At 41.7% G+C, this 53,019-nt stretch carries 39 protein-coding genes, 1 tRNA gene and 1 CRISPR repeat array; of the genes, 15 read left to right on the forward strand and 25 right to left on the reverse strand.

All coding sequences use genetic code 11. The features are described 5' to 3' along the window. Nucleotides 1-370: 370 nt before the first annotated feature. Nucleotides 371-2,083, reverse strand: a complete 1,713-nt coding sequence (locus H6G79_RS29065) for a diflavin flavoprotein (RefSeq protein WP_190593500.1) — start codon at nt 2,081-2,083, stop codon at nt 371-373. 245 nt (nt 2,084-2,328) lie between these two features. Then, nucleotides 2,329-4,047 (reverse strand): diflavin flavoprotein, encoded by a 1,719-nt coding sequence (locus H6G79_RS29070; protein WP_190593502.1) that lies wholly within the window; start codon nt 4,045-4,047, stop codon nt 2,329-2,331. A 407-nt stretch (nt 4,048-4,454) separates the two neighbouring features. Between H6G79_RS29070 and H6G79_RS29075 the strand changes: the two genes are divergently transcribed. Next, nucleotides 4,455-5,063 carry a hypothetical protein gene (locus tag H6G79_RS29075; RefSeq protein WP_190593504.1) on the forward strand — a complete coding sequence of 203 codons (609 nt, stop codon included), beginning with the start codon at nt 4,455-4,457 and terminating at the stop codon, nt 5,061-5,063. 282 nt (nt 5,064-5,345) lie between these two features. Here the strand turns inward: H6G79_RS29075 and H6G79_RS29080 are convergent, their stop codons facing one another. Next, the gene (locus tag H6G79_RS29080; protein WP_190593506.1) at nt 5,346-6,545 is read right to left on the reverse strand and encodes an argininosuccinate synthase; all 1,200 of its coding nucleotides are present in this window, start codon (nt 6,543-6,545) and stop codon (nt 5,346-5,348) included. Between the two features lie 208 nt (nt 6,546-6,753). On the opposite strand from H6G79_RS29080, the gene H6G79_RS29085 reads away from it, so the two are divergent. Then, a complete protein-coding gene (locus tag H6G79_RS29085; protein ID WP_190593507.1) occupies nt 6,754-7,317 on the forward strand; it encodes a Uma2 family endonuclease in 564 nt (187 codons plus the stop codon). A gap of 145 nt (nt 7,318-7,462) precedes the next feature. Here the strand turns inward: H6G79_RS29085 and H6G79_RS29090 are convergent, their stop codons facing one another. Continuing rightward, the gene (locus H6G79_RS29090; protein ID WP_190593508.1) at nt 7,463-9,508 is read right to left on the reverse strand and encodes a serine/threonine-protein kinase; all 2,046 of its coding nucleotides are present in this window, start codon (nt 9,506-9,508) and stop codon (nt 7,463-7,465) included. Nucleotides 9,509-10,076: 568 nt separating this feature from the next. Here H6G79_RS29090 and H6G79_RS29095 point away from each other — a divergent pair. Beyond that, nucleotides 10,077-11,669 carry an MHYT domain-containing protein gene (locus tag H6G79_RS29095; RefSeq protein WP_190593509.1) on the forward strand — a complete coding sequence of 531 codons (1,593 nt, stop codon included), beginning with the start codon at nt 10,077-10,079 and terminating at the stop codon, nt 11,667-11,669. 64 nt (nt 11,670-11,733) lie between these two features. On the opposite strand, the gene H6G79_RS29100 is transcribed toward H6G79_RS29095, so the two are convergent. Both H6G79_RS29100 and H6G79_RS29105 read right to left on the reverse strand, forming a co-directional pair. Then, entirely contained in the window at nt 11,734-12,138 is a 405-nt protein-coding gene (locus H6G79_RS29100; protein WP_190593510.1) for a biopolymer transporter ExbD, read from the reverse strand. Continuing rightward, nucleotides 12,122-12,769, reverse strand: a complete 648-nt coding sequence (locus H6G79_RS29105; protein ID WP_396019820.1) for a MotA/TolQ/ExbB proton channel family protein — start codon at nt 12,767-12,769, stop codon at nt 12,122-12,124. The genes H6G79_RS29100 and H6G79_RS29105 overlap by 17 nt, the downstream gene beginning before the upstream one ends. Before the next feature lie 407 nt (nt 12,770-13,176). Between H6G79_RS29105 and H6G79_RS29110 the strand changes: the two genes are divergently transcribed. Next, a complete protein-coding gene (locus H6G79_RS29110) occupies nt 13,177-13,764 on the forward strand; it encodes a pyridoxamine 5'-phosphate oxidase family protein (protein WP_190593512.1) in 588 nt (195 codons plus the stop codon). A gap of 7 nt (nt 13,765-13,771) precedes the next feature. On the opposite strand, the gene H6G79_RS29115 is transcribed toward H6G79_RS29110, so the two are convergent. Continuing rightward, nucleotides 13,772-13,957, reverse strand: a complete 186-nt coding sequence (locus H6G79_RS29115) for a hypothetical protein (RefSeq protein WP_190593513.1) — start codon at nt 13,955-13,957, stop codon at nt 13,772-13,774. Between the two features lie 378 nt (nt 13,958-14,335). Between H6G79_RS29115 and H6G79_RS29120 the strand changes: the two genes are divergently transcribed. Beyond that, entirely contained in the window at nt 14,336-15,643 is a 1,308-nt protein-coding gene (locus H6G79_RS29120) for a serine hydrolase (protein ID WP_190593514.1), read from the forward strand. Nucleotides 15,644-15,862: 219 nt separating this feature from the next. After that, nucleotides 15,863-18,979: a COR domain-containing protein gene (locus tag H6G79_RS29125; RefSeq protein ID WP_190593515.1), complete on the forward strand. Its 3,117-nt coding sequence runs from the start codon at nt 15,863-15,865 to the stop codon at nt 18,977-18,979. 309 nt (nt 18,980-19,288) lie between these two features. On the opposite strand, the gene H6G79_RS29130 is transcribed toward H6G79_RS29125, so the two are convergent. After that, a complete protein-coding gene (locus H6G79_RS29130; RefSeq protein WP_190593517.1) occupies nt 19,289-20,005 on the reverse strand; it encodes a heme oxygenase (biliverdin-producing) in 717 nt (238 codons plus the stop codon). A gap of 562 nt (nt 20,006-20,567) precedes the next feature. Here H6G79_RS29130 and glmM point away from each other — a divergent pair. After that, complete coding sequence (glmM, locus tag H6G79_RS29135; protein ID WP_190593519.1) at nt 20,568-22,037, forward strand: phosphoglucosamine mutase; 1,470 nt, start codon at nt 20,568-20,570, stop codon at nt 22,035-22,037. A 264-nt stretch (nt 22,038-22,301) separates the two neighbouring features. Here glmM and H6G79_RS29140 read toward each other — a convergent pair whose 3' ends face one another. Beyond that, nucleotides 22,302-23,168 (reverse strand): SDR family oxidoreductase, encoded by an 867-nt coding sequence (locus H6G79_RS29140; protein ID WP_190593521.1) that lies wholly within the window; start codon nt 23,166-23,168, stop codon nt 22,302-22,304. 522 nt (nt 23,169-23,690) lie between these two features. Between H6G79_RS29140 and H6G79_RS29145 the strand changes: the two genes are divergently transcribed. From H6G79_RS29145 to H6G79_RS29155, 3 genes are all read left to right on the forward strand, one after another. Further along, nucleotides 23,691-24,353 carry a class I SAM-dependent methyltransferase gene (locus H6G79_RS29145; protein WP_190593523.1) on the forward strand — a complete coding sequence of 221 codons (663 nt, stop codon included), beginning with the start codon at nt 23,691-23,693 and terminating at the stop codon, nt 24,351-24,353. Between the two features lie 51 nt (nt 24,354-24,404). Beyond that, nucleotides 24,405-25,799 (forward strand): tRNA uridine-5-carboxymethylaminomethyl(34) synthesis GTPase MnmE, encoded by a 1,395-nt coding sequence (mnmE, locus tag H6G79_RS29150; RefSeq protein WP_190593525.1) that lies wholly within the window; start codon nt 24,405-24,407, stop codon nt 25,797-25,799. 279 nt (nt 25,800-26,078) lie between these two features. Beyond that, nucleotides 26,079-26,828, forward strand: coding sequence for an AraC family transcriptional regulator (locus H6G79_RS29155; protein ID WP_313934666.1), 750 nt, complete (start codon nt 26,079-26,081; stop codon nt 26,826-26,828). Nucleotides 26,829-27,056: 228 nt separating this feature from the next. Here the strand turns inward: H6G79_RS29155 and H6G79_RS29160 are convergent, their stop codons facing one another. Further along, a complete protein-coding gene (locus tag H6G79_RS29160; protein ID WP_190593526.1) occupies nt 27,057-28,646 on the reverse strand; it encodes a S8 family serine peptidase in 1,590 nt (529 codons plus the stop codon). 232 nt (nt 28,647-28,878) lie between these two features. Here H6G79_RS29160 and rpe point away from each other — a divergent pair, with 232 nt between their 5' ends. After that, nucleotides 28,879-29,586, forward strand: a complete 708-nt coding sequence (rpe, locus tag H6G79_RS29165; protein ID WP_190593527.1) for a ribulose-phosphate 3-epimerase — start codon at nt 28,879-28,881, stop codon at nt 29,584-29,586. Between the two features lie 148 nt (nt 29,587-29,734). Here rpe and H6G79_RS29170 read toward each other — a convergent pair whose 3' ends face one another. From H6G79_RS29170 to crtA, 3 genes are all read right to left on the reverse strand, one after another. Further along, nucleotides 29,735-30,454: an HpsJ family protein gene (locus tag H6G79_RS29170; RefSeq protein ID WP_190593529.1), complete on the reverse strand. Its 720-nt coding sequence runs from the start codon at nt 30,452-30,454 to the stop codon at nt 29,735-29,737. Between the two features lie 243 nt (nt 30,455-30,697). Continuing rightward, on the reverse strand, nt 30,698-30,886 hold the full coding sequence (locus H6G79_RS29175; RefSeq protein ID WP_190593531.1) for a hypothetical protein: 189 nt from the start codon (nt 30,884-30,886) through the stop codon (nt 30,698-30,700). Then, nucleotides 30,886-31,764, reverse strand: coding sequence for a cyanoexosortase A (gene crtA, locus H6G79_RS29180; protein WP_190593533.1), 879 nt, complete (start codon nt 31,762-31,764; stop codon nt 30,886-30,888). Before crtA ends, H6G79_RS29175 begins: the two co-directional genes overlap by 1 nt. A gap of 502 nt (nt 31,765-32,266) precedes the next feature. On the opposite strand from crtA, the gene H6G79_RS29185 reads away from it, so the two are divergent. Then, complete coding sequence (locus H6G79_RS29185) at nt 32,267-32,695, forward strand: hypothetical protein (RefSeq protein ID WP_062288628.1); 429 nt, start codon at nt 32,267-32,269, stop codon at nt 32,693-32,695. Here the strand turns inward: H6G79_RS29185 and H6G79_RS29190 are convergent. The 10 genes from H6G79_RS29190 to pdhA all read right to left on the reverse strand — a co-directional run bounded on the left by H6G79_RS29190 (nt 32,692) and on the right by pdhA (nt 45,743). Continuing rightward, nucleotides 32,692-33,237 carry an RNA 2'-phosphotransferase gene (locus H6G79_RS29190; RefSeq protein WP_190593535.1) on the reverse strand — a complete coding sequence of 182 codons (546 nt, stop codon included), beginning with the start codon at nt 33,235-33,237 and terminating at the stop codon, nt 32,692-32,694. The two genes, H6G79_RS29185 and H6G79_RS29190, sit on opposite strands and share 4 nt — an antisense overlap. Nucleotides 33,238-33,317: 80 nt before the next feature. Continuing rightward, the gene (locus H6G79_RS29195; RefSeq protein WP_190593537.1) at nt 33,318-34,616 is read right to left on the reverse strand and encodes an amino acid permease; all 1,299 of its coding nucleotides are present in this window, start codon (nt 34,614-34,616) and stop codon (nt 33,318-33,320) included. Nucleotides 34,617-34,935: 319 nt separating this feature from the next. Further along, a complete protein-coding gene (locus H6G79_RS29200) occupies nt 34,936-36,162 on the reverse strand; it encodes a DUF1501 domain-containing protein (RefSeq protein ID WP_190593539.1) in 1,227 nt (408 codons plus the stop codon). Nucleotides 36,163-36,311: 149 nt separating this feature from the next. Next, nucleotides 36,312-37,802, reverse strand: a complete 1,491-nt coding sequence (locus tag H6G79_RS29205) for a DUF1800 domain-containing protein (protein WP_190593541.1) — start codon at nt 37,800-37,802, stop codon at nt 36,312-36,314. 85 nt (nt 37,803-37,887) lie between these two features. Further along, on the reverse strand, nt 37,888-38,853 hold the full coding sequence (locus H6G79_RS29210) for a threo-3-hydroxy-L-aspartate ammonia-lyase (RefSeq protein WP_190593543.1): 966 nt from the start codon (nt 38,851-38,853) through the stop codon (nt 37,888-37,890). 315 nt (nt 38,854-39,168) lie between these two features. Then, nucleotides 39,169-39,540: a sulfite exporter TauE/SafE family protein gene (locus tag H6G79_RS29215; RefSeq protein WP_190593546.1), complete on the reverse strand. Its 372-nt coding sequence runs from the start codon at nt 39,538-39,540 to the stop codon at nt 39,169-39,171. Nucleotides 39,541-40,240: 700 nt separating this feature from the next. After that, nucleotides 40,241-41,206: an acetamidase/formamidase family protein gene (locus tag H6G79_RS29220; RefSeq protein ID WP_190593547.1), complete on the reverse strand. Its 966-nt coding sequence runs from the start codon at nt 41,204-41,206 to the stop codon at nt 40,241-40,243. 457 nt (nt 41,207-41,663) lie between these two features. Further along, nucleotides 41,664-43,253: direct repeats of the CRISPR family, unit length 37 nt; unit sequence ATTGCAATTCAAACTAATCCCTATTAGGGATTGAAAC. Nucleotides 43,254-43,279: 26 nt separating this feature from the next. Then, a tRNA-Lys gene (locus H6G79_RS29225) sits at nt 43,280-43,351 on the reverse strand. 62 nt (nt 43,352-43,413) lie between these two features. Then, nucleotides 43,414-44,283, reverse strand: coding sequence for an aldose epimerase (locus H6G79_RS29230; RefSeq protein WP_190593549.1), 870 nt, complete (start codon nt 44,281-44,283; stop codon nt 43,414-43,416). 425 nt (nt 44,284-44,708) lie between these two features. Then, entirely contained in the window at nt 44,709-45,743 is a 1,035-nt protein-coding gene (pdhA, locus tag H6G79_RS29235; RefSeq protein ID WP_190593551.1) for a pyruvate dehydrogenase (acetyl-transferring) E1 component subunit alpha, read from the reverse strand. Nucleotides 45,744-46,796: 1,053 nt separating this feature from the next. On the opposite strand from pdhA, the gene H6G79_RS29240 reads away from it, so the two are divergent. Both H6G79_RS29240 and H6G79_RS29245 read left to right on the forward strand, forming a co-directional pair. Beyond that, nucleotides 46,797-49,124 carry an IMS domain-containing protein gene (locus H6G79_RS29240; protein ID WP_190593552.1) on the forward strand — a complete coding sequence of 776 codons (2,328 nt, stop codon included), beginning with the start codon at nt 46,797-46,799 and terminating at the stop codon, nt 49,122-49,124. A gap of 552 nt (nt 49,125-49,676) precedes the next feature. Next, entirely contained in the window at nt 49,677-49,997 is a 321-nt protein-coding gene (locus tag H6G79_RS29245; protein ID WP_190593554.1) for a hypothetical protein, read from the forward strand. A gap of 90 nt (nt 49,998-50,087) precedes the next feature. On the opposite strand, the gene H6G79_RS29250 is transcribed toward H6G79_RS29245, so the two are convergent. Further along, nucleotides 50,088-50,420: a DUF2103 domain-containing protein gene (locus tag H6G79_RS29250; RefSeq protein ID WP_190593556.1), complete on the reverse strand. Its 333-nt coding sequence runs from the start codon at nt 50,418-50,420 to the stop codon at nt 50,088-50,090. Nucleotides 50,421-50,424: 4 nt separating this feature from the next. Beyond that, the gene (gene clpS, locus H6G79_RS29255) at nt 50,425-50,751 is read right to left on the reverse strand and encodes an ATP-dependent Clp protease adapter ClpS (RefSeq protein WP_190593558.1); all 327 of its coding nucleotides are present in this window, start codon (nt 50,749-50,751) and stop codon (nt 50,425-50,427) included. A gap of 456 nt (nt 50,752-51,207) precedes the next feature. On the opposite strand from clpS, the gene H6G79_RS29260 reads away from it, so the two are divergent. Beyond that, complete coding sequence (locus H6G79_RS29260) at nt 51,208-52,716, forward strand: UbiD family decarboxylase (RefSeq protein WP_190593560.1); 1,509 nt, start codon at nt 51,208-51,210, stop codon at nt 52,714-52,716. The last annotated feature ends 303 nt before the right edge of the window (nt 52,717-53,019 follow it).

Genomic DNA, 53,019 nt, shown 5'->3' on the forward strand with positions numbered 1-53,019 from the left:
TTCAAGGAAGGAAAGTGTAAATTGGCGATTTAAGACTACTGATGCACGTAAGAAGATGGGACGCTTATATCCACCTATCTTACCTAGCAAAGTTGAGTTGGCAGACTACTAGTAGTCTGCCAAGAGAACTTTGTGTGGTGGCTGGCAGAGGGGCAGAGGGGCAGAGGGGCAGGGGAGAGAGTACCTTCATTCCCCCCTGCTCCCCCTGCTCCCCTGCTCCCTTACAGGGTCTACACAGCAATATTGGGTTGGTGGACTACTAGGTGCAAGATATGTGTATAGATAAAAAAAAGCTAGTGCTGTCCAGAATAATTTCAGCACCAGCTTTAGTTGTATATATCCGCAGGGCGGTTAGGGAAAGGGAAATTTGTTAGTAATGAGTACCTGTTTTGCGGTGATTAATTGCTGTGACTGCATCTGGCTTGATTAATTTACCGTTGTCAACAGTGGCGTAAACTACCCAGTGGTCGCCGCATTCCATACGTTGTTCAACGGAACATTCGACGTAAGCAAGAGCATCGGTCAGAACGGGACAGCCATTATCAGCAGGAGTAGTGCCGAAAATGGCAAATCTATCTTCACCGGGGGCGAAATTCTTGCGGAAATGCTTCATGTATTCTTGTTGATTGCCTTCCGCCAGGATATTTAAGGCAAACTTACCGCCAGGATACATCAAAGATTCTATGGCGCGTTCTTTGGCGATCGCTACAGTTAAACCCGGTGGGTTAAAGGTGGCTTGCGATACCCAAGCACCCAACATTCCGGTAGAAACATCGCCTTGCTTGGCAGTAATCACGCAAACTGAACCCACAATGCGGCCTACAGCTTGTTCTATAGGGGTTGCAGCTTGTTGGGGTACGCGGATTTTTTTCGCCTTTTTCAAGTTTTGGGCGAAATCTGTACCGAGTTCTTCGCAGAATTTGAGGGTAACATCGTCGGGTTTGAACTTAACTTTTAAAGTTTCAAAACCCAGGCGATAGCCAGCATCGCGCAATTTACCTTCAATCATTTCGACAGCTTCACCACTCCAGCCGTAGGAACCGAAGACACCCGCAACTTTGTTGTTATCGCCAACTTTCAAGACAATACCTAAAGCGGTGTGAATAGGTGTAGGTGCATGACCGCCGATAGTAGGGGAACCGATAATAAAACCATCTGATTTTTCGACTGCGGCTTGGATTTCTTCGGGGGTAGCAAATTCGCAGTTGATTGATTGAACTTCTACACCGCCTTTGGTTAATCCGAGGGCGATCGCTCGTGCTAAAGTGGCAGTATTGCCGTAAGCTGAAGCGTATAGTAAAGCCACCGAAATTTCTCGATTTCGTTGCGAACGGCTCCAGTCGCTATATGCTTTGGTCAGTTCAATTAAACTACTGCGAACAATCGGCCCGTGACCAACTGCATACATCCGCACTTGGAAATCAGAAATTTTTTCCAAAGCCGATTCGACATGCTTCGCTTGGGAAGCCATCAAACAGTTGTAATAGTAGCGTTGGTCTTCTTTGATTTGTTCCCAATGGTCATCAAAAACATCCTCACCGCAGATATGTGCGCCGAAAAGTTTATCAGTGAACAAAATTTGGGTTTGCTGGTCATAAGTGCAGAGGTGTTCTGGCCAACGAGGGTTAGGTGTGGGGAAGGATTTCAACACATGACCCTTACCTAAATCGAGGGTTTCTTTCCCCCGCATTACCAAAATATTTAAACTATCATCAGGGAAAGCTGCCTTTAAATTAGCTGCACCAGGAAGAGAACAAACAAAGGTAATTTGTGGAGCTACTTCCAGCAATGTTTTTAAAGTTCCTACCCGGTTGGGGCTAAAATGTCCCAGGATGACGTAATCTAATTTTTTCAAATTAATGTTCTGCTGTAATGCTTCCAAAAAAATTGGTGTGAAAGTATCAGCAGGTGGGTCAATAATCGCCGTTTTATCACCTTCAATCAGATAACAATTAGAGGTTGTACCTCGTTCTAATGCGTATTCAATTTCAAACCGCAGACGTGACTTACTACGCGCTCTGAGAACTTTGATGTTGGTCGCAATGGGAGAAACCTGTACGTCACGGGGTTTGGAATCGCTCATAGGTGTTGGTTGATGTGGAGATAAAAAGGGCAAAAACCGAGCTTTAACGGATTGAATAAAATCTGTAAAAGACATGATGAAGTATGAAGTGTGAAGTATGAAGTATGAAGTGTGAAGTCTGAAATATGAAACATTATTGAGACAGCAGATTGGAGGTGAATTAGATACCACTTTTCAGAAGAAAAGTCTATTCCCTGTAACCTGTCACCTGTTACCTGTTCCCTCTTTCAGACTTCAGACTTGATTTAGTAATAGTTCCCGACTTTGCGATGGCGGACTGCGGTTAAGCCATCGGGTTTAGAAACACGACCGTCTTGGACTGTGCAGTATAAAATCCAGTGGTCGCTGCACTCCATACTACTCTGCACTTCACATTCCATATATGCAAGGGCATCTGTCAAAATGGGTGAACCGTTTTTGGCGGTTTGGGTTTTCACACCTGCAAATCTATCAGCACCGGGATGTAGACGCTTGAGGAAGTGCTTTTTTAGTTCTTGATAGTTGCCTTCTTCTAAAACGTTCAGCACGAAGCGATCGCCTACCTGCATTAAAGCATCAATGGCGCGGTCTTTGGCAACAGCAATTGTAAATCCTAATGGTTGCAAGCTGGCTTGACTAACCCAAGAAGCTAACATCGCACTGCTAACATCACCTTTTTTGGCGGTGACGATATACAGTCCGTTGCTAATTCTGCCTAGGGCTTTTTCCATGTTCACATCAAGAGCTTTGATTTGCTTGATGTTACGTTCGCGGGTGACAGCTTGTCCTAAATCTGTGCCGGCTTCTGTACACAATTGATAGGTAGAGGCGGTGGGGGCTTCTTTAATCCGAATGGCTGGGAAGGCTTCTTTCACACCGGAGTCGAGAAATTTCCGGCGGAGGGTATCGATTGGTTCATCATCGCCACCAAAGCATTCAAATAAGCCAAAGAATTGTTTATCTTTAGCAACGGAAATTAAAGAACTAATACCAGCTTGCGCCGCAACTGAGGTAGAAGGAGGCATCCCAATGATAATACCTGCTGCTCTACCTGCGAGTTCTTGAATTTCTTGGGCTTCGGCGGTGCTGAGGTCAAGCATTTCTACACCCACACCAGTTTTTTGAATACCTTCGGAGATGGCTTGACCGAGGCGATCGCTATAACCATACTCAGAAGTGTAGAATAAACCAACAGTGGTGAGGGCTGTGGCTTGTCTTTGGCTCCAGTTTTGGTAACACTCGGTGAGAATATCTAGATGATGATAAAGTAAAGGCCCGTGACCGTTAGCGATGATTTTAATCTTGCCGAGTTCGCCCATCCGCTTCATCGCATTCAACAGCGATCGCGCATTTGGCCCCATCAGACAGTCATAATAAAATCTAAAGTCAGCTTCGATCGCTTCTAAATCTTCATCAAAGGTGCGATCGTCACAAAAGTGCATCCCAAAGGCATCGCAAGTATAGAGAGTTTGGGTTTTGCGATCAAAACTAAAAATGGTGTCAGGCCAATGCAAATTAGGCGCACTCACAAATTCTATTTCGTGACCTTTGCCAATATCAATGCGATCGCCACTTTTGACAATTCGCTTGGAAAAAGGATCATGCACCAAACCTTCCAAGAATTGCAATGCAATTTTAGAAGCTAAAACTGTGGCTCGCGGTGCTAATTGCAATACATCTTCCACTAAGCCGCTATGGTCTGGCTCTGTGTGGCTAACAATAATGTAATCAATGGTCTTGGGGTTGACGATACTTTTGAGAGTGTCTAAATAAAGTTGGCGAAACTTCTGGTGGGAAGTGTCAATTAAAACTGTTTGTTCGCCCCGAATTAAATAAGAATTGTAAGTCGTACCGTTTTGCAATCCGAATTCGATATCGAAGCGATCGCGATCCCAGTCAAGACAGCGAATCGCCGTGGTGTTTGGGGCAATTTCTACAGTTTGGACAGTAAGCCGATGCTGAACATTTTCTGCGATCGCTACCATTATTCGTCTCCGAGCGCAAGTTTTTAATAATCTTTCTCTGCCCCCATTGTGCGACTAAATCATTTTTAAAGTTGTAATGAAGACTAGTTTTCAAAATTTGGTAGTTGTATCAATTATTGCTGTTTTCCAGCATTATTTTTAACTCAGAATATTCTTTGTAAATCTCTCACAGCAAGGGTATCACGTTTTAAATGTTAATATTTATTGGCATAATTTAAAATCCCTAACATATCATACATAACTTATTTTTTTGACCAGATTTCCGTAACAAAAAGCATAGATTTCAACACCGATGTGTTTAAAATCAGAGTATGCTGTACTGATAATTTCGGATTTACTTTTAAAACATCTACTTACTCTCGGTTGTTAATATTTAATTTCTAGCTAACTTTGAGACAGAGAAAATAATGGCTTTGTTAATGCGGGAATCTAATCAAGCTCCCCTTCATCAGTTGACAAAGATCAGTGGGAAACCCTTTGCGCCTTTAAATACTGAATGGGTGAGTTGTCGTGTATGTGGTGCGTGGATGCAGTTTCTTGGTCAGATTGACTTAGAAGCAACGATCATAAAAGAGATTTGCGATCGCAAACAGCTACTCCTTCTATTTATGTGTAGTAATAACCCTGGAATGTGTGATGAATGGGATGCTGATTTGGGAGGTAATGCAGCAATACTAGTTTCTAAAACTAACCTGACAAGTCTTGAACCACCTTGTGATCAAGAAGAGTTTCTTTCAGAAGAAATTTTGTTAACACTGGATGAGTGCGACGATTCGGCAGACACTTATTGTGATATTTTGAACCAATTTCAATATCAAATATGCGGCAAAATTGGTGGTGAACCTCTGTGGATTCAAGATGATGAAACTCCGATTTGTAGTTGTGGAGCTAGGATGAAGTTTGTAGTTCAGTTGGAACCCAGTACCGCATTCAATTTTGGTGATTCTGGTTCTGGATATGGCTTTGTGTGTTCAGTATGCCAACAACAGGCGAAGTTTCTTTGGCAATGCTACTAAATAGCTATTTTTCTGAATACAGCCAAGTATTTATATGTATACATGAATAGCGTTGGGTGCAAGATGTAAAGTGAAAGACTTAATGACAGGATGTTTGAAATATCATCCTGTCATTAGATCCCCCTAAATCCCCTTTTCAAGGGGGACTTTGATTCTAGTTCCCCCCTTTTTAAGGGGGGTTAGGGGGGATCGAAATGCTACTAAGCACCTTTATCAGACTTGTGTGTACACCGTAGCTTTTTAAGGGGGTTAGGGGGGATCGAAATCCTGTTAGAACAATAATTATCTATCTTGTTGCGCCCAAATCCGGGTGGGAAGACCCCAAACATAGATAAAGCCTTCGGCGGCTTTGTGGTCAAATTGGTCTTCAGCGCCGTAGGTAGCTAAGTCGGGTGTATAAAGGGTGTTGTCACTCCAACGACCAACTATCGTGGCGTTACCTTTGAACAACTTCACCCGCACAGTTCCTGAGACACGTTCTTGAGTTTTTTGAATGAACGCATCCAAAGCAGCTTTGAGGGGACTGTACCACAAACCGTTGTAAACCAATTTGGTGTAAGTATCTTCAATACCGCGCTTATATTGGGAGACATCTGCGGTTAAAGTTAAGCTTTCTAAATCGCGGTGTGCGTGAATTAACACCAACATTGCTGGTGATTCGTAGATTTCCCGTGATTTGATTCCTACCAAGCGATTTTCAATCATGTCAATGCGACCGATGCCATGATTGCCTGCTAATTCGTTGAGTGTTTCAATTAATTCAACGGGGTTTTTAGCTGTACCGTTGACAGTGGTAGGGATACCCTTAGTAAAACCAATTTCAATATATTCTGGCTCATTGGGGGTATCAGTGATCGCTTTTGTCATCTGATAAATTTCTTCCGGGGGTTCGGCGGCTGGATCTTCCAACACACCCGCTTCAATACTGCGACCGAGCAAGTTTTTATCAATACTGTAAGGCGAAGACTTTTTCACAGGTGCAGGAATACCGAACTTTTCCCCGTAGGCGATGGTTTCTTCCCGGCTCATGCCCCATTCCCGCGCGGGTGCTAAAATTTTGAGACTGGGATTTAAGGCAGCACAGGAAACGTCAAAGCGTACCTGATCATTACCCTTACCAGTACAACCATGTGCGATCGCATCAGCACCATACTTCTCTGCTGCTTCTACTAATATTTTGGCAATCAAGGGACGAGCCAGCGCCGTTCCCAGGGGATAGCGATTTTCATAAAGTGCATTGGCTTGAATCGCCGGGAAAGCGTAATCTTTCACAAAGCTGTCTTTGACATCAATTACCAGAGACTCACTAGCACCCGACTTGAGAGCCTTTTCTTTGATTGGCTCTAATTCATCTCCCTGGCCTAAATCTGCGGCGAGAGTTATCACCTCTTCCACACCCCACTCTTGCTTGAGGTAAGGAATGCACACAGAAGTATCTACACCACCTGAATATGCTAAGACAACCTTTTTGGCGCGACCCATTGGTTTCTCCAGTTAGGAAAACAAAGAATGACACAATATTATATCGGACTAATACAGGTAGATTTGCTGGTGTTGTGCGATCGCCCCAATGGTTATATCAATTCTCGATGACATAAAGAAATACAACGCTGATAGATTCAGGAGTATTTCAGCTTGCCCCAGTCAGTGATATTCCATAATTAAAATACAAGAGACAGTGGAGGCGCTCATGACTATGCAGTTATTAAGACATAAATTTACAGTGCCGCAATATCATAAAATGATTGAGTCGGGTATTCTCACAGAAGATGACCGGGTGCAACTGATCCGAGGAGAAATTGTTGAGATGTCGCCTATTGGGACAAAACACGCTGCTTGTGTAAAGTGTTTAAATAAAATCTTGTCTACTAAGTTAAGGGATAGAGTTCTCATTGCTATTCAAGACCCTGTGGAACTAAATGATAATTCACAACCACAGCCAGATGTGGCATTACTCAAACCTCGTGATGATTTTTATGCAGATGCACACCCCCAGCCTCAAGATATTTTATTATTAATTGAAGTGGCTGATTCGACAATAATTTATGACAGGGAAGAAAAGATTCCTTTATATGCAGAAGCCAATATAATTGCGGTTTGGTTAATAGATATTAATGAGCAAGTTGTGGAAGTTTATCAACAACCAACAGCTACAGGATATCAGCATATACAAAAGTTTTCTGGTGGAGAAATTTTATCAATTCCAGGGTTTTCTGATGTCACAATTACGGTCAATGAAATCTTTGGTAGATAAATCACGGGTTCTATTTTTGTATCGCGCAAAGGCGCAAAGAAGAGCGTTAGAGGGATGTTCATGTTCAAAGGCTGAGGCTTCAAGTATAAATTACCTCCTGCCTCTGGTTGGTGAGCGTAGCCGAACCACCGCCTCCTGCCTTTAATTACTGTGCTACACGCCAAATTTTGATGGTATTATCCTCGCTACCACTGACAATTGTCTTACCATCAGCAGTAAAACCAACAGATGTCACGGTATCTGCATGGCCTGTCAAGGTATTCATCACTTCCCCTGTGGCTAAATTCCAAAGTTTGATGGTACGATCGCGGCTGGCACTGGCTAAGATCATCCCATCTGGGCTAAAAGCCACACAGGTAACGGTATTAGCATGGCCTGTAAAGCTGCGAAGCACTTCGCCGGATGCAACGTCCCAAAGTTTAATGGTGCGATCGCGGCTGGTACTGGCTAAGGTGGTACTATCAGGACTAAAGGCAACTGATGTGATTGTATTCGTATTACCCTTGAGGGTGCGGGCTGGGTCATCTTGGTAAAGATGCCAAAGTTTAATGGTTTTATCAAAACTCCCACTAGCTAAGTTACGCCCATCGGGACTAATAGCAACAGAACGCACCCAAAATTTATGTCCTTTCAGGGTGCGAATCAGTTTTCCTGTGCCTAAATTCCAAACTTTGAGGGTGTTATCATCGCTACCACTGACCAAAGTTTTGCCATTGGGACTAATAGCTAATGCCTGAATTGAATCGGTATGTCCTTCTAAGGTGTAAACGATTTTACCTGTTGTCAAATTCCAAACTTTAATAGTTTTATCATCACTCCCACTCACCAAGATTTTGCCATCAGGACTAATAGCCACAGCATTAACTTTTTGCGAATGTCCATTCAGGGTTAAAATTTCTTTTCCTGTGGCAATATTCCACATATTAATTATCTTCTCCCCTTCGCCACTGCTGGCAATTGTTTTGCCATCGGGACTAATGGCCACAGAGACAACAGATTTTGCTGTACCTTGGAGAGTATTAGCTAAGGCAATATTTTTAACTGGAATATTCGGTGATTGACCAAAAACAACTTCATTTTGAGAATGACTATAATTGGTTGGCTTGAGTTTTGATAATAAAATTGCTTGAATTTGGCGATATTGTTGATACCAAGTATCACTAAATCCAAATAATAAAACAAAAGCTGCTGCTAAAACTAAGATTTTTACAACAGCGTAGTGAAATGAGAAAGTTGATTTTGGTTGAGTTACGGTAAATTTGCCTGATGATTGACCTGCTGCTGGTAAGGCGCGTGGTAAGGCGGGAATTAAATCTTTAATCACTTCATCGGCTGACTGATAGCGTTGACTTAAGTCTTTTTGCAACAACTTATTCATGACGTTATCTAATTCTGGCGACAAGGGACTCCGCAAATATTGTCGCCAACTGTTTGCCCAGCCATAACCATGTTCCATCCACAATTGAAACGGGGATGTTCCTGTTAGCAAATGAAAACAAGTAGCCCCCAAACTAAACAAATCACTGGCTGGATAAGCTTTGCCGTCTCGAATTTGTTCTAGTGGGGAATAACCATGCGAACCAATGGATGTGCCACTTTTATTTTTGACTTTTTCGGTTAATTGTTTAGAAGAACCAAAATCAATCAAACTGAGTCGCCCATCATACCGACAGCGAATTAAATTTTCTGGTTTAATGTCACGGTGAATTACACCGCGATCGTGAATAAATTTAAGTACAGGTAATAAATCAAGTAAAATAGCTTGAATTTCATTGGCTTTATAAACTCGGCGTTGTTGTAATTCTTTTAACAAGTTCTGCCCATTTATAAATTGTTGGACTAAATACAGGCATTTATCTTGCTCAAAGTAAGCAATTAGTGTGGGAATTTGGGGATGTTCGCCAAGTTCTTGCAGTCGTTTTGCTTCTTCTGCAAACAACTCCATTGCTTTTTTTTGCGACCAAGTTCCTTGAAATTTTGGTGCTAATTGCTTGATTACACAAAGTTCATTGAGTTTATCGGTATCTTCTGATAAATAAGTTCTGCCAAATCCCCCTTCATCGGAAAGCACCCGAATCACCCGGAAGCGATTTCGTAACAGTGGTACTAAGGGAGTGCCACAAGTCTGGCATAACTGCTTGCCTTTGGGATTTAGGGGATTTGGGCAATCGGGATTTAAGCAGCAGATCATTATCTGACAGGCGCGACTGCATAAAAATTTTTACTAAGTTAACCCCGATATTTCCCTTAATTACTATTGACTCTCTCGAATTTATGGTAGATCCCTCTGGTGATGGGGAGTGGGGAATTAATTATATAGTTAATTTTGGTAAATGCTCATCAGTTTTCTTCAAGCTTAGAGGATGTTTTAAAAGTCTTATTGTTGGTAGCCATCACAACCAACCACTTTTCAAACACCCTTTTAGAAAACTACGAGAGTCATGAGATGAATTTTATCGATTATATATTAACTTGCTCTCCCAACAAATGACATTCGTTATTGATGAAGTCATGTTAGTAACAAATAAAACTAGATTTTAGGTGCGATTACTTGTCACGTTAATAGTTAAATCAACAGAAAGTCAGGGAATACTAAGTGTAGATTACTAGAGAAAGAGTATAGCAAATTGCTGATTACTGAGTATAAATGTAGTATTTTCAGGAGTTTCAGCCATTAACATAGTCCTCATCTATGCCGCAACTGCTATATTTCCCAACTCTTGCCCACAAATTTAGATTTTAGGATTGATCAACTAACTATGCTTGTTTCTTATGATTTAAATCTAGTAGTTCTCTCAATAATCATTGCGATTATCTCAGCTTATACATCTCTAGATTTAACAGAAAGAATTGCAAAGGCTAAAGGGTGTGCTTGGATTGCTTGGTTAATTGGTGGTGCGAGTTCCTTTGGACTGGGCATTTGGTCGATGCACTTTGTTGGGATGTTGGCATTTAATCTAACTGTACCTATCAGTTATAACTTTTTGATTGTTTTAGTTTCTGTCTTGCCTGCAATTTTCTCATCAGGGTTTGCCTTGTGGATTTCTAGCCGCAAAATACTGGCGCTTCCCAGCTTGTTAGGTGCGAGTTTTATTATGGGGATGGGTATTACGATGATGCACTATACCGGGATGGCGGCAATGCGATCGCCTGCGATCGCTCACTATAATCTCGGATTAGTCGTACTTTCCATCATCATTGCAGTCACAGTATCACTAATTGGTTTATGGTTAACCCATTATTTGCACAATCAAGAAGTCGTTATCTGGTGGCAGAAACTCATCGCAGCAACATTAATGGGCATAGCTGTACCGATGATGCACTATACAAGTATGGCGGCGATCGATGTTCACAGCATTAGACCATTATCTGGGGATTTTCCGGCACTCAACACCACTTGGCTTTCTTCGTTGATTAGTGCTGTCATCTTTTCGATTTTAGGTTTGGCACTGGTAACTTCTTCGGAAACAAAAGTTATTGACCGCACTAGAGAGCTTTCTTTGGCTTTGACGCAACTTCAGGAATCACAATTGCAACTGATTCAAACTGAGAAAATGTCAAGTCTCGGTCAACTGGTGGCTGGAGTCGCCCACGAAATCAATAATCCCATTAACTTTATTTATGGCAACCTCCAATATTTAGAAGAACATAGCCACAATTTGCTGAAAGTTGTACAGCTTTACCAAAATTCCGGGGCGCAAATTCCCAAGCAAAACCCGGAAATCGATTTGGCATTTTTGCAAGAAGATTTACCCAAGATAATGGAATCGATGAAAATCGGTACTAGTCGCATTATGGAAATTGTACTGTCGCTGCGTAATTTCTCCCGCGTGGATCAAGCTGAATATTCCCTGGTCGATATTCATGATGGGATTGATAGTACATTGTTGATTTTGCAACATCGTTTAAAGGCTTCATCAGAACGTCCAGCCATTAACATAGTCAAAGATTATCAGCAATTACCTTTGGTGGAGTGCTACGCTGGACAACTGAATCAGATGTTTATGAATATCTTGGCAAACGCCATAGATGCCATTGAAGAACTCAATCTTCAGCAAACTGAGCAAAGTTTTGCAGAGCGTTTTTACCAAATCACCATTCGCACTTCAGTCATCAATTCTGAATGGGTACAAATTGCGATCGCTGATAATGGTACCGGGATTCCTGACAATGTTCTCAAACAAATTTTTGAGCCATTTTTTACCACAAAACCCGTAAGTAAAGGTACAGGCTTGGGAATGTCAATTAGCCATCAAATTGTGACTGAAAAACATCACGGTAAGCTAGAGTGTTTTTCCACACCCGGTAAAGGCACAGAATTTGTCATTCAAATTCCAATTCAACAACAATAGGACTTACGCCATAAGATGAAAAATCCAGCGTAAGTCCTAACAAGCATAATCAATGTTTTGTGGGCTAAGGTTTTTGGGTGGCGATCGCTAATTTTGCCCCTTGGACTTGTCTGACTTGATCCATCACCGCCACCACCTTACCATGTGTGACTGTTTCATCCGCATTCACAACCACTAATGCTTCTTGGTTATCGCCAACTAAAGTCCGCAATTGTCCGGCTAAAGCATCAACGGTGGTGGGTTGACGGTTGACACTCACCACTCCATCTTTATCAACTGTCACAGTAATTTTGGCAGGAACTTGCTGCTGTTTGGCTGTTGCTGCTTTGGGTAAGTTAACTGGCAAACCTTCTGAGCGAGTTAAAAATAAGGTTGACATAATAAAAAATGTCAAAATCGCAAATATCACATCAATCATCGGTACGATGTTGATTTGCGGTGGTAAATCTGGCTCATCTTGTAGACGCATAGGTTCTGTCTCCTCGTTCATAGCGGCGGCGATAGAGCAGTTCTAATTGTCCACCATATTCTTGCATAGCGGCAATTTGGCGTTGATATAAACCCCGAAAGGTGTTAGCAAATAAGAGTGTAAAAATAGCTACAATTAATCCTGAAGCTGTGGAAACCAGCGCCTCACTAATACCTGCGGTCACTCCGGTGGTTTTTGTACCCCCCACATCACCCAAGTTTAAAGATGCAAAAGACACAATCAAACCCAATACAGTACCTAATAAACCTAAAAGTGGCGCTAATCCAATAATTGTATCAAACATATTTTGAAAGCGTTTGAGAACCGGAATTTCGGCTTGGGCTTCACTTTCTAAAGCCAGACGAAATTCTTCCGGGGTGGGTTCTTCTAGTTGCAGTGCAGCTAAAAAAATGCGGGCTACTGGCAAGTCTGCATTCTTTTGCAACTTATCCAACGCACCAACCACATTATCCAGGCGGTAGAGATTCAAAACTTCGCGGACTACACGATTTTGCCGAGTATTAACCCGATACCAAAAGCGCACTCGCTCGATAATTAATGCGATTCCCACCACACTAAACGCCAGCAGTGGCCACATCACTACGCCACCTGCTACAAACAATTCATACATGGGCAATATCTCTAAAGAACTAAATGGACAACGTTACAGTTAGATTAATAGTTTACAGCACTAAATGATATATCTTATCAATAAGTAACTAAAAAAATCAAAAGCTTCATCAAGTTAAATTTTCTTTTGCTGACATAATCATTCATATCGCCTCCAATTTTAATTAGCTAAAAACCCTATAAATCAAGGATTTTTCAAGGACGCTGTAGATAACAGTGGACTCAGGCTTTTTGGTAATGAATTGCTTGACTTTGACGACAGCTAGTTTTAACTGGGATCAATAACTAATAAGAACTTGCAACAAATTCTGAGATTACCCATAAATCTCTTCCTCACTCCTCATGACCTACTTCTACAAGTGGTTTATAAATCAAATTTGTTGACGTACTGTTTATTCTTGTGCATCTATGGCTAAACTATTTGACTCGATAACCGAAGAACTGCAAGAGTTCATTGCAGCCCAAAACCTGTTTTTTGTAGGGACTGCACCTCTGAGTTCTATGGGTCACGTTAATTTATCCCCCAAAGGTCTTGATTGCTTGCGAATCTTGTCACCTCACCGAGTAGCATACCTCGACCTGACAGGTAGCGGTAACGAAACTTCCGCCCATCTGCAAGAAAATGGTCGCATTACCTTTATGTTTTGCGCCTTTGTCGAACCACCAAGAATTTTACGACTTTATGGTAAAGGATACGTAGTTTTACCGAATTATGCTGAATGGGACTCGTTATCTTCGGTGTTTCCTCAGATACCAGGGGCTAGACAAATTATCGTCGCTGATATTGAGATTGTGCAAAGTTCTTGTGGTTTTGGTGTTCCTCTTTATGAATATCAAGGTCAACGCCAAACACTAGTTAATTGGGCAATTAAAAAAGGGGAACAGGGAGTGAGAGAATATCAACAACAAAAAAACAGCATCAGCATTGATGGTTTACCCACACCTTTGAGTCAATTACAGCAGAATGCAGGAGTCAGCAGTCAGAATACAGACTAAAAACAAGCTAGTACAGGTCGGCGTAAATAAACCGACTATCTGGAATTGCTAAAAGGCTTGTGGTATCGTTATTATTTCCTTTTACTTTTGCCTTTTTACTTTTGCCTTGTTGTGCTAGATACTGAGTTTTGACTTTATAAATGCTGTATTCCAATCGCGGGGAATCTGTTGTATGTTTAGGCAAAATTAGCATTGCATCGATTTCTATTTAAACCGCGCCCAAAAATCCACAATCAGAAATTTATTGTCAATTATCCAGAGTCTAAAAGGCTAGATTTTTAACTATTTACTGTGGACTTTTGTCAAAAATAACCTTTATCCAGAGAATTTATGATTTTGGGTTAGCTAATGCGGTGATTTATCCCAAATATCGGCAAAAATCTCTATCTATTAGTTGCCTTTTTGGCTGATATTCATGATTAAATTTATGGTGAAGGAACTATTATATGGTGTGCGTGTCTTGACGTAATGATTTGCTACGAATTATGATTCGAGTTTATTCCGGATCAACCGGTACGGTCTCGAAAATTAGTGCAAGTAAATTCAACTGTCGCTCTAAATAATCACACGCATGAGATTACGCTTATTTCTACTTGGCGTTGTCAGTATTTTCCTGCTTTCTTCTCCAGCAAAAGCCTCTCGCTTAGAATCTTGGAGTTTTGATACAGCCCAAAATCAACTTAACATTACTACTGTCTCTGGTGTGAAGCCTAGAGCATTTTTAATACAAAATCCCACAAGGTTAGTTATTGATCTTCCGGGTACAAAACTGAATACAAATACAATTCGGAAAAACTATGGTGCGACAGTCCGGGAAATCCGTGTTGGTAAGGTTGACGATAACACAACTAGACTAGTAGTTGAACTAGCACCAGGATACACCGTAGACCCTGCTAAGTTATTGGTTCAAGGTGATTCTTCAACTCATTGGATAGTAAAATTCCCCTCAGTGGAACGGGTTCAAAATCCCAATGATGATAATGTTTCTGCTTCTAGCAGCGAAGAACAAATTCCTGTTGCTGTTAGTGATGTTTCTTTGTTTGCAGGAGTTGTACCTTTAGGTAAGGAAATACCACAATTGCGATCGCGGGTACAAGCATTAGCATCTCGGTATCGTTCCCTTGACCCAGGATTGTTTTTTTTAGATTTAGATACAGGTAACTATCTCGATTTCAATGGTGAGAAAGTTTTTCCCGCCGCTAGTACTATTAAGTTTCCAATTTTGATTGCCTTATTTCAAGAAATTGATGCAGGTAGAATCAAACTAAATGAAACCTTGGTAATGCGGCGTGACTTAATCACTGGTGGTTCAGGAGAATTTCAATACAAGCGTGCTGGAACTCGTTTTAGTCTGTTAGAAACAGCAACTAAGATGATTACCATCAGTGATAATACTGCTACCAACATGATTATTGACCGCTTAGGTGGTAAGGCTAAGTTAAATCCGCGTTTTCGTAGTTGGGGACTGCAAAACACTGTTGTACGGAATTTACTCGGCGACTTCAAGGGTACGAATACAACCAGCGCCAAAGATTTAGTCAGGCTGTCAGCGTTGGTTGCGAATAATCGCTTGTTGAGTGATTCGAGTCGTGGCCGTGTCTTAAATATTATGCAGCGTGTCCGCAATACCAAATTATTACCGGCTGGTCTAGGGAAAGGTGCCGTGATTGCTCATAAAACCGGAACTTTAGGCATTGTACTAGGTGATGCGGGAATTATTCAAATGCCCTCTGGTAAGCGGTACTTAGCCGGAATTTTTGTTAGAAGACCTTTTAATGATTTGAAAGCGAGAGATTTTATTAATCAAGTTTCTCGTATAGTTTATGGCTATTTAGACCAACCAAGAGTAGCCACTACCGACAAGCCTGAATCATTGTGATATCAATCGTATTTGATTGGTGAAAATCGAGAGGCTCAGATCCCCGACTTCTTGAAGAAGTCGGGGATCTTTTGGTTTATGAATGATTTAGGACTGCTATAACAAGTTTGCGAGCCTGATTACGAACTACGAATTAAGGATTAATATACACAGGCGTACAAGTGAACTTGCAGTAAACTATTCTGGTAAATATCGCTACAGAATTGGTGAGGTTTTCTGGTGACACACGAAGAACTGTTGCAAATTATTGAAAAAGCTGCGAAGGAAAAGGTAACAGAGCTAGACCTATTTAACAAATATCTCAGCAGTCTACCGCCAGAAATCTGCCAACTCTCCAACTTGACGCTGCTAGAACTCTCATACAATCAACTGATCAGCTTGCCCCTAGAAATCTGCCAACTCTCTAACTTGACATCGCTATCCCTCCATAACAATCAACTGGTCAGCCTGCCCTCAGAAATCTACCAACTCTCCAAGTTGACAAAGCTATCCCTCCATAACAATCAACTGGTCAGCCTGCCCCTAGAAATCTGCCAACTCTCTAACTTGACATCGCTATCCCTCTCTAGAAATCAACTAATCAGCCTGCCCTCAGAAATCTACCAACTCTCTAACTTGACGCTGCTAGAGCTTTTTGACAATCAACTGGTCAGCCTGCCCTCAGAAATTTGCCAACTCTCCAAATTGACGGAGTTATCCCTCTCTGACAATCAACTGGTGAGCCTGCCCTCAGAAATCTACCAACTCTCCAACTTGAAAAAGCTACACCTCTCTAACAATCAACTAAGCTGTCTGCCACCAGAAATCTGCCAACTCTTCAACTTGACAGAGCTGTACCTTAATGACAATAAACTCAGCAGCCTACCGCCAGAAATCAGCCAACTCTCCAACTTACGGTGGCTATACCTTCATGAAAACCAACTCAGCACTCTACCCCCAAAAATCTGTGAATTCTCCAACTTGACGCGGCTATACCTTGATCACAATAAACTCAGCACCCTACCGCCAGAAATCAGCCAACTCTCCAACTTGACAACGCTATTCCTCGATAAAAATCAACTCAGAAGTCTGCCACCAGAAATCGGCCAACTTGCCAACTTGACAACGCTGTACCTCGATAACAACCCCTTAACCTCGCCACCACCCGAAATTATCGAACAAGGAACCCAGGCAATTTTGACTTATCTGCAAGAAAAGTTAGAAGATAGCCAACGCCAATGGGTTTCTAAACTGTTAGTAGTTGGTGAAGGTGGTGTAGGCAAAACATCCTTATTAAGAGCGTTACGCGGTGAAGAATTCGACACCCAAGAATCAACCACCCACGGTATTGAAATTAAATCTCTCCCATTAACCCATCCTGCAAAACCAGATGTCACCATGCAGCTGAACACCTGGGATTTTGGCGGACAAGAAATTTATCACGCTACTCATCAATTCTTCCTCACCAACCGTTCCCTGTTCTTACTCGCCTGGAATGCGCGACTAGGATTTGAGCAAGGTAAACTTTACTATTGGCTAGATACTATCAAAGCCTTAGCCCCAGAATCACCCATTTTACTTGTCGCCACTCACATCGACGAACGCGACGCTGACCTTCCCCTCAAAGAGTTACGCGACAAATACCCGCAAATTGTTGAACATTGCAAAATTAGTTCTAAAATCAGCCTTGGTATTGAAGAACTCCGCCAAGCAATTGCCGACACTGCTGCTAAACTGCCCTTAATGGGTGAACTCTGGCCTACGACTTGGTTAAATGCTGCCAACACTATTCGTTCCCAGCCAGAAAAGTACATCACGCCGCAGCAATTGTGGAAAATCATGGCTGAGTCTGGAGTTGCGGACATGAGTCAAGAAGTGCTGGCGCGATGGCTGCATGAATTAGGCGAAATTCTCTATTTCCAAGACAATGAAGAACTCAACGATACAGTCATCCTCAAACCGCAGTGGGTGACAGAATATATCAGCAAAGTTTTGGAAAGCGAAGAAGTAATTAACAAATTTGGCATCTTCACCCGCCAGGAAATGGATAAACTCTGGCAAGATTTAGCCCCATCACTGCGTGACCATTTTCTCAGGCTGATGGAACGGTTTGACCTTTCCTACCGCACTTTAGAAAATCGAGATATTAGTTTAATTGTGGAACGGTTGCCTTTTGACCCGCCGAATTATGAACAGCAATGGCAGCAAATCAAAGCTAAAGCAAATTGCCATGAAATCTCGATGAAATTCAAACTCAATACTATTCCGGCGGGGATTCCGACTTGGTTTATTGCGCGTCAACACCGCTTTACAACTAATACCCATTGGCGCAACGGGGCATTGTTGGCTTATGAACAAGAACATTTAGCTTTGGTAGAAGCTGCGAAAGGCGATCGCTATATTAAACTAACAGTACGCGGTGCTAACCCGTTAAATTTCTTCGTCCTATTACGAGATGGCATTGAAGTAACTCTCTCCAGATTTCCCGGCTTAGATATTCAACGCACTATCCCCTGTCTTGGTCATAATGGTGAACCCTGCACCCACGAATTTGACTATCACCAATTATCCAAACGTTGGGAAAAAAAGAAATCAACCATTGAATGTCCCGAAGCCATAGAAGATGTATCAGTTGCTGAACTTTTGTATGGCTTAAATTTTCATACCCAAAATGCGGTTTTAGAACGTATTGATGAATTAGAAACAAAAGTCATTGATAAACAAGCAACTATTATCGACGAAATCAAAAATCTGCGCGAACTTTCTCAACGAGAATTTACTAATATATTCCGCCGCGAACAAGCCAAAATCGATTCTCATTGCCCGAATATTTTTGTTCTGCGTCCCCGTACTGGTAAATCTTGGCAAAAAGCCCTAGCCGGACAAAAAATAGATTTACAACTTTATTGCCAAGCCCCAGGCTGTTGGCATCCTACCCAAACAGGCGGTTTATATGAAATCGATGAACCTGCCAAATGGCTGAGAGCAACTGCACCTTATATTGGTAAATTATTCAAAGTCTTGAGATTTGCTGCACCCATAATTGGCCCTTGGCTGGGTGTAGTAGACCCTAAAGAATACGAAGCAATTTATAAAAATGATTTGGAATTATTTAAAGAACTAGCCGAGAAATTACCAGAAATTCAAGATGCCGCAGATTTAGAATTAGCAGATAAAATTGCCAGAGGTGAAGATTTAGATCCCGAACGCGCCGACGGTGCAGCCTTGCGTGCTTTACGCCAACTGTTAGAAGAAAAAGACCCCCAACAACATTGGGGCGGCCTCAAGAAAGTATTAACACCAGAAGGACATTACCTTTGGCTGTGCGAACACCACGCAGCCGAATATAAACGCTAATAAGAGGAAGTGCGATCGCTTTCTCGATTATCTTACAAAATGCGATCGCTACAAGGTTTACCTAGCTTCGCAGAAATCAAATATGATTCCCATAGTAACCAAGGGAACCAAGGGTATAGGCGTGTAAGGGTTTTAAACACATACACCTTTCTTGAGAACCTTAATTGTCTATTGGTATCAAATAAACAAAATTTAGGGACAATCTTCCTGTGGTTACTTTCATCTAGAAAGCAATCATAGGAACATTGTCCCTATTTTTAATTTGATTACTGAGTCTGGAGTGCTGAGGAAAATACTAGCCTCTCTAATTTACTCAGCCGTAGCTAGTTCAGTGCTACCGCGTGTCTTGCGGCGGGTGAGGCTGTTGTACAACATCATACCGATCGCTTTGATTAAGTTGCCTTCTAATTCTTGGAACATTTTCATGTTCGTCCCAAAGGCTGCATTGGCTTCATCCACGATGCGATCGCCTGTGGCATCATCAATGGGTAGTTCATCTAATGTTTGACGATACTTTGCTTTAAATCCCTTTTCATCAGGAATTTCGGCAAATTCATAAAAGGCGGTTCCTTGTCCATCGCTCAAATTCATTGCTGTCACGGCAATGTTCTTGAGAATCTGTCCCCCGGATAAGTCACCCAAGTAACGAGTGTAAGAATGAGCAATTAATAATTCTGGTTCGGTTGCGGAAATTTCGCGGATGCGTTGCACATAAGCTTCACCGGCTGGCGATAGTTTGATTTGTTCGCGCCAGTTGGCACCGTAATAGTAGCTTAAGTCTTGCTCTAAAGTCCGCTTGCGGTGCAGTTGGGGGAAATTAATTTTAGAAACGATGGGGTGTTGGCGATGCTTTTCCATCTCCTCTTCCATTGCCGAGTAGACGAAGTAAAAGTTAGCCACTAATTTCCGGTAGGAACTTTTTTCTACCACTCCTTTTAAAAAGCACTTGACAAAACCTACATTTTCTGCCATCGTGTGGGCTTTTTTTGTGCCGACACGTAACTTGCTGGCTAAATTGCTGCTCATATTAAAATTTCTCACCTTGAAAAAGGATGTACCGAGGTTCCGATTTACGAACGGCTAAGAAAGGTCATTAAAAAGTTACATTAAAACTATTTGATGAGAATTTATATTAAAAATTTTTAAGCAAACAGATTGTATACTTTTGTAACACTCTGCCAGACCGCAAAATAGTAACCACTCTATTCATCATCAAGGTTAAAATCTATGATCAGGTATGGCGATCGCTAAAAATTCTGTATAAAAACTTTACAAAGCTCAGAAAAATTTTAGAGATTTTCACTTAAATAGGTCTAGTGGTAATAGATTTCTCAAAAGAAAAATGAGTATATATTTAAAGTGCGGAGTAATGAGTTTGGAGTAAAAATACTAACCTCTAACCTCTAGTACAAGTTGGTGTAAATAAACAGACCATAAGGAACTACTAAAAGGCTTGTGGTATGACTATTCCTTGTTTTTCCTTTTGACTTTTTACTTTTGCCTTTTTGTACTAGCCTCTCCCTAAACTTGTTCAATTAAAAAGTAAAGTAAAATTTTCCAGTGTTATGGTGTGGGGTGTTTAAATATTATGGTGTCATCAATAACTCGAACTCAAGGCAACATCCAAGGTCTTGCGGTTGTAGAATCTAATCATGGAGAAACGGAACTGAACAAAAATTTGGCGTTTAGTTTGATACCATTACCAGCGACTCCCCTGTTTGGGACAGATGGGATTCGGGGTAAGGTAGGAGAATTACTGAATGCGCCTTTGGCTTTACAAATAGGTTTCTGGACAGGTGTAGTTTTACGGAATTATGCAGGTGAAACAAGACCAGTAATTCTGGGACAAGATTCGCGCAACTCTAGCGATATGTTGGCAATGGCTTTGAGTGCGGGGTTAACAGCCGCAGGCATTGAAGTTTGGTATTTGGGCTTATGTCCTACTCCTTGCGTTTCCTATCTTACCAGCATGAGTGAAGCGATCGGCGGCGTGATGATTTCTGCCAGTCACAACCCACCGGAAGACAACGGGATTAAAGTTTTTGGTGCTGATGGAGGGAAGTTACCACAAGCATTACAAGCAGAAATTGAAGCTGGATTGCGTGGTAAATTGCCAGTTACAGGCGGGATGAATTGCGGTAGACATTATTCTCGGCAGCAGTTAGTGAGTGATTATAGCCAAGCTTTAAAACAACCATTGCAGCGTCAGGGAAATCTGCAAGGAATGAAGATTGTTTTAGACTTGGCTTGGGGTGCAGCCGTTGGTTTAGCACCACAAGTATTTAGGGAAATGGGCGCAGAAATTATCTGCTTACATAATGCCGCAGATGGCGATCGCATCAACGTTGATTGTGGTTCTACTCACCTGGATATTTTGCAAGCCGCAGTCAAAGAACATCAAGCTGATGTAGGTTTTGCCTTTGATGGTGATGCCGATCGCGTGTTAGCTGTAGATAATACAGGTAGACAAGTCAATGGCGACTATATTCTTTATTTGTGGGGTCGTCATTTGCAACAACAGCAACAACTCCCCGATAACTTGATAGTTTCCACCGTCATGGCAAACTTAGGGTTTGAACGCGCTTGGCAACAACAAGGTGGTAAATTGATTCGCACCGCCGTTGGTGATCAATATGTGCAAGCCGAAATGTTGCGGACTGGTGGAATGCTAGGCGGCGAACAATCTGGTCATATTTTGTGTAGACACTATGGCTTGACTGGCGATGGTTTATTAACCGCCTTGCACATAGCCAACTTAGTCAAACAAACTGGTGTTTCCTTGGGTGAATTAGTTGACCAAAGCTTCCAGACTTATCCCCAATTATTAAAGAATGTCAGAGTTGTAGACCGCGATCGCCGTTTGGCTTGGCAAGAATGTCAACCAATTCAAGATGCGATCGCACAAGCCGAAACCGCAATGGGTAATACTGGTAGAATTTTAGTCCGCGCCTCCGGTACAGAACCAGTCATTAGAGTCATGGTGGAAGCGGCTGATGCGGAACTCGCCCAACATTGGACAAATGAATTAGTCGCCAAAGTCCAACAACACTTGGCCTAAGTAATTCTGAGTTCAGAAAAAGATTGTCTGTGAAGAATCTACGGTAGGACTTATGCAAAAAAACGAAAAAATAAGGTTTTAGAACAGGGTGCAGGGGTATGAAGGTGTAAGGGTGTAAGTATTCAAAACCCTGACACCCCATACCCTTTCACCCTGAACCAAGGTTTTTGGGGCAGAACGTAAAAAACCTACACCTGTCAGTGTACCCCTACACCCTTGCCAAAACCCTTGATTTTTCGTTTTTATGCGTAAGTTCTACTGAAATTAACCGTTAATCACTTCTCCGCCATTTACATGAATGACTTGACCAGATATGTAAGAAGCATCATCAGAAGCTAAAAATACATAACTGGGTGCGACTTCTTCTGGTTGTCCTGGTCTTTGCATGGGGACTTGTTTACCAAAAGTCTCGACCTTTTCTTCAGGAAAAGTTGAGGGAATTAATGGTGTCCAAATGGGGCCGGGTGCTACTGCATTGACTCGAATTTTCTTCTCGACCAAATTTTGAGATAACGAACGAGTAAAAGCAACGATCGCACCTTTGGTAGCAGAGTAATCTAATAGTTGGGGACTACCTTTATAAGCAGTTACTGAGGTAGTGTTGATAATGACACTGCCTTGTTTCAAATGTTTTAATGCTGCTTTTATCAGGTAAAACATTGAAAAAATATTCGTGCGAAAAGTTCTTTCTAACTGTTCTTTGGTAATATCTTCAATGCTTTTTTGCGGGTGTTGTTCAGCAGCGTTATTTACCAAAATATCTAGTTTACCAAATTCACCTAATGTTTGTTTAATAGCGTTTTGGCAAACAGTTTCATCGGTAATATCACCCGCTATAGCTAAGGCGCGTCTACCTTGTTTTTCTACCAAGTTTTTTGTTTCTGTCGCATCCCCATGTTCATTCAGGTAAACAATCGCTACATCTGCACCTTCTTTAGCAAATGCGATCGCTACAGCCCGACCAATACCACTATCTCCACCTGTAATTAATGCAACTTTATTTTTTAATTTCCCACTACCGCGATACTGTTCATCTTCAGCTTTCGGTCTTGGCTGCATCTCAGATTCTTTACCTGGTGGTTGTTGCTGCTGTGGTGGTTGTAATTTTTCTTTTTGTGTTGATGCTGGCATGAAATTTTTCCTGATATTATTGTTGTGTTTCTGCGATCAAAAATGCCTATGAATAAACCTTGGGTCGATAACTCAAGCCAAGGTTTACTGATAGATTTTGCTTTCACTTACATATAGTAAGTTGGTGCATTTTTACCCCGGATATTAGCCAAATATATTCAACTGACATTAATTCTCCCCACACCCTAAAAATGCTCTTATTCTGACCACGGAAAACAAAGTACACAACTCTACTTATCGATAAAGAATTAAAGTCTCTTTATCTGTTTTTAAGGTATCTATTAAGTTAGGAGTATTAATCAATCTCTAGATGGAAAGCGATTATCTGCTAACTCAATCTGAAGAGTGAAATGATCGCAGTTATGCAGTTATATTTGAGATAAGGGAGACAAGGGAGACAAGGGAGAGATGTTTGTAAATGATTTAGGATATTTATATTCAGTTTCAACTGACAATCTTGGAGCTTATTCCTCAGTGATTTAAAATTGCTATGTATTATCAAGTACAACACCTTTTATCTTGATGACTACTAAAACATTGGGTTTAGCAGAAAATTTATATGAATATTTGCTATCTGTTTCTGTGCAGGAACCAGAAGTATTAACGCAATTACGCCAAGAAACCGCCCAACATCCAATGGGAAGAATGCAAATTGCACCAGAACAAGGGCAGTTGATGTCTTTGCTGGTAAAGTTAATGGGAGCGCAGAAAACTTTAGAAATTGGTGTGTTTACGGGCTATAGTACTTTGGTTGTGGCATTAGCACTACCAAAAACAGGCAAAGTCGTAGCTTGTGATATTAGTGAAGAGTTTACTGCGATCGCTCGTCGTTATTGGCAACAAGCCGGAGTCGCCGAGAAAATAGACTTACATCTCGCCCCAGCACTGGAAACATTGGATAGATTGTTAGCCAGTGGTGAAGCCGACACCTTTGATTTTGCCTTCATCGATGCCGACAAAAGTAACTATGATAATTATTATGAGCGATCGCTAAAATTAGTCCGTCCGGGTGGATTAATTGCCATTGATAATGTTTTATGGTCGGGTAGAGTTGCAGATCCCGAAGTTCAAGACAATCGCACTAAAAAAATCCGCGCTTTCAACCAAAAACTCCACCAAGATTCCCGCATCACCCTCAGTTTAATTCCCATCGCCGACGGCTTGACCTTGGCACTTAAAAATTAACTCTCCACAATACCTTTGCGCCTTTGCGCCTCTGCGTGAGATAAATAAACAATGCCCGAAATATTTGCCACCACTGGAACCATCGCCGCGATCGCTACTGCTGTTGTCCCCCAACAAGGTAGCGTTAGTATTGTGCGCGTCTCTGGTTCCCAAGCAATGGCTATTGCCCAAACATTATTTCACGCCCCAGGAAAGCAAGTTTGGGAAAGTCATCGCATTCTCTACGGTTACATTCGTCATCCCCAGACGCAAAAACTTGTAGATGAAGCTTTACTCCTAGTAATGAAAGCACCACGTTCCTACACCCGCGAAGATGTGGTGGAATTTCATTGTCATGGTGGAATTATTGCTGTCCAACAGGTTTTGCAATTATGTCTAGAAAATGGCGCAAGATTAGCACAGCCAGGAGAATTTACCTTACGGGCATTTTTAAATGGCAGACTCGATTTAACCCAAGCCGAAAGTATTGCGGATTTAGTCGGGGCGAAGTCTCCCCAAGCCGCCCAAACTGCCTTAGCTGGTTTACAAGGAAAATTAGCTCATCCCATCCGCCAGTTACGCGCCAACTGTTTGGATATTTTGGCAGAAATTGAAGCGCGAATTGATTTTGAGGAAGATTTACCCCCGTTGGATGATAAAGGCATCATATCAGCAATAGAAAAAATTGCCGCAGAAATTACTCATTTATTAACAACTAGAGATAAAGGGGAATTGTTGCGTACAGGGTTAAAAGTGGCAATTGTCGGTCGTCCGAATGTGGGGAAATCCAGCTTGTTGAATGCTTGGAGTCGGAGCGATCGCGCCATTGTCACCGATTTACCCGGCACAACCCGCGATGTGGTGGAATCGCAGTTAGTGGTGGGCGGCATTCCTGTACAAGTCCTAGATACAGCAGGTATTCGAGAAACCGCCGACCAAGTTGAAAAAATCGGCGTAGAGCGATCGCGGCGTGCTGCAAATGCAGCCGATTTGGTATTATTCACCATCGATGCGAGTACCGGTTGGACTGAAGGCGACCAAGAAATTTACGAACAAGTACAAGACCGTCCCCTAATTTTAGTCATTAATAAAGTTGATTTAGTTGATGAAACTACAAGCCAACTTCTACAATCTAAAATCCAAAATCCAAAATCCAAAATTCTCACCGCCGCCTCACAAAATCGCGGAATTGATGATTTAGAAACGGCGATTTTAGAAAAAGTTCAACTCGGTAAACTTCAAGCGGCTGATATGGATTTAGCCATTAATCAAAGACAAGCGGCGGCTTTAACCCAAGCTAAAATTTCTTTAGAACAAGTACAAGCCACAATTGATCAACAATTACCCCTCGACTTTTGGACAATTGATTTGCGTGGTGCAATTCAAGCATTAGGAGAAATTACTGGCGAAGAAGTTACCGAGTCGGTTTTAGATCGCATTTTTAGCCGCTTTTGTATTGGGAAATAAACTTTACACAGGGCTGGCTGTTGGTCGGACAATTACTTCATTAATATCCACATAATCAGGTTGAGACACAGCATACAATACTGCTTGAGCGATCGCATCTGGTTGCAGTGAAATTCTGCGGAATGCTTTTAACGCATCTTTGCCTGACTCTTGGGTAATATCAGAACCAAGTTCAGTCTCAACTACACCAGGAGAAATTGTCGTGACGCGGATATTATTTGATTCCTGTCGTCACCCAATACAGCAATCTGCACTGTTTATCAACCAATTTTAGCGATCGTGCTTCAAGGTAAAAAAAAGGCGCTGCTGGGTGAAGAAAGCTATTTTTATGGCGAAGGTCAATATCTGGTTGTCTCCGTTGATTTGCCTATTAATGGATTTGTTGTAGAAGCAACACCAGATAAACCCTATTTAGGATTCAAGCTGAATTTAGACCCAGTTCAACTCTGTGAAATTATTACCCAAACTAAACCAAATACCACGAAAAAAGAACACTCTGTCAGAGGTTTGTTCATCAGTAATGCTTCAGCATCTTTACTTGATTGCGCCATCAGACTCACAAAGCTTTTAGATACACCCCAAGATATTCCCATCCTCGCACCCATGATGATGCGAGAAATTTATTACAGGCTATTAATGGGTGAACAAGGAGAAGCTGTACGCCAAATAGCCACATCTGGTAGTAATATGCAGCGCATTGCTGAGGTAATTAAACTGATCAAAACTGAATATACCAAACCGATGCGAATCGAAGATTTAGCAGAACAGGCGAGTATGTCGGTTTCGTCTTTCCATCACCATTTCAAGAAAGTCACTTCCATGAGTCCACTGCAATATCAAAAGCATTTAAGACTCTTGGAAGCACGTCGTCTGATGCTTGTTGAAAACTCCGCCGCGACGAATGCGGCTTATCAAGTCGGTTATGAAAGCCCATCACAATTCAGCCGTGAATATTCTCGGATGTTCGGTGCGCCACCAGTGAAAGATGTGGAACGTTTACGTTCACGGATAGCAGGCGGGAAAAACTGAAGTAGTACAGCCATCCTAAATCATTGGTGAAATTCTCTTTCTTCTCTTTCTTCCCTTTCTTCTCCTTCTTTGTGTCCTACCCTGCGGGAAGCCGCTATCGCGTCTATGCGTCCTTTGCGGTTCGTTTTTTCATCCTTTTGCGTAAGTCCTGCTTAGATAGGATTGCCATAGAGACGTTGTATACAACGTCTCTACACAACCTAATTATTAGTCTTAATACTTCACACCTCAATTCACCGTCCACCAAGCCAAAGCATAAGGTTGAGTGGGGAGGTTGACTTGTTGACGAAACTGCACACGAATTTTGTAATTACCATTTGTCGGCACGGGACAAAAAATATGTTCTACACTATCAATTGGACTTATAGAAGAACAAACAGCAGCAGTTTCAGAGTTTTTCGCATCCGCTTTGACTAGATACAGGTCAAGATTATTCAAACCTTTATCGCTAAAACTTTCGCCAATATCAAACACTTGGTTTTGATTGCGATCGCTCAACTCAACTAATCTATCCCAAGCCAGTGTAATCGAAACAAAACTTCCTTGCTTCAACGGTTTAGTTAACTGATAATCAACCGCATTTCCCGCCGTGACTTGGCGATAATCCCAACCAACTGCGGAAACAGCTTTTGTCGGTTCCCACTGACCCGCGCTAAATTGTTGATAAGCCCGAAAAGCATTTAAATGACCAGTCCCCATTTGAGCATCTAAAGGAATTTTTGGGTCTTGGTAAGCATCAGACTCTAACCAATTTTGATTTTGTTTATCGATGAGTGTCCGCGTCATTCCCAAGCGTAAGCCGTTACCACTGTCTTGGACTTTATCGGCGGAGTTGAGTAAAACTGCTTTCATCACTTGATGACGACGACTGTCAACACTCCAGTTAGGTTTTTTGGTTCGCAGTTGGCGATCGCCAAATTCCTGTAACAACGCTACAGTTGCTGTAACATGAGGCGCAGCAAAACTTGTACCTGTAGCTTTATTAATTTTGCCGTCAGGATTCAGCAAAGGGATATTACTCCCAGGCGCAACTATACTAACAGCACGACGACCATCAGCATTAAACTCTCTTCCGGCTAACCTACCACTTACTCCCTGATTTAGCCCAGCCAGGTTAGAAACATCTACTTTATTAAAAATCCCACCCCGTCGGGATGAAAAAGCCACGTTAACTCCATTAAAATTATCTGTAGGAATCGGAATACCCCCTTTACCTTGATTGCCGGCGATCGCATACAAAACATCGTGAACCCGGCTTGACCAATCAACGCACATCGTTAACAAAGCATTCCCATCTAGAACAGCATCCGGTCGTGGATCACGGTTGAGGGGTTCGCCAAAGCTAAAGTTAATCGCGCGGATATCGCCACCGTTTTGTAGTGCTATGTGCTGTGCTGATATGCACTCTTCTGGCTGACCCATATTTTTCGTAGATCCTACAGCCGAAGAATACAGCCTCGCTCCCGGCGCTACCCCTGGTAAAGCCTTATCTGTACTTACCATCACCCCAGCCACATTATAAGCGTGGGGGTCAACACCCGTATTTGACTTCGCCGGGCCATTGCGTAAAAAAACCGCCGCCAAAGATATCGTGCGATTTTTCGAGACCGCCTTATCCCAACCAAACATTCCCGGACGACCGATTTCTACTTGACCAATGGCTATCTTACGACCGATTAAATTATAAGGAGGCTGATGTAGTTTTAAAGCATCAATACCATTTGTTCCTAAAGATGTTTGTAAACCTGAAGCCATTACAGGCACACTCAAACAAGAAGCACTCAAACCCCAAATTAGCCAGTTTAGTTTTTTGTTCATAGTTATTAGTCAATGGTCAATGGTCAATAGTCATTTGTCATTTGTCAATGGTCAATAGTTCTTCTTCTTTCCCCCTTATCTCCCTTGTCTCCCTTGTCCCCCTTGTCTTTCTGCTCCCCTACCTCACCATTTCCTGACAAAGCAAAACTAAATTAACGAGAATTACTCAATATTTTGTTACACCATTTTGTTACAATGCCTACAGACGAGGAAGCTTAAAAACCCACTAGCCATGACCCAAAACCGATCTGAAAAGCCCATTGTGATTGCTCCATCTATCCTATCAGCCGATTTTAGTCGTCTGGGCGACGAAATTCGCGCAGTAGACGCAGCTGGAGCAGATTGGATTCATGTTGATGTAATGGACGGTCGTTTTGTACCTAATATTACGATAGGCCCTCTGGTTGTGGAGGCGATTCGTCCGGTTACTACAAAGCCTCTGGATGTCCACTTGATGATTGTGGAACCAGAAAAATATGTCGAAGGTTTTGCTAAAGCCGGCGCAGATATTATCTCTGTACACGCTGAACATAATGCTTCCCCACACCTACACCGCACACTCGGTCAAATTAAAGAACTTGGTAAACAAGCAGGGGTAGTACTCAATCCTTCCACACCCTTAGAATTTATTGAGTACGTACTCGAACTCTGTGACTTAGTACTCATCATGAGTGTTAACCCCGGTTTCGGTGGTCAAAGCTTCATTCCTGGCGTATTACCAAAAATTAGAAAACTGCGTCAGATATGCGACGAACGCGGACTCAACCCCTGGATTGAAGTTGATGGTGGACTCAAAGCCAACAACACCTGGCAAGTTTTAGAAGCAGGTGCTAACGCAATTGTGGCTGGTTCTGCTGTATTCAACGCCAAAGATTATGCGGAAGCTATTACCAATATCCGCAACAGCAAACGCCCCACACCAGAACTAGCAAAAGTGTAAGCGCATAAAGTTTTGCATTAATTCAAACAGGGTGGACATTATCTAAGTTGTCCGCCCTATTTTTTTGTTTCACCTTCAAAACCCCCACACCCCTACACCCTTACACCCTTACACCCATTCTTAACTGTTACCTATCATCTATCACCTGTCACCTACTTCTCGCCCAACTAGTAGTTTTCCAAAAGATGAAAAATAAAGTACCTGCAACTAAAGCCCCAAGATTCCATTTCACAGAATTTTTCAGTAAATTTAATCGCTGAGTCGATTGATTAGCTTGTGCTTGTAGCTTGATTCTTTCTTTAGCTTGTGAAACCTCAGACAAAACTTTTGTTTTTAATTCTTGGGGATTACTTGCGTCTACAGAACGACCTTGACTTTTCAGAAAACTTTCAATTTGCTCTGGTTTAGCTTGGCTCAATTGCTGTTCAACTTGTTCGGCTTGAGTTATTTGCTGCTGAGATAAGTTATTAATTTGATTATAACTTTGTTTACTCAGTCTAACAGTATTACTCACACCCACAGGAATCAGTAATATAAAAATGATTGCTAATAATAAACTTAGCCAAGATAGCAACCTAACAGTAAAAAATTCCCACTTAGCTCTAGCATGTAACTCACCAAAAAATACTAACGCTAAACCAATTAAAGTTACAGGGATTCTTTCAACTAATACACCAAAAGCTTGAAATTCCCAAACAGGATTCATAAAGCTAGGTGGTACTAAAGTTTCCACTATATCAAATAACGCCAATAACAATAATCCATAACCAAGGACTCGCAAAATTGTCATAGAGCCTACTTGGTTGAAGGCAAATTCCTGCAACTCTTGAATTACGGGAATTAGTTTATCAGTGTTTGATTTGGTCATAATTTCTAGCAAATGTTACGTAACGATAAAAATCTCATTTTGACCCTCCGAATTTTAGATTTTGGATTTTGGATTTTGGATTCTTTAGGGTACAATCCCCACACCGCAGAATTTTGGGTTTTGGATTTTAAATTTTGGATTTAATCTAAAAGACGCTCCTGCGTCGCTAACGCTGCGCTATCGCAAATCTAAAATCAAAAATTGTTTATCCCTTGTGATCGGGGTCAATCCAAAATTGCAAATCTAAAAATCCAAAATTGGTTGACTTGTGATTTCTGTTGGCTGGAGTTGATCAATGTAAACTTCGCTTCTGATTTCCTCCAGCTTCGGCTTTTTGAATGACTGCTTTTGGAGAACATTCAAAAACACTACAACTACACAGCCTAGAGTGACAGCTAATAATAAAATCCGCAGTTTACTCCAAGTCTCCATTAGCTTTCAGCCCTTGTAATATTCTTGTCTTTCTCTGCTTTTTGATTGAGTAAGAACCAGTAAAATATACCAAAAAGTATGACTGTAATCATCCCAAATATTAAAGAACCATCTCCGACATGCCAAAATTTAAAAGAATTTTGATTTTGATTCGCTGCCATCACAGCTAAAATTGCCACTCTGACTGCATTCACAATAAAAGCAATAATTACAGCCACTATCGGCACAAATATTCTTTTTTTACGTTCTGGAGGAAACATTAATAAACCAATTACAGCTAACCCTAAAAGATGGCATATCCACTCTATCCCGGCACAGTTTTCTGCTACTTTAATGCCACCTGTTGGTAAATTTATATAGACATCTTGGAGAGCTACTTCAAACCCAGCATACCAAAGCATTAATGTAGAGAATTTGGCTGTCAAAATAGATAAGGGTTTAATATCTATTAAAGCAAAGATTAATACTTTAGGAACACCAGCAAAAAAAATAATTACTAATTCTTGCCAATATTGCTTTAATCCCTGATAGCCAGAAGCTAGTAAACTCAATCCTAAAGCTGCCACAAAGGGCGCTATGTGAGTATAAACTGCAAATAATTTTCCAGGTGGAAAATGAGTACTATACCAAAGTACAATGCCGATTAAAACTGTGCCTAAAACACTAGAAATAACATCACTTTCTAATTTCAGTTTATGTTTTTTATCTCCTAATAGTGAGAAGACAGCGAATAAAGCTAAAACTGTCATTCCCAAATGAGAATCATCATCTGCTTTCCAAATGATCGTTAAAAGTGTTGCAACTAAACCTCCACCTATTCCTAATAACCACAGTTGAGGGTTGGTGAGTGGTTGGGGAAAAATGCGAGTTGCTTTCATGTACTTTTTAGATTAAATGAATGATGACTATTAATTTGTGATCAAAATTTTTTAGTAATTTTTTTAATAAGCATAGTATTTTAGAATACTACTTAAGTAAATATAATCAAACTTTTTTATAAATTTTTATTAAATCTTTAAGTTCACAAGTTACTCATTTTCCTCCCAAAGCAGTGATAAATGCCTTATTTACAGGATTTAGATATCATCATTGGTTGATGAATTATGTAAATTTTGTGTAAACTTATTTTCTGGCAATCATAAATAAAGTGTATTTTTATACTTTATATTGAGAGTTAGGATAAAAGTATTTTTCCGGTTTTTGAGATGCACAATTAGTAGAATATTGCAAGCATTAATATGTAGATTTTGATGTTTTCTAATCTTGCGTTTTTGTATGAGATATTTACAAACTATTAAGTACTATGGACAAGAAATTGCTGTCATCAATTTCTGATTAGAATTTAAATTAGTAAGTTTTAAATTTTTATTATTCAAAAATATGAACGCGGGATTTGTGCATAAGATTCCTATGCTACCCCTTGTACTATTGTGGTTGGCTTATGCCTTACTGGGATGGTATTTGGCAGTACATCACATTGTTTGGTTAGTAGGAGCTTTTATTGCGGCTGTGGCGATCGCGGTTGTCCGCAGAAGTAATGCTTGGCTGGAAGAGCTAACGGCTTTTGGTTCTAAAATTTTAATTGTGATTTTAACTTTAGGTGCATCAGTAGCTTTAGTAGCAACTTGGTCAGTATTGTTTAGTTTATTTTTAATACCGATCGCAACTACATTGTTAGCAGATTTAGAAATGCGTTTTGCCGGCTTCGACAAAAAAGAGTCATTTCGGGTGTTAACATTCTTGGCAGGAACAGGTTTATTTATTGGTGAAGCCGTAGATTTGCTCTTCTTCCCCAGTAGTAGATTTTAAAGCTGGCGGAGATATTCTGGCGGCACAGCATCTACTAACCACACACCATTGTCAGAACAGTAGAAGATGTAACCCGCCTGATACATAGTTGCTGCATCCACCGCAAAAACTACGGGTTTACCATGTCTTGCGCCGACAGTTGTGGCTGTAGTTATATCCTGTGATAAGTGGACATGGTGGCGAGACATTTTGCTGAGTCCAGTTTGCAAAATAGACTCAACAGCTTTGTGTCCAGTACCGTGATACAGCACATCAGGTGGGACAGCAGGTTGTAATTGTAAATCGACTTCGACGCTGTGTCCTTGGTTGGCGCGAATTAAAGTACCTGTCGAGTCAAAACTAAAGCGTTGTTTATCGTTGGTGGTGACTACTGCTGTTAATTCCTGGCGAGTAATCGGAAACTTATGTTCAGCACAAGCCGCTAAAAGTTCATCCACTGCAACCCAACCACCAGGCGCAAGTTGAATACCTAAAGATTCTGGTTGGTGGCGGAGATATTTGCTTAAGAATTTACTAATCTTGACTAGGCGGGGAGTATTCATATAGCAGGTGACAGGTGACAGGGAGCAGGGGTGAAAAGTAGATATCTTTAACTCAGAACTCAGCACTCAGCACTCAGCACTCAGAAATTTGCCATCGCCAGAATTTCTTTTAGTATCATAACTACTGCAATTCCTATCATTAAAATCAGTGTCAGCTTACCACCAGGAACAAACTGATTTGTGTGTTGCAGTTGTTGACGTTGTTTCCATGTGGCTAATGCGGGAATAATGCCACCTAAAATTGAGATGCTAAAAGTACCAGCAAAATCTAAAGCGGTGAAGAAAATGCTGGGGTTAATTGCACCTAAACCGAGGGGTGGTAGTAACACCAGGGAATATAAGGGTAAGCGGCTGGTGGGTTTGGTTTGTGTTTTTGCAAAAATATCTTGGAAGAAGTCTAGCAAACCGTAAACAAATCCAATAAAGGATGTGGCGATCGCAAATTCTGAAAAAATAGATACCAACACTCCTAATAATTCTCCACCGCCACCAGCCCGCAGCACTTGGATGGGGTCGAAAATAGTTGTACTATGAATCGTCTCTGGACTGACACTACCCAAAATCACAGCATTCCAAGCTAAAAACATCACCAAAGGAATTGCTGAACCAACAATAATTGACTGGCGAACTTTACGACTATCTCCTTCTAACTGCGTTACCACCACCGGCACAACGTTATGGTAAAACAAGGCAACTAACATGACTGGTACAGCCGTCCCTAATGCACTCCAGTTTTGAAACAGAAAATGTACACCTTGGACTTGGGTAACTCCTAATAAAAAGAGTCCCAAAAAAGACACAATGACAATTCCCACCAAGAAGTTATTCAATTTTTCAATGAATTTTTCCCGTCCTAAGTACATAATGCTGCCAAACAGCAATGTAAACGCTGCTGTTCCCACCCAGCTAGGTAAATAATTTTCTCCACCCCAAAGATGAGAAATCGCAGACATCAAAATCTCACCGCCTTGGGTAACATAAGCTACCAACAAAGCATAGTGCTGTAACATATATGCCACACCAGCTATTCCTGCTCCCGTAGTTCCCAGGGTGTTTTCAATCATTGCCATTAAGCCCACACTGGGACGACCAGCCGAACGCATGGTATTAACATTAACTTCGGCAATTAATAAACCAGAAACTAAAGTATACAGCCAGACACCAATTAACAAGACTGTTGAAGGAATCACGCCAGAAGGCAATGTCACCGCAGGTAACGCCAAAATTCCCGCACCTACGGTTGTACCTGCAACTAAGGCGGTGCTTCCCAGAACACTCCCCGGTTGATGAGTCAGTTTGTTACCCTCAACCTGCACATGCGAAAACAAGCGTGTGACTTCTTGTTGATGTGTCTGGAAAGCTGTCTTAATTGTGGTCATAGAAAAAATGTTAACTTATGTAACCAATTATCTTAGCAGAGACTTTTGGTAATCAGTATTTGGTTAAAAAATGTGATTAATGACACTTTTTAAACGAACCGCAAAGGGCGCATAGACGCGATAGCGGTGAAGCAGCGCGGTCTTGGGGGTTTCCCCCATGAGCGACTGCTGAACCCGAAGGGCTTCCCGCAGGGTAGGGCGCGAAGAGAAGCACAAATTACTAACTAAACCTTAGTGAGAGAAGAGGGACAAGGGGGACAAGGGAGACAAAGCTTTTAATGCTGTCACCTGTAACCTCTCACCTGTAACCTCTAACTTCCTACAACAAAGCAATTTTTTGCTTGGGTGTATAACTGGGGAAGACTTTACTTAGTTGGGTGTCGTTTACAGATAGATGTCGTGCTAAGACATCAGAAATTACATCTCGAAAATCGGTGGTAACAGCCAAGTCTCGTTTTTCATAAAGTTGGGCTGTTTCTAAACCAGGCCATTCGCCGTAAACTTTACCGCCACGGACTTTACCGCCTAAAACCCACATCACATTGCCATGTCCGTGATCTGTGCCGCCGTTGCCATTTTCGCGTAATGTCCTGCCAAATTCTGACATGACTAATATGACTGTGTTTTGATAGGTGGGGCCTAAACTTTGGGCTAAGGCGGCTAATCCTTTGCCTAAACTGCCTAAGCCTCTGGCTAAATAACCGCGATCGCTACCTTGATTTACATGGGTATCCCAACCACCCAAGGCCATAAACCCTAATTCAATTCTCGGATCTTTAGCCATGAGTTTGCCTAATCTTTGGGCATCACCCGCAAAGCCATCGGGTAAGGGTGCGCCATTATTTGCCATTTTCATTTCTTGGGCTAAATCAGTCATCAAGGCTTCACGAGCAACACGACCTTGATGATAAGTTTGACTGAGGGCATCGTTACCACCATACAATCGGTCAAAGGCGGCACTTACTTGTGGTCTATCTATGGCGATTGGTTTGTTAGCATTTCTCCCGGAGGCTAAATTCGCAACTGGCATTTGACCATTTAAAATGCGTGGTTTGGTTGTACCAACACTCACGGCTTGGATGGGTGTTTTATTGGAGATAGCACCCATTAAGCGATTCATCCAACCTTCGCTCACTCTTTGGTTCCCAGGAATGCCAATTTCCATATAAAACTGCGCGTCAAAATGGGAACGCGAAGGATCAGGGGAACCCGCAGCATGAACAAAGGCTAAATTTCCTTGTTGCCAGAAGGGCATTAATGGGGCTAGGGCTGGATGTAAACCAAAGTGTCCATCTAAATCTAAAACGCCTTTTTCTTGTCCTGGTTTGGCAAGGGCAATTTTTGGTCGGGCTTGATAGTATGCTGGCTCTGCATAAGGCACAACAATATTTAAACCATCTGCACCACCACGCATAAAAATCACAATCAAACGCTGACGATCGCTTTTCTTGGTAGCAGAATGTACTACCCAAGTATTACAACTAACCGAAGCGATCGCAGTTGTCGAAAAAAATCCTGCTTGGATCAGAAAATCACGTCTTTTCATAAATAATTCGGTATTGCTCAATATACAAGGTTGGGTGGACGAACGGAACCCAACATTCACGCATACTCTGTTGGGTTACGCTATCGCTACACCCAACCTACTATTCTGTTCACTGAGCGAAGTCGAAGTGAACAGCACTCAGCACTCTACTAACGACGCATAAATTCGGGGCTACCCAAGACTAATGCAGCTTTGAGTTCTGGAGGACTAGCAGCGATCGCACTTTGGGTTTTAGGCGATAGAGAGTTACCCAAGGTGTTAATTAGCTGTGTTGCATCCAGGGGCTGAACAGGGTTAATGCTTTTATTTTTGGGTTGATTATTGGCTATACCTAAAAGTGGTAAGCGACCACTACCTAACGCAGTGGCAAAGCTGAGGCGACGGTTCATCGCTTCGGGATTCAACCAGACATCTTGTGTATTTTTGTACCCGTCTGGAGTGCGGCAACCGTACACAGGCATTTCTAACTGTTCCAGGTTACGAGATAGAGGTATGGTGTTGTTAACCTCTAGGCCTGTAGCCCGGACTGCGGAGACAGTATATTGAAATGGAGTTTTAAATTTAGCGTTGAAATATTTTTTATCCCAAAATTCTGGGCTTTGAAATAAAGTTTCTAAAACTGCGCGAATATTGCCATCAGTATTACGAAAGCGTTGTGCCAGACGATCAACTAAACTAGCAGGTGGGCGATCGCTCACAAAATACTGAGCCAATTGATAACTAATATGATGGGCTGTGGCCGGACTTTGCGCCAATATATCTAAAGCTTGTTCGCCTTCAGCTTGACCACTAGCTTTAATAGTGCGTCCTAAAAAAACCTTATCATTAGGATCATGAAACTTGGGGTCAAAGTAAAATACCGATTTGCCATTTGTCTGTTGACCTGGACGTGCTATTCCCCAACCTGTAAAAATTCTCGCTAAAGCAATCACATCTTGTTGCGTGTAGCCACCATCTGCACCCAGAGTATGCAGTTCCATCAATTCTCGCGCATAGTTTTCGTTTACTCGTGGCGTAGCACCAGGACGACGACTAGCTTTGTTTTGCGAGTTGTCTAAATAAACTAGCATTGCGGGATGATGGGCTGTGGCTCCGAGTAAATCACGAAATCGCCCTAAAGCATAAGGTCTGATTGCTTCTTGTTCATACGCTCCCACCCAGTAGCGAGCATTTCCTTTACCAGAATAAACATTGAAATGGTTATACCAAAAGTCCACCATCACTTCTTGCAGTTGGCGGTTACTGCTAGTGGCTCGTAGTAACCGCGCTTTCACGGCTTCTTGTAAAATTTTGCCGCCTTTCTTTTGCAAAGCTTTCTTTTCTTCTGGGGTTGCTTGTGGTGGAGCCTTGAGATAGTTTCTAAGTTCGACTGTATTTAAATTGAGTGTTTCTAATTGCGAAAGCTGGCGGGTAAGGCTGGGTGGTTCTGATATGGAATTGGGTGAAAGTTGGGCTTTAATATAACGCTCTACACCTAAAGACTCGACTTTTTGAATCTCTCCAGGTTTTGCCCCAAAACTCAACCGATTAATTATGTGTAATATTTTTGGGTCAACAGGCTTATTAGCTGCATAGATGGGGTCACTTCCTACCAACAAGATGAACAGCAACAATACCAAATATCTGGGTTTGACTGTCATAACTTGAGTTATCCTTGCTCAGTTGGCGAACACATCGTTATTTGACTGGCTAACTCGAAAAAAAGTTCAAAATCTCCTCAGTGAATTACTGAATAAATTTAGCTACCTTTGCTAAATCTACATTACCACCACTGATAATTACACCTATTTTTGCATCTTTTACTGACACCACATTGCTGAGTAAGGCGGCGGTGGCTAATGCACCAGTGGGTTCAACGACAATTTTCAGGCGTTCCCAAAGGAAAAACATACTATTAATAATGGCAGTTTCTGAGACTGTCACCATATCATCAACGTAATTCAGCACTAGGGGAAAAGTTAACTTACCTAAACTGGGAGTCCGCACACCATCGGCAATTGTCGGTGGATTAATTACAGTTTGCAGAGTTTTACTGTGAAAAGAACGAGTTGCATCATCAGCTAGTTCTGGTTCGACACCAATCACTTTACAGGTAGGTAATAGAGCTTTTGTGGCGATCGCACATCCTGATATTAAGCCACCACCGCCACAACAAACTAATAAATAATCTAGTTGCCCAACTTCTTGAATGAGTTCTAACGCTGTGGTTCCTTGTCCGGCGATGACGTGGGGATGATCGTAAGGCGGAATCAAGGTAAGATGGCGATCGCTGGCTAAGGTTTTGGCTAATTCTTCTCGATCAGTTTCATGGCGACTGTATAAAATCACCTCTGCACCATAACTGCGGGTAGCTTGCTGCTTCACTTCTGGCGCATCGTCAGGCATCACAATAGTTGTGGGAATATGTAATAACTTTCCCGCCAGAGCGATCGCTTGGGCATGATTTCCAGAGGAAAATGTAATTACACCCTGTTGTTTTTGAATTTCTGACAACTGCACTAAGGCATTATAAGCACCCCGAAATTTAAATGCACCTGTGCGTTGAAAATTTTCGCATTTAAAAAATACTTCATTTTGGGTGCGATCGTTCACAATTCTCGAAGTCAGCACCGGAGTTTGATGTGCAACCCCCGCCAGTCGCGCCTGTGCTGCTTTTACATCGTCTACAGTGACAGAGTAATGCTGTGACATTGTGGTTATGCTGAGTAATGAGTAATGAGTGCTGAGTAATGAGTTAAAGATTTTACTTCTCACCCTGTCTCCTGCCTCAACCGCGTAGCGGTAAGTCAAAAGGCAAAAATGAAGAATACTTTTGACTTTTGGTTTTTTACAATTTTCTGTGGAGATTGGGTGTGAGGGTGAAAGGGTATGGGGTGTAAGGGTTTTGGATACTTACACCCTTACACCCTCATACCCCTGCACCCTGTTATAAAACCTTATTTTTTCGTTTTTTTGCGTAAGTCCTATAGGTAAACAACCGTTCACCCACACACTCAATCCCACAAATTAACGGAAGAACAAATATCTTCCACCTATAATTAATAAAAAGATGCCGTACAGTTTCTTCATAGTTTCACTACTAATAAATGGCTGATTGGCAAATAACGCACCAAAAAAATTTCCTACTACTAAACCAATAGCAATCATGACCGCATATTTGATGTTAATGTTACCGCTACGGTAGTAAACTGCTGCGCCTAAAATACCGATGGGTAAAATTTGGGCGGCAATAGATGTACCAGTGGCAAATTTTTGGTCTAGCCCTACTAGTAGTACCATTGCTGGCACCATAATTGCACCGCCACCGATACCAAACATCCCACCAGCAACACCAGCCGCTAAACCAATCAGCAGCATTTGTACAAGAATATTAGACATACAAAATGTTTGTTGTGTGTTGAATCATAGTATTAAGAATACAGAAATCATAAGTCAGAATTTTAGCTGGTTAATTACAGCACTTTTGAAGTAAGTGCGGTACACCATGAGCATTAAGTAATGAGTAATCAGTAGTGAGTAATAAGTAAATTCCTGACTCATTATTCATTACTCATTACTTTTTTCAATCAATTGCTGTACCTCATAAACATCGAATCTGCTGTAGTTACCCGAAACTATTCAACCCACCCCCAACCCCGTTAGCGGGGCTAGGGTGTATACACAAATCTGAGTTGCACGCATCTCTCCCGCCTCAGAATTTATTCCTAGTACAATAAGGCGGCAATAAACACACCATTTCAAAAGGCGCGAAAGCCAAGAATATAAGTCTTTTGACTTTTGACTTTTGACTTTTGACTTCCGCGTAGCGGTACTAGTCTCATAACGCCAGTCCTCAAAAGAGGACTCAAAAAGAAATTGATTCCAGTCTACTTCAGTAGACTTTAGCTATGAGCCTGGAACTTTAGTTCTAGGCGGGAATGGCTTGAACATAAAAATTTCGACTTGTGTGTACACAGTAAGTTAACAGGGCGGGGAGACGAAACACAGCTTTTTCGGGGTGGGGTTGAAAGGTTTTCGTAAGTAATCAACTGAACTTCTTCAAGATTCTGGCTACTAGATTCTGAATTCTCAATACTTCTTACAAACTCATTTTAGGTGAGAAGATTGATTTAGGTAACATCCCATGAACACCTTTTTGGGGACTATTAACAACTTGGGTGATGCGAAAATTTACCGCTAAACTACACAACACATAAGCCTCTTCTGCTGATAAATTCGCAAAACCTTGTAGAAACGCAATCATATTTTTTAAAGCTTGTTCTAAAGCTGCATCTAAGGTTTCGGCAAAACCCATTGTGATGATGTCTGTTGGGGTTTCAGCAATGGGTGTGGTGAGTGATAAATCTTTGCGGAGGGTGAGAGAAATTCTCCCGTTCATCGAAGTTTCAATGGCTGTAACATTTACTTCCCCGTCTCCTTGAGCAGAATGTCCATCACCGATAGAAAACAACGCCCCAGGGACATAAATTGGCAAAAATACCCGCGAACCTACTTGGAGTTCCCGGTTATCGATATTACCACCATAGTGACCAGGGGGAATCGAACTGCGATCGCTTTGCGGTGTCGCCACACCCAAAATACCAAAAAAGGGTGTGAGGGGAATTTTAATCCCACTGTTAGCTGGAAATTCGGCGATATTATTAGCTAAATCTAGGGGAATGAATCTTAATGCAGGTTGGGTAAATTGTTGTGCTAAAGCTCCCCACCCTGTACGAATAGCATTAAAACCCACTGGTAAACTTGGGGCGATCGCTTCTAATCTTACTTCTAAAACATCCCCAGGTTCAGCATCCCGCACATAAATCGGCCCGGTGAGTAAATGCGGCCCCCCAGCAATTTTGCGTTCATCAGGCAAATTTTGGCAGATATCTACAAATTCTGGTGTGAGAAATTCTGGCGGTGCTTTGTCGTAAATGTAGTAACCAGTGAAGGTTTCGACATCAACAGTGTCACCAGAATTAATTATGAGTGCTGGTTTTAATAAATGAGAGAACCCGCCAAGATGCACTGTTTCTGTGGTGGCTTTTAAGATGTGATGCGTCATGAATAGAGGAATCAAGTTTGATTTCTCAATTTACTTGTGTATGCAGGGCGTAGGGAATAGAAAGTGGGGAGAAAATTATTTACAAAAATTTTTCTACTTACGCTTGACAGGTATACCGCCAACCCCAATGAAGTCATAAGTATTTTAATCCGCCAAATCTTGATGTAATATCTAGATCCCCGACTTTTTCAAAAAGTCGGGGATCTAAACAGCACGACAAAATTGGTCAAAATGCGCGGATGGGTAGGTGTACAAAATCGCCCTTAAGCAAGAATGGCTGGATTCCTTGGAGGGTAAGCTTTTGCAGAAAAAATAATTAAAATTGTCCGCGCACCTTACATAGTGAAGGTTTCAGCGATTTCATGTAAATCAATTGACATTCCACCATGTTAGAATTATCCCATCCGCGAAACCGCACCTTGAAAACTAAATACAGCAAGCTTTTCCGGCTCCCGCTATTGCAATTCAAACTAATCCCTATTAGGGATTGAAACACGACTCATTAATTAACCTCACTTAATAAAACCATTGCAATTCAAACTAATCCCTATTAGGGATTGAAACGGGTAGCTACCCATATATTAATCGGTATTTCACTAAGATTGCAATTCAAACTAATCCCTATTAGGGATTGAAACATCAAGCAATACTCTTCTAAAGTTTCATAGGGAGAGTTATTGCAATTCAAACTAATCCCTATTAGGGATTGAAACTAATCGCAGGCGATCGCACCTTAACGGAGGAAAATTGCAATTCAAACTAATCCCTATTAGGGATTGAAACAGTTCTTCGCTTAACATAAATCCTCGTCAGTGCCAGATTGCAATTCAAACTAATCCCTATTAGGGATTGAAACGTCCATAATACTATTTAGTGGTGAGTTTTCTCTATTGCAATTCAAACTAATCCCTATTAGGGATTGAAACAATACGAACACCAAACAGGATATGGATGACAGGAATTGCAATTCAAACTAATCCCTATTAGGGATTGAAACTTCAAGAAGGAAATTATCAAGCAGAGGATGATTTACCTTGATTGCAATTCAAACTAATCCCTATTAGGGATTGAAACTTATGTGATGCCATTATTTTCCTTTGATTATTAGCGATATTGCAATTCAAACTAATCCCTATTAGGGATTGAAACAAATCAGGATAAAACATTCTAAAACCTGTACCATTATTGCAATTCAAACTAATCCCTATTAGGGATTGAAACAGTACACTCGTGAAAAATTCGCGCGAACCTTAAAATTGCAATTCAAACTAATCCCTATTAGGGATTGAAACATAAACAAAGTGCTGGAACACCCAGATGAGCAACTGCCGGAATATTGCAATTCAAACTAATCCCTATTAGGGATTGAAACGGGGGAGTGCGGCGGACAGGGTAGCGGCGGAAGCCTTTAAATTGCAATTCAAACTAATCCCTATTAGGGATTGAAACCCGTCAAACAACAGAAAATAATATTCAGTGGAAAATTGCTCTAATTGCAATTCAAACTAATCCCTATTAGGGATTGAAACGATAATCCCAATAACAGGGAGGATGCCAGCCAAGTTATTGCAATTCAAACTAATCCCTATTAGGGATTGAAACGTTGTGCCAAACCACACATTCTTAAGAGGTAATTCAGGATTGCAATTCAAACTAATCCCTATTAGGGATTGAAACTTTTACCTCAGATTATAAGTGTGTAAGTAGTGATTATTGCAATTCAAACTAATCCCTATTAGGGATTGAAACCAGCAAAAATACCAGAAGTCCATCTGAAGCGTTGAGAATTGCAATTCAAACTAATCCCTATTAGGGATTGAAACTCCTTAACGATACCTAAGATAGGGTCTTTGATTTCGACAGATATTGCAATTCAAACTAATCCCTATTAGGGATTGAAACCAGGCGTGGGGTAGTACCAGCGAACCGCCTTTTGATTGCAATTCAAACTAATCCCTATTAGGGATTGAAACGTCTTGACCGCGATCGCAAAATACATCATCTTCAAACACTGCAATTTAAACTAACCCCTATTAGGGATTAAAACCATTGATCTACTCTGTATTTATTATATGGGTCGCCCGGGATTCGAACCCGGAACTAATCGGTTAAAAGCCGAGTACTCTACCGTTGAGTTAGCGACCCTTTTGCTTTGTTTGCAACTTTGCCATCATAGCACAAACACCATTGGATTTGTAAAGGGGTTTTTAGAAAAAACTTGCCGTCAATCTAACAGATGCTTGATAGCTGGCTCCTGGCTCTACCACAGTCAAATTTTCGCCTGTGTTTAGAGAGTTGCGCGGCGCACTCCAAGGTTCCAAACAATAAAAGTCTTTGCCCTTGAGCGTCCAAAATACCACGATGGGATATTCATCGCCGTAATCTAAAGTCAATTTTAATTTACGACTGTTGTCTGTGACTGTAGCTGAATTAGCAGTTAGTTCCTTAAAGGCAACATCAATCTCATCCAAATTGAAATCAAAATTCCCACCAAAGAATTTTCTTTCCTTAGTTCTCTGGTCTTGATACTCACCAGCCGGAATCGCAAACTCTAGCTGAGTTTTATCTGGGGCTTGGAAGTAAGGATGAAACCCGGTAGAAAAGGGTATTGGTGTGGCAGAAGAATTATGCAGATGTTGTTGAATTTCCAGAGTATTTCCATTGATTTTGTAACTGAAACTTAAATCAAAATCAAAGGGATATACCGCTTTTGTTTGCTCGTTGCTGACCAGATGAACTTTGACATAAGTTGTCTTGTCTTCCGAGACTTCCTCAAGTTCCCAAGGCAAATCACGGGCAAAGCCATGCTGTTTGAGAGTATATTGCTGCCCATTGTGAGTATAAGTGTTATCAGGTAAGTTACCACAGATGGGAAACAATATGGGATTTCCGCCCCTAATACTCAAATCAGGATGAGTAAAGCGTTCTGTATCCAAGTAGAAAATTTCTTGACCTTGGACTTGCCAGCTAGTAATAATCCCGCCCCGTTCTGGGACAACTTCTATCTGATTACCAGTGGTGTCGTCAGCCAGAATATAAGTTTTGTATTGTCTTTGTTCAATGGTAATTTTAGGCACAAGATGAGTCCTTAGAGGTTATAGGTTACAGATGAGAGGTGAGAGGTGAGCCACTGCGGTGGACGGGTTTCCCGGCATAAAGCAAGTGGCGAACCCGGAGGGTGAGAGGCTGAATACATATTTCTAGCCTCTAGTTTCTAGTACAAAAAGGCAAAAGTAAAAGGTCAAAAGGAAAAAGAAAGAATAGTAATACCACAAGCCTTTTAGCAATTTCTTATGGTCACTTAGCATGGTCGAAACATGGTCTGTTTATTTTCACCGAACTGTACTAACATCTAGTCTCTAGTGCAACTCGGCGGAAATTAAAGATACCATTTCAAGTAGCGAAAAGCTTGTGATATGAGCTTTTTGACTTTTGACTTTTAACTTTTGACTTCCGCATAGCGGTACTAGTCCCTCATTTCCCACTCCCTAGTCTCTGACAACTACTCGTCTTCTGCAAATATAAAGCGATACAATTCGCTAGGATCAGGTTCAGGACTGCTTTCGGCAAACTTCACAGCCTCATCAATTAAGTCTTGAATCTTCTTGTCAACTGCCTTAAGTTCTTCCTCAGTTGCCAAATTCTGTTCCACCATATAAGCAGCTAGTTTCTTAATTGGGTCACGGGAGAACCAAAATTCTTTCTCGGCTTTGCTGCGTAATTCGTCTGGGTCGGCTAGGGAGTGACCACGGAAGCGATAGGTGAGGGCTTCAATTAATGTTGGCCCTTCTCCAGCACGGGCGCGGGCGACGGCTTCTTGGGCGACAGAATGAACTGCGAGTACGTCCATGCCGTCTACTTCTACGCCCACCATGTTAAACACACTGGCTTTTTTATAAATTTCTGGGTCGGAGGTGGCGCGGTCATGTGCCATCCCAATTGCCCATTTATTATTTTCCACCACAAAAATAATTGGCAGTTTCCATAAAGCTGCCATATTCAAGGTTTCAAAAAATTGACCGTTGTTAGCCGCACCATCACCAAAGAAGCAAGCGGTTACTTGGTCGGCTTTTGGGTCGCCCAAAACTTCACGGCGATATTTGCTTTGAAAAGCTGCACCAGCCGCCACCGGAATGCCTTCAGCCACGAAAGCGTAACCACCTAATAAGTTATGTTCCGCCGAGAACATGTGCATGGAACCGCCACGTCCTTTGCTGCAACCTGTAGCTTTACCGAATAATTCGGCCATAACTTCACGGGCTGGAACTCCCGCACTCAAGGCGTGAACGTGGTCGCGGTAGGTACTGCTAACGTAATCTTCTCCCGGACGCATTGCCTTGATAACGCCAGTCGAAACGGCTTCTTGACCGTTATATAGGTGGACAAAACCAAACATTTTGCCCCTATAGTACATTTCAGCGCATTTGTCTTCAAAAAAGCGTCCTAACACCATATCTTCGTACAGCATTAAGCCTTCCGCTTTGGTGATTTGGGCGCTGGCAGTATCAAATTTAGGTAACGTCCGTTCTTGAACCATTATTTTTTTAGTATCCCTGTTGTCAAACTGAAATTTACCATGTTAAATAGGCCGATGTTTGGCCTGGTTGTGCTGAAGACAAAAACTAAAATTTGGGCGCTAAGTAGGATAATTGGGATATAGAGGCAAAAAATAGGTGAATTTTGGATTTTATCGTCGCTATCTGCGATTTTTACACCCTAACTGCCATAAATGACCTTGAATGTTGCCCTCTGGCGTTTTACAATCCCAACTTCTGTACAGATGCTATCAATCAGGATAGCTTTGTTTCTGCATATCTATTAACAATTTCCCACAAATAAACGCCGCAATTGCATTTAGCTTGCTAGATATGGGAATACGGTTTGATTCCTGAATCTATTTGTGTAGGCAGGGAGTAGGTAATGGGGAGTAGGGAGTAGGAAAGAAGGCTGAACTGGGTGTACTGATTTTTTTCCCAAATCAAATATGAGTCCTATAAGTAAGTCGCTGGGACAAAACAAAACTATCTTAAGAAAGGTTAACTAAACTAAAACCTTCTTCCCTCCTGCCTTCTGCCTGGTTGGTGAATCTCGACTTCGCTCGATTACCGCGAAGCCGAACCACTGCCTCCTGCCTTTTCCTATCTACTTAGTTGTAACTCAAGGTCTAAGTATGGTAACATTTTGTTCCTTGTAATTATCACGCATCTACCATTACAAGTATTGCTACTATCACTCCAGAGCCAGGGCAAACACGTAAGTATAATGTCAAGCAGATAAACTTATTTATTTAGGTATGTCGATTATGATGAGCGATCGCAGTAAAATTTGGCAGTGTTTAATGGCTGATAGCAGTTATACACAAGGAAATACTAAGAATTAAAACAAAGTTTCCCTCTTATCTAGGCGAAGTTAAATTAATAGTACTAAAATGTGTCTCAAAATTTTAGAGGGAACAAAATTAATTGTTGCAATATACACTTAATAGTGTAAGTCCGGCGCGGTGTTATTCACCGTAATATTGTGGCACGGTTTTACATACCTGGAATGCTCTAGGTGGATTATGTTGATCTCGGTGCAGGGGAAGTAGGCTGTGCGAATTCCGCTAGATTACTACCGAATTTTAGGACTACCGTTAGCGGCAAGTGAAGAACAATTGCGGCAAGCATATAGCGATCGCATTGTACAACTGCCACGACGGGAGTATTCTCAAGCAGCAATTTCTTCTCGTAAACAAATTATAGAAACAGCTTACGTGGTTTTATCAAATCCAAAAGAACGTAGCAGTTACGATCAGCTTTATCTGTCCCATGCTTATGATCCTGATGGCACAGCTACTGCCACAGTCACCGCAGGCAACCGCACAGAAACTAGTCATGATCTTGATAGTCAAGGCCTGAGTATTGACGTTCCCCAACAGGAATTAGTCGGGGCGTTATTAATCTTGCAAGAGTTGGGGGAATACGAACAAGTCCTCAAACTCGGTAAAACATACCTTGCTAACCATAATGGTGTTGCCTCGGCCAAAATTGGCAATCATCCCATCGAGGAAGACTTTCTCGAAAGCAGCGAACATCCAGATATTGTTTTGACTGTGGCTTTGGCCTGCCTAGAATTAGGGCGGGAACAGTGGCAACAAGGTTATTACGAAAATGCCGCAGTTTCCTTAGAGTCTGGGTTAGAAATGCTGGTGAGTGAAGGCATATTTTCCAGCGTCCAGGCAGAAATTCAAGCTGACCTTTATAAACTACGTCCTTATCGGATTTTAGAATTACTACAGTTATCTTTAGAAAAAACAGTAGAACGTCGCCGAGGCTTAGAATTATTACAAAGTATCCTGGAAGATCGCGGTGGCATTGATGGCACCCACAACGATCAATCGGGTTTAAGCATAGATGATTTTCTGCGATTTATTCAGCAAATCCGCCACTATTTAACAGTTACAGAACAGCATAAGTTATTTGAAGCCGAAAGTAAGCGCCCATCGGCAGTAGCTACTTACCTCGCCGTTTATGCTTTGATTGCTAGAGGATTTGCCCAACGTCAACCCGCTTTAATTCGTCAGGCTAGGCAAATGCTACTGCATTTGGGTAAGCGTCAAGATGTGCATCTAGAACAGTCACTTTGTGCTTTGTTGTTGGGACAAACCGAAGAAGCAACCCGCGTTTTGGAAATGAGTCAGGAATACGAAGCTTTAGCTTTTATTCGGGAAAAATCCCAGGACTCGCCTGATTTATTACCGGGTTTGTGTTTGTATGGCGAACAGTGGTTACAAAATGAAGTGTTTCCCCATTTTCGGGATTTATCCAGACAGCCAGCCGCACTCAAAGATTACTTTGCTAACCCCCAAGTGCAAGCGTATTTAGAAGCATTACCTACAGATGCCGAAACTACCAACGAATGGGGTTTCATTAATCGTCAACCTGTTAACGCACCGCCAGCAAATCACCGTCAACCAAATACGCCTGGGGTTTCTCGTCCAAATCAAGCTAAAATGCCAGATTTGGATTTACCAGAAACTCCCAACCATAAACGACCTGAATATTCTCAGGTACCGCTACCGAGAACCAATACCCCACCTGCACCAGCTATGGCTAGTCGCACCCCAACGCCGGAAATTCCCGTTGCGTCTTTTACTTCCCCAGACCGGACAAACAACACAACAGGTCATCATCTCAATGGTAAAAGTGCTGCGCCCCATCCGACACCAAAGCGCCGACGACGGAAGCCGACCAATCAACCTATTAACCGAGAACATAGGTTAGATAATAACCGCGATCGCCGACCTCGCCAACGCCGCCCTGTCAGCAGTGTAGACCGCAAAACCAGATTAGTCTGGACAGTATTTGCTTCCTTGGCTGGGATATTAGTTTTTTGGTTAATCATTTCCACCACCTTTGGCTGGTTGAAAGATATCTTTGCCCCATCTCCAGGTTTACCAGAAAACCCCTTAGCAATAAAACTTAATCAACCACCCATAAAAATTCCTGATGCCAATAGTGAATTAATGCCACCTGACGGCCCCCTCACCGATGCAACCGCCGAAGAAGTAATTCGGACATGGCTTTCTACCAAAGCTTTAGCATTAGGGCCAAACCATGATGTTAACAGTTTAAATAACATTTTAACTGGCGCATCTTTGTCTCAATGGCGGTTAGTTGCCCAGCAAGATAAATTAGATAACCGCTATCGCAAATACGACCACAGCATCAAAATAGAATTTGTCAGTAAAAATGACCTAGACCCAAATCGCGCCGCCGTTTTAGCGACTGTTAAAGAAGCAACACAGTTTTATGAAAATGGTCTGAAGAAAAAGTCTTCTAACGAAAGTTTGCGGGTTCGTTATGATTTAATTCGGCGCGATGGTATGTGGCGGATTCAAAGTATGTATGTGGTGAATCAAATTACAATGAATTTTTAAAGTCTGAAGTGTGAAAGGGAGAAAGTTTGATTTGTGATCATTGTGTCTTTCAGATCCCCGACTTCTCAAAGAAGTCGGGGATCTTATTTATCACGAATGATTTTGAACGCTAGTTATAGCAGTAGCAAACAGGAGCATCCCACTTTTTTTAATACGTCATTGCGAGCGCAACGAAGTGGAGTGAAGCAATCGCAAAATCCCTCACTAAGAACGAGTCCATGCGATTGCTTCGTCGTGCCTCCTCGCAATGACAGGATTATTATTTTGCTGAGTAATAAAAACTGGGATGCACCCGTAGCAAACTTGCTTAAGACATCGATAAATAATAAGACTTAGACACCACAAAGCTTTTAACCCTGTCACCTGTCACCTATTACCTGTCCCCTACTATAAAGTTAAATAAATCTAAAAATAACTTGATAATATAGCTATGTTGTTTGCAGTTTGTAACATTAACTGCATGACTTATTGCAGTTTGTAAATATTTTTTGTAACTGCAAGGAATATTCCTTTAGACTGAAACTCAATTGCAAAATATTGGGATCGAGGCCAATGCAGTCGATGAATTTCTTGTGTCATGATTTTGTAGTTGCGGTCTCCTTTGGTGCTTGTATTCTTGGTTTAGTATTGCTTTGGGACGGTAAGCAACCAAAAGATGACATAGAAGAAACAGAAAAAATTTTGTTTAGAATGAGTTTTTCTTACTGGCTGGTATATTGTGTTGCTTTTGCCTTAGAAAAAGTCATTTTACCTGATTGGGAATCTGTCGTGATGTCTTTGAAAATCACCGCAGCTTTGTCATATTTCTTAACATTTTCTTGTATTCTGAGTTTGCCGCTACATAAATTCGCCGTGCATCGAGTTGAAGAATAGTCAGAGAAAGTGTGAAGTATGAAGTATGAAGTGTGAAGTATGAAGTGTGAAATGAAATCAACTAGACAAAAACGAGCTAGTACCTAACTGTTAAGTTGATTTATGTTTCATGGCGATCGCGATCGCTGTTTGTAGTTCATCCTGAACTAAACTAGTCAGGATGAACACCTCTTGCACTGTCTTACCTTGTCTAGCGATAATTTTGTAACCCCCGCGAATTGGGACAGATATACGTAATTGCATTTTGGGGCTATGACCTTTTACCCGCCCAATTACGCCTGGGGTAATGGTGTAAATGCCTTCTTGCAAGCAGAGATTTTCTAAAATGGGAATCAGACCGGGAAGATGGGTAGAGTGATTCCAAACGAGTCTGCCATCTTTGCGTTTATTAGCTTTCTGCGAGTTTGTGGTAGATTTATCCATGATCTTAAGCCGCTTCTAGGGGAGCCATTGTTAAACCGGCTCGGCGCAGCTGTTGGTGATACAATTCTGCTGGTTCTTGCGGCCCTACCCAAACGATCGCTTGTCCTTCATAATGTACCTGATTCGTTAAATCCCAAGCGCGATCGCTAGTCATATTCGGGATATACTTCATCAAGCACTCAGCGACGTGTTGAAAAGTATTGAAGTCATCGTTCAACACAATCACCTTGTAATTAGGATATTGTTTGCGAATAGTTTGACTAGACCGTTCAGGAGCAATAGTTGGTGCTGTACCCATCCCGTAAACAGCTACTGAAAGTCTTGTAAGCATAAAATAGTCGGCTACCTGGATTCACAAAACTACATTATAAGTGAATAGTTTAGTCCATAATCTAGCCAGAGAATAGGGAGTTGGGAATGGGGGTTGACAAATGACCAATGACCAAAAATAGGTAAACCTAGCAGGAAGCACATCACAGACAACCTGCTAGGAGGAAAAAATTTATTCTCGCCATGTTTGAAGGGTAGAGCTTATTTAAAATCAATAATGTCTATCCTTCGTTAGAATAACCAAATTGCTTGTACAACAGGGTTAAGAAAAGTCAATCAATTAGTTAACGCTTTGAAAAAGGGAACAGGCTTCGGCAAGATAATAGAGCGAACAACAAAGACAAGGGAGACAAGGCAGACAAGGGAGAGAGATGTTGATAAATCATTTAGGATTGCTATAGCTCATAATATTAAACAGACGCTTCATACTTCTTAACTATTTAGCTTTATTAAAACAATGGCGAGAGATTTGCGGGGATTCATCAAACTTTTAGAAGAAAGAGGACAATTACGGCGAATTTCTGCCTTGGTTGACCCAGAATTAGAAATTGCGGAGATTTCTAACCAAATGCTGCAAAAAGGCGGGCCGGGGTTGTTGTTTGAGAACGTCAAAGGCGCTTCTTTCCCCGTAGCGGTGAATTTGTTGGGGACAGTGGAAAGAATCTGCTGGTCAATGAATATGCAGCATCCCCAAGAATTAGAAACCTTGGGTAAAAAGCTGAGTATGCTACAGCAGCCAAAACCACCGAAAAAGATTTCCCAGGCGATAGATTTTGGGAAAGTGCTGTTTGATGTCATCAAAGCCAAACCAGGGAGAGACTTTTTTCCGGCTTGTCAGCAAGTGGTAATTCAAGGTGATGATTTAGATTTAAATACTATACCCTTGATTCGTCCTTATCCTGGTGATGCTGGCAAGATTATCACCTTGGGGTTAGTCATTACCAAAGATTGTGAGACGGGTACGCCGAATGTGGGTGTATATCGCTTGCAATTGCAATCGAAAAACACCATGACTGTTCACTGGTTATCAGTGCGGGGTGGGGCAAGACACTTGCGGAAAGCGGCAGAACGTGGGAAGAAATTAGAAGTAGCGATCGCTCTTGGTGTAGATCCATTAATTATCATGGCAGCTGCTACACCCATCCCGGTAGACTTATCAGAATGGTTATTTGCGGGGTTGTATGGCGGTTCTGGTGTACAGTTGGCAAAGTGTAAAACAGTCGATTTAGAAGTTCCGGCTGATTCTGAATTTGTCTTAGAAGGAACAATTACCCCAGGAGAAGTTTTACCAGACGGGCCTTTTGGCGACCACATGGGTTATTACGGCGGCGTGGAAGACTCGCCTTTAATTCGCTTTGGGTGTATGACGCACCGCAAAGACCCGATATATTTAACCACATTTAGCGGTCGTCCACCGAAAGAAGAAGCGATGATGGCGATCGCACTCAATCGTATATATACCCCAATTCTGCGCCAACAAGTCTCAGAAATTGTGGATTTCTTCTTACCAATGGAAGCTTTGAGTTACAAAGCCGCGATTATTTCCATTGATAAAGCCTATCCCGGACAAGCACGCCGCGCCGCCTTAGCCTTTTGGAGTGCGTTACCGCAATTTACCTACACCAAATTTGTGATTGTCGTCGATAAAGATATTAATATCCGCGACCCCAGACAAGTTGTTTGGGCTATCAGTTCTAAAGTTGACCCCACCCGCGACGTGTTTATTTTGCCAAATACACCCTTTGACACCTTAGATTTTGCTAGTGAAAAAATTGGTTTAGGTGGACGGATGGGAATTGATGCAACTACCAAAATTCCCCCCGAAACCGAACATGAATGGGGCGCACCACTAGAATCTGATCCTGATGTCGCCGCAATGGTAGAACGAAGATGGGCAGAATATGGTTTAGCAGACTTGCAGTTAGGCGAAGTTGACCCCAACTTATTTGGTTATGACATGAAATAGATCAGGACTTACGCTTTTTGTGAAGAATGGGTGTAAGGGTTTTAAATTAGTACATCCCTATAAGCCTTCACCCGTCCCCAAACCATTGATTTTTCGTCTCACGGTGTAAGTACCAATTTTTTTAGACTGGTGTGGGTTGGGTGGCTTCGGTGTACACACAAATCATCTGATCCCCCTAAATCCCCCTTAAAAAGGCAGGACTGTTTCATTCTAAAAAGGAAAAAAGTAATTTAATATCATGGGCGCAATGCCGTATTGCTCTGGTGAGGGAATCAAAACCATTGTGACGCAAGAGGTTAATCA

The organism is Anabaena sp. FACHB-83, assembly GCF_014697485.1.
Lineage (GTDB): Bacteria > Cyanobacteriota > Cyanobacteriia > Cyanobacteriales > Nostocaceae > Nostoc_B.

Excerpts from the sequence above, each read along its gene's own strand:
- H6G79_RS29065 (WP_190593500.1), bottom strand. The coding sequence starts at position 2,083 with ATGAGCGATTCCAAACCCCGTGACGTACAGGTTTCTCCCATTGCGACC.
- H6G79_RS29070 (WP_190593502.1), bottom strand. The coding sequence starts at position 4,047 with ATGGTAGCGATCGCAGAAAATGTTCAGCATCGGCTTACTGTCCAAACT.
- H6G79_RS29075 (WP_190593504.1), top strand. The coding sequence starts at position 4,455 with ATGGCTTTGTTAATGCGGGAATCTAATCAAGCTCCCCTTCATCAGTTG.
- H6G79_RS29080 (WP_190593506.1), bottom strand. The coding sequence starts at position 6,545 with ATGGGTCGCGCCAAAAAGGTTGTCTTAGCATATTCAGGTGGTGTAGAT.
- H6G79_RS29085 (WP_190593507.1), top strand. The coding sequence starts at position 6,754 with ATGACTATGCAGTTATTAAGACATAAATTTACAGTGCCGCAATATCAT.
- H6G79_RS29090 (WP_190593508.1), bottom strand. The coding sequence starts at position 9,508 with ATGATCTGCTGCTTAAATCCCGATTGCCCAAATCCCCTAAATCCCAAA.
- H6G79_RS29095 (WP_190593509.1), top strand. The coding sequence starts at position 10,077 with ATGCTTGTTTCTTATGATTTAAATCTAGTAGTTCTCTCAATAATCATT.
- H6G79_RS29100 (WP_190593510.1), bottom strand. The coding sequence starts at position 12,138 with ATGCGTCTACAAGATGAGCCAGATTTACCACCGCAAATCAACATCGTA.
- H6G79_RS29105 (WP_396019820.1), bottom strand. The coding sequence starts at position 12,769 with ATGTATGAATTGTTTGTAGCAGGTGGCGTAGTGATGTGGCCACTGCTG.
- H6G79_RS29110 (WP_190593512.1), top strand. The coding sequence starts at position 13,177 with ATGGCTAAACTATTTGACTCGATAACCGAAGAACTGCAAGAGTTCATT.
- H6G79_RS29115 (WP_190593513.1), bottom strand. The coding sequence starts at position 13,957 with ATGCTAATTTTGCCTAAACATACAACAGATTCCCCGCGATTGGAATAC.
- H6G79_RS29120 (WP_190593514.1), top strand. The coding sequence starts at position 14,336 with ATGAGATTACGCTTATTTCTACTTGGCGTTGTCAGTATTTTCCTGCTT.
- H6G79_RS29130 (WP_190593517.1), bottom strand. The coding sequence starts at position 20,005 with ATGAGCAGCAATTTAGCCAGCAAGTTACGTGTCGGCACAAAAAAAGCC.
- glmM (WP_190593519.1), top strand. The coding sequence starts at position 20,568 with ATGGTGTCATCAATAACTCGAACTCAAGGCAACATCCAAGGTCTTGCG.
- H6G79_RS29140 (WP_190593521.1), bottom strand. The coding sequence starts at position 23,168 with ATGCCAGCATCAACACAAAAAGAAAAATTACAACCACCACAGCAGCAA.
- H6G79_RS29145 (WP_190593523.1), top strand. The coding sequence starts at position 23,691 with ATGACTACTAAAACATTGGGTTTAGCAGAAAATTTATATGAATATTTG.
- mnmE (WP_190593525.1), top strand. The coding sequence starts at position 24,405 with ATGCCCGAAATATTTGCCACCACTGGAACCATCGCCGCGATCGCTACT.
- H6G79_RS29160 (WP_190593526.1), bottom strand. The coding sequence starts at position 28,646 with ATGAACAAAAAACTAAACTGGCTAATTTGGGGTTTGAGTGCTTCTTGT.
- rpe (WP_190593527.1), top strand. The coding sequence starts at position 28,879 with ATGACCCAAAACCGATCTGAAAAGCCCATTGTGATTGCTCCATCTATC.
- H6G79_RS29170 (WP_190593529.1), bottom strand. The coding sequence starts at position 30,454 with ATGACCAAATCAAACACTGATAAACTAATTCCCGTAATTCAAGAGTTG.
- H6G79_RS29175 (WP_190593531.1), bottom strand. The coding sequence starts at position 30,886 with ATGGAGACTTGGAGTAAACTGCGGATTTTATTATTAGCTGTCACTCTA.
- crtA (WP_190593533.1), bottom strand. The coding sequence starts at position 31,764 with ATGAAAGCAACTCGCATTTTTCCCCAACCACTCACCAACCCTCAACTG.
- H6G79_RS29185 (WP_062288628.1), top strand. The coding sequence starts at position 32,267 with ATGAACGCGGGATTTGTGCATAAGATTCCTATGCTACCCCTTGTACTA.
- H6G79_RS29190 (WP_190593535.1), bottom strand. The coding sequence starts at position 33,237 with ATGAATACTCCCCGCCTAGTCAAGATTAGTAAATTCTTAAGCAAATAT.
- H6G79_RS29195 (WP_190593537.1), bottom strand. The coding sequence starts at position 34,616 with ATGACCACAATTAAGACAGCTTTCCAGACACATCAACAAGAAGTCACA.
- H6G79_RS29200 (WP_190593539.1), bottom strand. The coding sequence starts at position 36,162 with ATGAAAAGACGTGATTTTCTGATCCAAGCAGGATTTTTTTCGACAACT.
- H6G79_RS29205 (WP_190593541.1), bottom strand. The coding sequence starts at position 37,802 with ATGACAGTCAAACCCAGATATTTGGTATTGTTGCTGTTCATCTTGTTG.
- H6G79_RS29210 (WP_190593543.1), bottom strand. The coding sequence starts at position 38,853 with ATGTCACAGCATTACTCTGTCACTGTAGACGATGTAAAAGCAGCACAG.
- H6G79_RS29215 (WP_190593546.1), bottom strand. The coding sequence starts at position 39,540 with ATGTCTAATATTCTTGTACAAATGCTGCTGATTGGTTTAGCGGCTGGT.
- H6G79_RS29220 (WP_190593547.1), bottom strand. The coding sequence starts at position 41,206 with ATGACGCATCACATCTTAAAAGCCACCACAGAAACAGTGCATCTTGGC.
- pdhA (WP_190593551.1), bottom strand. The coding sequence starts at position 45,743 with ATGGTTCAAGAACGGACGTTACCTAAATTTGATACTGCCAGCGCCCAA.
- H6G79_RS29245 (WP_190593554.1), top strand. The coding sequence starts at position 49,677 with ATGCAGTCGATGAATTTCTTGTGTCATGATTTTGTAGTTGCGGTCTCC.
- H6G79_RS29250 (WP_190593556.1), bottom strand. The coding sequence starts at position 50,420 with ATGGATAAATCTACCACAAACTCGCAGAAAGCTAATAAACGCAAAGAT.
- clpS (WP_190593558.1), bottom strand. The coding sequence starts at position 50,751 with ATGCTTACAAGACTTTCAGTAGCTGTTTACGGGATGGGTACAGCACCA.
- H6G79_RS29260 (WP_190593560.1), top strand. The coding sequence starts at position 51,208 with ATGGCGAGAGATTTGCGGGGATTCATCAAACTTTTAGAAGAAAGAGGA.